The sequence below is a fragment of the Corynebacterium sp. HS2168-gen11 genome, assembly GCF_024834075.1.
GTDB lineage: Bacteria > Actinomycetota > Actinomycetes > Mycobacteriales > Mycobacteriaceae > Corynebacterium.
Genome location: NZ_JANUXR010000005.1, coordinates 1 through 57,671, shown reverse-complemented (window position 1 = coordinate 57,671; position 57,671 = coordinate 1). Strand labels below are relative to the sequence as shown.

The window sequence follows — 57,671 nt, the reverse complement described above, 5'->3', positions numbered from 1 at the left end:
AAGGCGACACTGCCAACGAGGTAATCGTACGTGACAACAGCAAAGATGTGGAATCCTTTAATAAGGTGATCAGTTCGATCAGTGGAGTGATTGCCGCGATTGCCGGTATTTCGCTATTCGTTGGTGGTATTGGCGTGATGAATATTATGCTGATCACCGTGACGGAGCGTACTCGCGAAATCGGTATTCGCAAGGCACTCGGTGCCACCAGGCGCGATATTCGTCGTCAGTTTGTGATCGAGGCAATGGTGGTGTGTTTGATCGGCGGCATTTTCGGCATTCTCATTGGTTCGCTCTTCGGCATGATCGGTGCGAGCTTCCTCGGAGGTGCGGTGGCACCGCCACTGTGGGGCGTTGCATTATCGATGTTCTTCTGCTTGGCGATCGGCGTTTTCTTCGGCTGGTATCCAGCAAACCGCGCCGCAAAACTCGACCCAATCGAGGCTCTTCGCCACGAATAAACAACTCAACCCTTTTACGCGCGCTTGCCTTGGCTTTCAACGCAAGCGCGTGTTTTTGCTTTACGACGCGGGCCTGGTGATCGCATTCCCATATGCCATTACCGTGGGATGGGGGCGTGGGAATGGGGGAGGAGTGTAGGTGTTGTTGGCGTTGTTGGTGTGTTGGTGTTGTTGGTGTGTTGGTGTTGTTGGTTGGATGCGGTGGCCTGTGGGCGATGCTGCTGTGAGGTTTTGCTGCCGTGCGACTCTTGTAAAACAAAACACGCAAGTGGCGTGCAATTCATATCCAGTTTGGAAGAAGAATATGAATTGATGCACATCACTTGCGTGTGTGAATGCGTTGAATATGGCCTTCAGCGCAATGGTGTATTACAGATGGAACTGAATCTTTTGAGCTAAACCAGGCAAGAAGTGCTTCAGCCCTTCAGCCGCTACACCAAGAACTGACAAGAGACCCAAAACCGCACCAAATACTATTGCGAGTAGGCGGAAGATGGTATGAGCGTTGGATGCCTTATCATCCTTGCTCGATCCACCGTTAGCATTTGTGTTGGTGGTATCTGTGTTGTTGCCAGTGCCAGCATCGGTGTTTTCGTTGTCAGATGGAGTTGAGTTGTGAATAGCACCAAACTCAGTGGCAAACAGCTGTGCGTTCTGGGCAGCATTTTGGCTAATCGCGTCAGTGAGGCTTTCAACTGAAGCAGTTGGATCAGCTTTGACGACTGTGACCTTCTTGGCAACGTCACTTAATGGATGTCCACCATAGTGCTTTGGAGTGTTGTTTTCATTAATCGTGTTGCACGTATCGTCGTCGGATTCGCCCTTTTCACATAGCACCCAACGTGGGTCGATATTCCAGTCAACAACTGAAGTCGCGCCAATTTCATAGACTGGATCGTTGTCCTTCCACGCCTTCATGATTGATTCAAGACGTGAGATACCATCGCTGACAATCTTGGCGCGATTGTTGTGACGGCTATAATCAGCATCCTCTTTTTGCAACTCATCGCGCTTTGCATACTGGAGTTTTTCATCGGCTTTCAGAAGTTCAAGTGCTTTTTCCGTGGTTGCCAGGTCAAAGCCAATCTTAGAAATATCCAAGGCACGCGCTTCTGCATTACCTTCGTATTTCAAAATTGCGATACCCAGGCGTGCCTTTGCCGCGAAGCAAGAATCTTCAGCATTGGTCTTGGCCGCACTCATAGCTTTCTTTTGTTCTGGTGTGCCAGGCTTGTAAATATTGGTGTAGTACCAGTCGTATGCCGCTGTGTGATACAAGTGGCGAACCTGGCTAACAGCTAGGTAGGTCTTGAGCTCAGCCTCGTACTGATCACTATCAGCAACTGCCTCGTAGTAGTACTTGTGTGGCATTGCGTCGACAGTTTCGTGGTGCGCGGTATCAGCAGCACCAGTGTGGTGGTCGTGTGCAAATGCAAGTGGGGTTTGCGTCAGTGCCAGTGGTGAGGCGACTGTGATGCACGCTGCCAGAGCGACAGCTTTGAAGGTCTTGCGCATGTTGCATCCTTTCAAAGAAATAGGGAGGAAAACGAAAACTCAATTCAGGTACGACAAGTTCAGGTACGACAAGTAGAGTGACACCTTGAGTAATTGGGGCGAAGCAGTAGTCCTTCGCCCCAAAAGGAACGCTCGATGAAGCACGAAACGCAATTAGAACTTAAAGATTGCGCGAAGTGCTTGGAAGTTTCGTGCAACGAACGCACCTAAGATGTGGATCAAGGTAATCAACGCGGTTGCCACGCCAACGAAAATTTCTGATTCTTGGAACTTTGAACTTCCTGGAACTAAAGGCTGGGATGGAACCGAAGGTTGGGTAGGATCCAAAGGCTGAGAAGGCGCTGGCGTTGTCGAAGGAGTGCTTTCGGAAACTTCTGGCAATTCCTTGACAGTTTCATTTGGCCAACGTACCTCGAACGCATTTACAGCTTCACGGTATGTTGAAACCGCCTTGTCCATAGCCGCCTTCAATTCAGCGGTATCTTGACCAGCAGCTTTTGCTTCTGCATACGCTTCAATCGCCTTTACGGCATTCGCATAAGATTCTTCGTAAATGCGCTTGGAGAGCTGGCGTGCTTCTTCTGCTTGGCGCTGCTTCTTTTCTTCTGGAGTTTCCGACTCTAGCGGAGCCTTGGTCGGATCAACGAGACGACGCAGCTCGTAGGATTCTGTGAAGGAACCTTGTTCGTTCAGTGATGGGACATAGAAGGAACCATCTGGCTGTGCGAGGAAATTGCCTTGATACTGGTTGAAAGTTTCGCGGCCATTTGGCAAGGTGTATTCCTTTGGCTCGCCATTTTCTAGCAGTGGCTCGAAGGTATCAGCATCGACCCACACCAGCTTGCCTTTACTGCCGTCGAGGATCACCAAACGTCCCTCAGTATCCCATGCAGCGCCTGCAACACCGAGCAAAGAATTGGAATGAATGAGTTCACCAACAGTTAATGCGCGGTCGGCATAGTCCAGACTTTGGATTTCATTGGATGGGTGGATCACTGCCTTGTTCCAACGAATAATCTTTGAACCATTGGTTGCAGAACCTGGCATGAAGTCTGCGCGATTGTGATTTGGCTTGCCCATCAAGGTTACTGCCTCGGCAGCAGTGGTCTTGGAAGGATCGATCGAGAGCATCTGAGTGCGAACAGCTGTGTTCTCACCTTCTGGATATGGTCCTACTACTGGAGCGTAGGCAAAGGTACCGTCATCCATAGAGAGCAACTTGTTCGTCAGCGGCGCTGGGAAATAGTTAGGTGCGTACAGGTTGTCATAGGTTAGGGTGGAGCCCCAAAGGTCAGAAGATTTGACGAGTTCGAGTGGGGTACCAACCGTTGAACCGTCGATCGTGGTGAGATATGCCTTCACATTGGAAATATCTGCTGCAAGGGTGACGTTTTCGGCAGAGATGGCAATAATCTTGCCGGTCTTATCATGGACGCCAAGTGCATAGACATTACCTGGCACGGTACCAACGGTTTCTGGTTCACCTAAACTCGTTGGGGTGACTCGAACACGCTTAATGGTATTGCTCAGGCGGTTAGTCACGTCTGGTGATTCAGTGTAGTAGTAATAGCCGTTTTGGGCGTCGTAATCGCCAATGCCATTCAGGCTCATTGGGAATTCTGTCTTGGCTACTTCCTTAAGATTTGTATCAATTAAGTAGAGACCATGTCCTGAAACTGCTACCAGTGCCTTGTCGCGAACAGCGTGCAGATCGTGGTATTCGTCGTAGCTTGCAGGTGAACGCCAAGCTTCTTTCACGGTTTTCAGGCTTACAGAATCGGTAGACAGCTTCTTGCCATCACCTTGAGCGGTGAAACTCAAAGGATCCAAGCCCTCGCCTGCTTCGTAGAAGCCAGAGAACATCTTGACAGCTTCCTCGGTGAGCTGGGTTGGAACGCCACTCCAGTTCACACGGCCATCAGCCTTTTTGAAGGTGCCACCTGCGGTAGAAAGCGTTGCAATTTTCACAGGAGCAGATGGAGCGAAGACGCCACCGTCTGGATACTGCTTGGAGCTCACAGTTGCTTCCAAATAAGAGCCAGCTGGATCAATCACGATCTTCGGGTTCTTAAAGACTAAGTCAAGATCGCAAGAAATTGCGAGGTTTTTCTCGTTTTCTTTCTTACCAGCGCAGTACTTGCGGTACTGCACGCGACCACTAAACACTGCTTCGGCGTGCTCGGTGGCAGCATCGAAGGTATAAGACTGAAGTGGAAATACGAATTCGCCATTTTCATCGGTGGCGCCTTCATCAACAAACGTGGCACCACTGGTGTAGTTGTTGAAGCTAGAGCGAATACCCCAGTGAAGGCCACCGAGTTCGCTTTCAGCTGCGAATGCAGGTGCGTGTACTGGCAGTAAGGAACAAGCAGTGGCAGCTGCTACGAATAAGCCGAGACGTGAATAACGTGCCATGAAAAAGAGTGTCCTCTCAAAAGCAATTATAAAAGTGCAAGAGTGTGATCAGATAAGTGAGATACGTTGTGATGCGCATCGTTCAGTGTTTTACAAAGGGCAGTCTCTGGTAAACAGCTGCTGGCTGCTCGCCTTGCGCGCAAGCACCCTAGATGAATGACGATGCTGCCCTTTGTAATACATGCGATATTGACTGTGGTGGAGTCCTTAGCGACGAACCCAGTTACGGAGATTCTTTTGCATTTCTGGGTGCAGGAACGCGCTCGTGACGAGCACAAGTACGGTCACAAGAGTGCCAACAACCGCACTAATGTAGCTCCAGAGAGCCTTCATGCCATAGAGTTCCAAATCAGCAGCAGAGGAACCCGCATCTGCTGGCTGCGTTGCAGGTGGCTGCGGCTTGGCGGTCTCAGTTGGCTGAGGTTTAGTGGTTTCAGGGGTGGTCTCAGTTGGAGTCTCATCCTTAAGGTTCGGATCATTTTCCTTACCTGGGAACAAAACATAGTAGTCCTCAGCTGCCGTGCGATAAGCCGTCAGCGCTGCAGCAACTTTCTCACTTGCCGCTTTCTTGGCAGCTTCGTCATCGCCTGCAGCAGCAAGTTCTGCGCGAGCAGCTTCAAGTGCAGCTTTCTTCTCATTGAACGTACGACGTGTCTGTTCTTTATGAGCTTCTTTCAGACGATCCTCATTCGTATCGTTTGTGTTGTCTGGAAGAACCGGAGCAGTCGGATTCTTAAACAACTTGAGCTCGTAGCTATCATCGTTGCCACGATTGCGCGTTGGTACGAACAAAGAACCATCGCGTAAGCGCAGTGGATTACCCTGATAGATCACGAACGTCTCGCCGCCATTAGGCACTACGATTTCTTTCGTAGAACCATCTTCAACTACAGGTGCAAACGTTTCAGTATCAAACCACACGAGCTTAGAATTGGTGCCGATCAGCGCAAATGGATTGCCTTCTTGATCCCAGTTCACACCAGCCCAACCAGGCAACGTTGGATGCTTAATTTCCCCAGCAGTTACTGCACGGTTGGCATAGTCGAGGCGCTGCACGCGAGCATATTCCTCCGCGTCATTCTTGTCCCAACGAATGATCGTGTTGCCATCTGTTGCAATGCCTTCGAGCGCAAAAGGCTGACCAGGAGTGCGGGTGCCGTCGAGAAGCTTGACGACGTCATTTCCGCTGGCAGTAAGGTCAATACTTAAAAGACCATTCTTATCGTTAGCGCCTGACTCGCCTTCAAGTTCTGCTTCCATGAACGGGAAGAACACGAAAGTGCCATCATTCATGCTCAGCAGTTTCGCGTGGCGATCATATGAAGGGAACAACGTGCCATACGCGGTACCACCTTCAACGACTGGCTTACCAAAGACAGTTTCAGAGTTTGGCAATTCCATTGGCGCAGAGAGTGCACCATTTTCGATGGTATACAGATGAGCGGTGCGATCATTAGCTGGGACATTATAATCAGTAACGTCCTTGACCGTAATTGCAATGATCTTACCAGTGGTGTCGTGTACACCAAGTGCAACAACTGGATCTGCTACGGTACCAACAGTTTCTGGTGTACCGAAAGAATCCGCATGAACCTTGACACGCTTGATCTCGGTGTTATAAGAGGAGTGACCGCCCGGGCCGACCTCGGTGTAGTAGAAGTACTGGTTGGCTGCATCATAATCAGCAACACCTAAGTTAGTCAGCGGGAAGTCAATCTTAGCGACAGTGTTGAGCTCTTTATCAACCAACACAAGACCAGTGCCATTTTCTGCAACCAGCGCCTTTTGGCCTACTGCAAATAATTCACGACGGCTTGAGTCATAGCTCTTTCCTTGAGAAACCCATGTGCCATCAACCGCTGTTAATACTGCCTTATCGCTGGAGAGACGATTACCTTCACCAGTTGCGCTGAAGGTTACAGCGCCGAGGCCACTGCCAGGTTCGTAAAACTCGGAAAATACCTTGACACCTGCGGGATCCAATGTAGTTGGAATATTCGCCCAGTTCACGGCAGTGTCGGTCTTGGAAAAGTTTGCCGACGCAGTAAAGAGCTTCGCAATTTTCACAGGCGCAGCAGGCGCGAAAGTTTCATTCGTTTGATACTGCTTGGAGGAAACTGTGGCTTCCAGATAGGAACCGTTTGGATCCAGCACAACCTTTGGATTCGCGATGGTCAAATCCAAATCGCAGTTCACCGACAAATCGGTACCATCGCCACCACTGCAGTACTTGCGGTAGACGATTGCACCGCTGAACTGTGCTTCGGTGTGTTCAGACGCAGCGTCGTAGGAATATGAGGAGATTGGGAATGCGAAGTCTTGACCCTTTTGGCTTGCACCGTCCTTAATAAAGGTAGGGCCATTGGTGTAACTGTTGAAACTTGGACGGATACCCCAAAGCAATTCTCCTGGCATGCCGGTTTCCGTCGCCGAAGCAATTGGGTGAAGTGGTAACAAAGCACAGGCGACTGAAGTTGCGATAATCCTGCGATACAGTTTTGGTAGTGCCACGAAAAGCTCCCTTAGGTGGTAAACAAGTGTCGCTACAAGCGTTTGAATTGTGTTGTGTTCGTGACTGCCAACGGGCTGACGATAGACAACATCAGTCAGCACTATACTTGAACAAATGTAGGTTTGGCTAACTTTGGTTTTGATAACCGTAATGATCACAAACATTTGGGGGTAGTGGCGTGCGGTATGGATCGAAGATTCGTGGCAAAACAGCCTTGTACCTGTACTGAAACGCTGATTGTAATGAGTTCTAGGCACTCCGGAAGCGTGGCGTAGTGACTGTCGGCTCACGCTTCAGTCGCGAATCTACATGAAAATAACTGTCAAGAGTGGCGGAATGGAACGTGCGACCGCGAGGGATACTGTATATATAAGGAACACGATTGTAAGCATCGAGCTTGACGACGCTGATGTGGTGGTTCGTCGATGTTTCTTTGAAGTGAAATTCGAAGGATTGTGGTGGCGTCGAGAAGCAACGATGTGGTGCAAAAATGATAAAGGAAAATTTCCTAGAAAGATCAGTTGCGGAAAAGTTTTTGAGCAGGTAGAGTTTCCCCTCGGACCTTTGTGCGCTTTTCAGTAACGCTACAAGGACCGATTTTAAGACATTTGAAAACCTACATTGTTGTAGGCCCCCCGCCTTGTGCGACCGCGTGAATGTGGCAGCGAGCGCCCCAGCTATTGAGCTGTGGGAGCGAAAAGTGGCCGATAGTATGCGGTGACGCTTGTGAGGTGGGAGGAACCGCAACGAGAAAGGCGTAAGGTCACATTTTATGACCATGACCGATCCAATCGCAGACATGCTGTCTCGCGTGCGTAACGCAAACCACGCACACCATGACACCGTGTCCATGCCTTCTTCTAAGCTCAAGGCTAATATCGCTGAGATCTTGAAGTCTGAAGGCTATATTGCTAACTACACCGTTGAGGATGCCAAGGTTGGTAAGACCTTGACCCTCGAACTGAAGTACGGCCCTGCACGTGAGCGTTCCATTTCTGGCGTTCGTCGCGTGTCCAAGCCAGGTCTTCGTGTGTACGCAAAGTCCAACAACCTGCCGAAGGTACTCGGCGGCCTGGGTGTGGCTATCATCTCCACCTCCCACGGCTTGCTGACCGATCGCCAGGCACACGAGAAGGGTGTAGGCGGAGAAGTTCTCGCCTACGTCTGGTAAGGGAGGAGCGAAAATATGTCACGTGTTGGTAAAGCACCTATCGCTATTCCTGCAAACGTTGAGGTAAAAATCGATGGCCAGTTCGTTGAGGTTAAGGGCCCAAAGGGTACCTTGTCTCACACCGTAGCTGAGCCAATCGTTGTTGCTGTTGAAGACGGCCAGATCGTTGTCACCCGTCCGGATGACAACCGTAAGAACCGTTCTCTGCACGGCCTGTCCCGCTCCTTGGTCAACAACCTTGTTGTTGGTGTAACCGAAGGTTATACCATCAAGATGGAGATCTTCGGTGTTGGTTACCGTGTACAGCTCAAGGGCAAGGACCTCGAGTTCGCTCTTGGCTACTCTCACCCAGTGCTGATCGAAGCACCTGAGGGTATCACTTTCGCCGTTGATGGCAACACCAAGTTGTCTGTCTCCGGTATCGACAAGCAGAAGGTCGGACAGATCGCCGCCATCATCCGTAAGCTCCGTAAGGACGATCCTTACAAGGGCAAGGGTATTCGTTACGAAGGCGAGCAGATCCGTCGCAAGGTCGGAAAGACGGGTAAGTAAGCATGAGCAACAACGAGAACAACAACGGCAAGCGTACGCCGGTGGGCAAGGACATCTCCACCCGTCGTCGTGTCGCACGCGCGCGTCGTCACTTCCGTATCCGCAAGACCCTGCGTGGCACCCCAGAGGCTCCACGTCTTGTCGTACATCGCACCGCACGCCACATGCACGTCCAGGTTATCGACGACCTCGCTGGACACACCTTGGTCGCTGCTTCCTCTATGGAAGCAGATGTGCGCGCAGTAGAAGGCGACAAGAAGGCAAAGGGTGCCAAGGTTGGCCTGCTCATCGCTGAGCGCGCCAAGGCAGCTGGCATCACCAAGGTCGTATTCGACCGTGCCGGTTATAAGTACCACGGCCGTGTTGCTGCACTGGCCGACGCAGCTCGTGAAGGTGGTCTGGAATTCTAATGATCATCTCTATTAACAACAACGGAAGGAACGCCTAATGTCCGGACGTGAACGGCGTGACGGCGGACGCTCCGCCGATGAGAATAAGAACGAGCGCCGCGGTGGACGCCGCGACGATCGTCGTAACCAGCAGCAGGACGAGCGCTCACAGTACATCGAGCGTGTCGTAACCATTAACCGCGTTTCCAAGGTGGTCAAGGGTGGTCGTCGCTTCAGCTTCACCGCTTTGGTTATCGTTGGTGACGGTAAGGGCTTGGTTGGCGTTGGTTATGGTAAGGCCAAGGAAGTTCCGGCAGCTATCCAAAAGGGTGCAGAAGAAGCACGTAAGAACTTCTTCCGCGTTCCAATGGTTGGCGGCACCATTACTCACCCAGTTCAGGGTGAAGCAGCAGCAGGCGTCGTTATGATGCGTCCAGCTGCCGCTGGTACCGGTGTTATCGCCGGTGGTGCAGCACGTCCAGTGCTTGAATGTGCTGGCGTTCAGGACATCCTGTGCAAGTCCCTCGGCTCCGACAATGCAATCAACGTGGTTCACGCTACCGTTGATGGCTTGAAGCAACTGGTTCGCCCTGAAGAGGTAGCAGCCCGTCGTGGCAAGACCCTCGAAGAGGTTGCTCCAGCTCGTATGCTGCGCATCCGCGCAGGACAGGAGGCTTAAACAATGGCCCTCAAGATCACCCAGAATAAGGGACTGGTTGGTGCTAACCCTAAGCAGCGCAAGAACATTGCCGCTCTTGGACTTAAGCGCATCGGCCACTCCGTCGTCCGCGAAGACAATGCGGCTGTGCGAGGCATGATTCAGGTTGTGCGTCACATGGTTACTGTCGAAGAAGTGGCAGGGGAGTAAAAAATGAGCGATGTAATTAAGCTCCACGATCTGCGCCCAGCAAAGGGTGCAAACAAAGCAAAGACCCGCGTTGGTCGCGGTGAGGCTTCCAAGGGTAAGACTGCTGGTCGCGGTACCAAGGGTACCAAGGCACGCAAGCAGGTTTCTGCTGCATTCGAAGGTGGCCAAATGCCACTGCACATGCGTCTGCCAAAGCTCAAGGGCTTCAAGAACAACAACAAGGTTTACTACCAAGTTGTGAACGTTGCAGACCTTCAGCAAGCATTCCCTAACGGTGGCGACGTTACCGTTGCTGACATCGTTGCAGCAGGCCTCGTGCGTGCAAAGCAGCCTGTCAAGGTTCTCGGCGAAGGTGAATTGACTGTCAAGCTCAACGTCACCGCTGAGAAGTTCTCCAAGTCTGCAGTCGAGAAGATCGAAGCAGCTGGCGGCACCGTTACACACGCATAATTGATGCTTCATCAATTTCAACGCTAAGCTCGCTTAGCCTTGAGCAATCAGCCTCGTATGTATCTGTCAAAGATATGTACGAGGCTTTTGTTATAGCACAAACTTTCAGAAGTTCGACCGGCTGTGACTACCTACTGTAGCGTCGGTCCGGTCGGTTGATCACGCACACACAGCACATGAAAGACTTGTAATAGTCAGTTCTGTTAGCTGCTCGATGGTTCGTTGCAATGTGTGCTCGAAAAAATCTTGCCGTTCAGGAAACGATGACCGATGGTTGCGTCGATAAGCGAGTTGATAATGTATGACGCCCAAAAGCGTACACATTCCGAAGGTGAGTATTTTCACGTTTCTTTACGTCGGCACCGGAAGTGTGGGGCAGAAAACTCGCTCTGACATGCTAAAAAGCGTTACATCCGGGTCTTGATGGGCACCTGTGGTAGTGGAGCAAGATAATTCACATTTCGTTGTGTTTAGCGATAAGCTAAAGAGACATCAGACCTTTGCCGCATAGTAAGGAACGAACGACCGTGAGCTTGAACGACACTATTGATTATTCAGTGAACAAAAAACTGGTCCTGATGAACACCGACCTGCCGCGTTATTTCGTGCGTACCATTTTGGCAGGTGCCTATCTCACTCTTGGTACCGCGTTTTCTGCAGTGATGGGTGATCGTGTCGAGCAGCTCTTTCCTGGGCTGGGGCTTCCAGTGTTCGCGATGTTCTTCTTCGTAGGTTTGGCATCAATTATTTTCCTGAACGCGGAACTGACAACCTCCAATATGATGTATGTCGGCTTCGGGCTGGTTCGGAAGAATATTAATGTGGCAAATGGTGCCAAGTTGTTAGTGCTGTGCACCATTGGCAACCTTGTCGGCGCCGCACTTGCCGGTGCAGCCTTGGGACAAGCCTATATTTTCGGACACATGGATGCGGATCACTTAGCATCCGTAATTTTGCACGCGAAAATGGTCAAACCTTCGAGCGGTATTTTCGTAGAAGCAATTATCGCCAATTTCGTGGTCAATATGGCAATTATCGCCGTACTGTTGCTCAAAGATGCCACCGCAAAGTTCTTCACCCTGGTAGTGATTATCGGCATGTTCGTGGGACTGGCAACAGAGCACGTGATTGCGAACTTCTCCTTGGTAAATATCGTCGGCTTTGCTGCGCATCCATATCCAGAACATTTTGATGTCGCGCATGTACTGCACAACTGGTTATTCGCATGGCTGGGTAATTTTGTTGGTGGCGGCTTGCTTATGGGCGCAGTCTATGGCTGGTTGAACAAAGGAAATGAAGCCTACCGCGACTAGTGCACGTCTTTGATCTTCTACCGCTGAAAAGATCTTCTTATTTCCGTATGGCCCCATGTAGAACGCCTGTTCTATGTAGGGCCATTGTTGTCGCTGGTGATGTGATGTGCCAATGCGAATGCAACAGTGGTGGTATGCAATCGTGCATGTGTATGTAACTCGACTGTAATTGCTTGACGACGCCTGTGCACGCGCACAAGGTTATGGCAATTTCATAGGGGTAAGCTGAGAATAATAAGAAAACCTTGTCATAAGCAGGGAAGATAAACCAAATTGTATCCACCCATGAGGGGACATAGTGTGCTTGATTATTTTTGGGGTGGTAGAGTTATTTAGTCAGTCATTGTCAAAGTTTTCTCACTACCGAATTTTCCTGTGAGGCAAACACGAGCACAAGGTAACTAACACCTCTTTCGCCGATTCGCCGGCAAAGTAATGTTGTACCCTGGGAGGCTTTAGTGTCCGCTATTCTTCAGGCATTCAAAGATGCAGATCTGCGCAAAAAGATCATTATCTCAATTGCGCTGATTATTTTGTATCGCGTTGGTGCCCAGATTCCGGCGCCTGGTGTGGATTATGCATCCATATCCGGCCGTCTGCGTGAACTTACCGCAGACTCTTCGAGTGTTTACTCACTCATTAACCTATTTTCAGGTGGTGCGTTGCTCCAGCTGTCTATTTTCGCAATCGGTGTGATGCCGTACATTACTGCATCGATTATCGTTCAACTCTTAACCGTGGTGATTCCACGATTCGAGGAGTTGAAGAAAGAAGGCCAGTCCGGCCAGGCGAAAATGGATCAGTACACTCGCTACCTCACCTTAGGACTTGCACTGTTGCAGTCCTCGGGCATCGTCGCACTTGCTGACCGTGAGCAGCTGCTTGGTCAAGGCACACGAGTATTAAAGGAAGGCCGCTCCGTTTTTGATCTGGTCTTGCTGGTACTGGTGATGTCTGCCGGCGCCATCTTGGTCATGTGGATCGGTGAGCTCATCACAGAGCGTGGTGTTGGCAACGGTATGTCCTTGTTGATTTTCGCTGGTATCGCCACTCGTATTCCTGCTGATGGTGCAGGTATTCTGGCAGGCTCTGGTGGCTTGATCTTCACCCTGGTGCTGATCGCAGTCATTATCTTGGTTGTTGGCGTGGTCTTTGTTGAGCAAGGACAGCGGCGTATCCCAGTGCAGTATGCAAAGCGTATGGTGGGTCGTCGTCAGTATGGTGGTTCGTCTACCTATTTGCCGCTTAAGGTGAATCAGGGCGGCGTGATTCCGGTCATCTTTGCGTCTTCGCTGATCTACATGCCTATTTTGATCACCCAGATTGTGAATTCTGGATCACAAGAAGTTGCTGATACCTGGTGGCAGCGAAATGTTATTCAGTATCTGCAAACGCCATCGTCTTGGCAATATATCATTTTGTACTTTGCCCTCATTATCTTCTTCTCGTACTTCTATGTTTCGGTGCAATACGATCCACATGAGCAAGCCGAGAATATGAAGAAATATGGTGGCTTCATTCCTGGTATCCGTCCAGGTAAGCCAACTGCAGATTACCTCGGATACGTGATGAACCGCTTGCTGTTTGTTGGCTCTTTGTACCTCGGACTGATTGCAGTTCTGCCAAATATTATGCTTGATTTCGGCGTGAATGCTTCATCTGGCTCCACTCCATTCGGTGGCACTGCTATTCTGATTATGGTGTCGGTCGCACTGACCACAGTGAAGCAAATTGAATCTCAGCTCTTGCAAAGTAACTACGAAGGACTTTTGAAATAATGCGTATCGTACTCCTCGGCGCTCCAGGCGCTGGCAAAGGCACCCAGGCTGCCATCTTGTCTGAAAAATTGAGCATTCCTCATATCTCAACTGGTGATCTCTTCCGTGCAAATATTGGCGAAGGCACCCCTCTTGGACTTGAAGCCAAGGAGTACATTGACGCCGGTAAGCTCGTACCAACCGACGTTACGGCACGCATGGTCGAAGCGCGTTTGGCAGAAGCCGATGCAGCAGAAGGTTTCCTGTTGGATGGTTTCCCACGCACGGTTGAACAAGCCGAACTTCTCGACGCTATGCTCACCAAGGCAGGCGCCAAACTCGACGCCGTCGTTGAATTCCGTGTATCTGAAGATGTAGTTGTCGAGCGCATGTTGGCACGCGGTCGTGCTGATGACAATGAAGAGACAATCCGTACCCGCCTTGCAGTGTATCGCGATGAGACTTCACCACTGATTACTCACTATGCAGATCAGCTCATCACGATCGTGGCTGAAGGCAGTGTGGAAGAAATCAACGCTGCAACAATGGACGCGTTACAGAAGTAATTATTTCAGCTTAAACGCCAGTGGATGACGTTCACTGGCGTTTTGGTGTATTGGTCGTGAGAACATTGATATCTCGCTGTATATAACGAGCATCGTGTGCAGGTGCGTTGGCAGGCGGGAAACAAGGTTGCAATGGGTATCAGTATCCAGTGCATCAGTGATGGAACACTGAAGGTGTAAGATCTACACCGATACTGTGAATAGTGAATTCACACGCAAGTTTTTGAAAAGAAAAAGGTTCTACTATGGGCTTTCGCAAGCGTCGTAAAGTAATTCCAGCAAAAACACCTAGCGAGCTCGATGCCATGCAGGCTGCAGGTGAGATCGTCGGCAAGGCACTGCAAGCGGTGAAGGCTGCGGCGAAAGCAGGTGTTTCGACTCTCGAGCTCGACGAGGTGGCAGAAGAAGTGATTCGTGCCAATGGCGCGATTCCAACGTTTAAGGGGTATCAAGGATTCCCTGCATCGATTTGTTCTTCGGTCAACGATGAGATCGTCCATGGCATTCCGAACGCAAAAGCCGTGCTCAAAGAAGGCGATCTGGTGTCGATCGACTGCGGTGCAACGCTTGATGGTTGGGTTGGCGATTCCGCGTGGAGTTTTGGTATCGGTGAGTTGGATGCCAAAGCGCAAGCATTAAATGAAGCGACCGAGTGGGTCTTGGCTCAAGGTATGAAGGCGATGGTGCCTGGAAATCGGCTTACGGATGTGTCTAACGCGCTAGAAGTCGCAACGCGCAAGGCAGAACAAAAGTGGGGCGTGAAGCTGGGTATTGTTGATGGCTATGGTGGACACGGCATCGGACACACGATGCATGAAGATCCGTGGCTGCCAAACGAAGGTAAGGCCGGACGTGGTCCAGAGATTCAAGAAGGTTCAGTGCTGGCTATTGAACCAATGCTGACGCTAGGATCTGTCGATTCATTCGTGCTTGACGACGACTGGACGGTTGTCAGCGCTGATGGTTCATGGGCAGCGCATTGGGAGCATACCGTGGCGGCGACGAGTGGAGGACCACGAATTTTAACTCCGCGTTATGAATAATAGTTGATATATCACCCCCGTGTGTTAATGTCCTTTGCAGGGCATAATACTCAATGGTAAACGGTGAAAGAGTTAAGAAGTGGCAGGTAGTCTTTCTTGATGTGAGCAATTGAACATGCTTATTGATTGACTCAGAAACTGTAATGGGGTAAACCAACTCCCAATTTGTGAATAAGAACGGTTATAGTAAGAATTATGAATATGAACAAACGTCCAACACGCAATCATTCAACAAAGCGTCGTGTTGCTGCGATCGCTGGTTCGATTGTTGCAGCTTGCTCGCTAACGGTAGCTATGCCAGAAGCACAGGCGCAATCTTCAACTGCACTCAGTAGCGTGTTCACTGGCGCACAAGATCAGGCATGGGAGAGCCGTACGAGCCTATTCCATACAATTGATGCCTTGATGCCAGGTGTTCCAGGACAAGTTATCAAAAATGCCATTGATAATATTTTCAACGGCATCTTCCCAGGCTTAATTGCCCAAAAAGATGCGGAAGCACAAAAGCGTGCTGAAGAAGCCAAGATGCGCGCCGAAGAAGCCAAGAGGCGTGTTGAAGAAGAAGCAGAGCGTGCCCGCAAGGCATCGTTTAACTACGGTTCTTGCCCAAAGCATGCGCGTGCCTGCATCGATCTGACCGGACAGCGTACCTGGCTGCAAGAAAACGGCGTAGTGAAAGATATGCGCGAGATTGCGATGTCCTCTGGCGCACCAGGTTGGGAGACTCCAAAAGGTACCTTTAAGGTGCAGCGCAAGGTGAAGGATGAAGTCTCCTACATCTTCAACAATGCGCCGATGCCATACTCTGTGTACTTCACGAACACTGGCGTTGCGTTCCATGAAGGCGATATTAATCTTTGGTCACATGGTTGTATTCACCTCAAGCACGACGATGCAGTTTTCTACTGGAATAATCTCAAGGTAGGCGACACTGTATACGTCTACTAAACGACCTATACATGAGTGATGAGTATTGAGATGCTCATGCGCTCAAAAATCTTAGCAAAGCGGTAGTCAGCAGTGGCTGCCGCTTTGTTCATTTCTTGGCAGCGATGAAGTGAAGTGGGAAGATCTCGCGGTGTTGCTGAGTAACACTGCTATCTATGTTGTTGGATGTTTGTTCGGTAGAGAGATTTCTTTATATGGTGCGAGGTGGGGTGATGCTATGGAGTAACGCTGTGGAGGGCGATGAGTTGGTGAGGCTGTGGCGTGACGCTGTGGCGTGATGCTGTGAAGAGCGATGAGTTGGGTGATTGTTCGAGTGGGGAGATCGAACACGAGTGGATCGGAGACTTTGGTTGGTGATAAGGAACCGGTGGAAGTGTTTGTGGGGAACAGAGCGAAAGATTAACGGCGTGTCGATCACACAGGTTTGAAAATCTTGTACTTCGTTAGGTAATTTTCGAAAAAAGGTGTAAGATGGAAAAACGGTGCCAGACTCGATTGTCTGCACTGTCTTAGTAGTAAACGAAAGAACTGGCTTTAAGCTGGGGAAATGCAGAGGATATGGCTAAAAAGGAAGGCGCTATTGAGGTTGAGGGTCGCATTGTCGAACCGCTACCAAACGCAATGTTCCGCGTCGAGCTGGACAACGGACACAAAGTACTTGCGCACATCAGTGGCAAGATGCGCCAACATTACATCCGTATTCTTCCAGAGGATCGAGTTGTAGTGGAGTTGTCTCCATACGACTTGACCCGTGGGCGCATTGTTTACCGCTACAAATAAACTATAAGCCTTCATGCTTCACTGATATTGCGTGAATGAGCAGGGTAGAGGTTTCTCTCACCTGCTTGTGCAATATCACCCACACCTCCGGCCGCGGTGGCTGGAGCCTCGTGTAACGAATCCCATCGACCCGGCACCGATCCGGGCAAAAGCGATAATTGGCGAGGACGAGCATGGAGAAAACCACCGTAACAACCGGAAAGGTAAGCCATTATGGCACGTCTCGCTGGTGTTGACCTCCCACGCAATAAGCGTATGGAGGTAGCACTTACCTATATTTATGGCATCGGCCCAGCCCGTGCTGCTCAGCTGCTCGAGGAGACCGGCATCTCTCCTGACCTGCGTACCGACAACCTCACTGATGAGCAAATTGCTTCTCTTCGTGATGTTATCGAAGCAACTTGGAAGGTAGAGGGTGACCTCCGCCGTCAGGTTCAAGCTGACATTCGTCGCAAGATCGAAATCGGCTGCTACCAAGGTTTGCGCCACCGTCGTGGCCTGCCTGTTCGTGGCCAGCGCACCAAGACCAACGCTCGTACGCGTAAGGGTCCTAAGAAGACCATCGCCGGAAAGAAGAAGTAATTCATGCCTCCAAAAGCACGCGCTAACGCACGCCGCACTGGACGTCGCGTTGTCAAGAAGAACGTGGCTGCAGGCCACGCATATATCAAGTCCACCTTCAACAACACCATCGTTTCCATCACGGATCCTTCCGGTGCTGTTATTTCTTGGGCATCCTCCGGCCACGTCGGTTTCAAGGGTTCCCGTAAGTCCACTCCATTCGCTGCACAGCTTGCTGCTGAAAACGCTGCACGCAAGGCAATGGATCATGGCATGAAGAAGGTTGAAGTATTCGTCAAGGGACCAGGTTCTGGTCGCGAGACCGCAATCCGTTCTCTCCAGGCTGCAGGCCTTGAGGTTACTGCGATCTCAGACGTCACTCCACAGCCATTCAACGGCTGCCGCCCACCAAAGCGTCGTCGCGTTTAAAGAAAGGAAACAGGTAACTTACTATGGCACGTTATACCGGCCCAGTAACCCGTAAGTCCCGCCGTCTCCGCGTCGACCTTGTCGGCGGAGACCGAGCATTCGAGCGCCGTCCATATCCTCCAGGACAGGCCGGCCGCAACCGCATCAAGGAATCCGAGTACTTGCTCCAGCTGCAAGAAAAGCAGAAGGCAAAGTACACCTACGGCGTTCTTGAGAAGCAGTTCCGTCGCTACTATGCTGAAGCAAACCGTCTTCCAGGTAAAACCGGTGAGAACTTGGTTATTCTGCTGGAAGCACGCCTTGACAATGTTGTGTACCGTGCAGGTTTGGCACGTACGCGTCGTCAAGCACGCCAGCTTGTATCACACGGCCACTTCCTTGTGAACGGCAAGAAGGTTAACGTTCCTTCTTACCGTGTCTCCCAGTACGACATCATCGACGTTCGTGATAAGTCACAGAAGATGGTGTGGTTCGAAGAGGCTCAAGACAACCTCGGTGATGCAGTCGTACCTGCATGGCTCCAGGTTGTTCCTGCTAACCTGCGCATCCTCGTGCACCAGCTGCCCGAGCGCGCTCAGATCGACGTTCCGCTGCAAGAACAGCTTATCGTCGAGCTTTACTCGAAGTAATTTCTGTTCTCTTGCACGCATGTTTGGTACATGGGTGCACAAGATACAGGAATCTTTCAAGTTTCAATTTTTATCCTTTCCGCCCTCGCAGACGTCAAATAGTGGTCGTCATAACTAGGAGAGTTCAATGCTCATTTCTCAGCGCCCAGCCCTCAAAGAGGAAGTTATCGACAATGCTCGCTCACGGTTCATCATCGAGCCATTAGAGCCAGGTTTCGGTTATACCCTCGGAAACTCGCTGCGTCGTACCCTGCTGTCATCCATTCCAGGTGCTGCAGTGACCAGCGTTAAAATTGACGGTGTTCTCCACGAGTTCACCACCATTTCCGGTGTGAAAGAAGATGTTTCTGACATCTTGCTGAACATCAAGGGTTTGGTTATCTCATCTGATTCTGACGAACCAGTTGTGATGTACATTCGCGCCGAAGGCCCAGGTGTTGTCACTGCTGGCAGCATCGAGCCACCAGCTGGTGTGGAGATCCATAACCCGGATCTGCACATCGCTACCTTGAATGAGCAAGGCCGCTTGGAGATGGAAATGGTTGTTGAGCGTGGCCGTGGCTACGTTCCAGCAACGATGTTCTCCGGTACCACTGAGATCGGTCGCATCCCGGTTGATCAGATCTACTCTCCAGTATTGAAGGTGAGCTACAAGGTGGAAGCTACTCGTGTTGAGCAGCGCACCGACTTTGACAAGCTCATCATCGATGTAGAGACCAAGAACTCCATGGCTCCACGTGACGCACTGGCTTCTGCAGGCAAGACACTTGTTGAACTCTTCGGGCTTGCTCGTGAGCTCAACGTGGCTGCTGAGGGTATTGAAATTGGGCCATCTCCGCAAGAATCTGAGTACATTGCTGCTTATGGTATGCCAATTGAGGATCTTCGCTTCTCGGTACGTTCCTACAACTGCCTGAAGCGTCAAGAGATTCATACCGTTGGTGAACTGGCAGAATGCACTGAGTCTGATTTGCTGGATATTCGTAACTTCGGACAGAAGTCCATCAACGAAGTCAAGATTAAGCTTGCTGGCTTGGGCTTGACTTTGAAGGATGCTCCTGAAGATTTCGATCCAACCCAGTTGGAAGGCTATGACGCTGAAACCGGCGACTATGTTGATTTAGACCAGGAAGATTCCGAGTAAAACGCTCTCAGCTCAGGGTTGGTAAGTGTTACTGCCCTGAACGCGCTCAATAAACACTTGTACATGAGGAGTACATAAATGCCTACCCCAAAGAAAGGCGCCCGTCTCGGCGGTTCCGCGAGCCACCAGAAGCATATTCTGTCGAACCTCGCTGCACAGCTGATTGAACACGGCGCTATCAAGACCACTGACGCAAAGGCTAAGCTGCTGCGTCCATACGTCGAAAAGCTCATCACCAAGGCGAAGGGCGGCTCTGTTGCCGACCGTCGTAACGTGCTCAAGCTGGTTCCTAACAAGGAAGTAGTTGCACACCTTTTCGACAACCTCGCACCTAAGTTCGAGAACCGTGCAGGTGGCTACACCCGCATCATCAAGCTCGAGAACCGTAAGGGCGACAACGCTCCAATGAGCCAGATTTCCTTGGTTCTTGAAGAGACCGTTTCCGCAGAAGCTAGCCGCGCAACTCGTGCAGCTGCTTCTAAGGTTGCTGAAGAAACTGCTGAAGAGAACTAATTCTTTCACGCTGTGAGCCCTGTTCCACCATTGTGTGGAGCAGGGTTTTCTGCGCGTTGAGCGGTACCTTAAGTACAGGTTGTGACGCGGCAGCACGGCGGTTGCAAGCGCGGGCGAGGTCGCGGCGTGGGGAACACGGCGTCGGTACAGCGCTGTCGGCAAGGCAACGCGAGAGCACCAACCAGACGGCAAAGCGGTAACGTCCACCAGGTGGCAACGCGGCGTCGGCAAGCTAACGTCTCTGAGCCTTCACCCAGCATGAAGCATGGCTTACGCATCTATATGAAACGATCCAACGTAACGGTCGAGCTTCTCACTGCCTAGCACAATAGTCGGGAACAGCGTGGTGCTAGCTTGGAAGTTTCTCGGCACATCAAAGGTTTTTCGCGATTCGGCCGTCGCGATTCGAGCATCGAAACAGAAATTAGCTAAGCTAGGCGATAATATGACTGCTTCTTTTATAAACCCTCATGATCCTGCCGCTTCGGAATTGGTGCGCATTCGCCTCGACCTTGCCTACGACGGTACTGCGTTCCACGGATGGGCGCGTCAAGGAGATTCTGATCTGCGCACTGTCCAGAAGGTCTTAGAAAATGCTCTGGCCTTGATTTTGCGTTGTCCAGTAGCGCTAACTGTGGCAGGGCGTACGGATGCAGGCGTGCACGCTACCGGCCAAGTTGCCCATATGGATATTCCGCGAGCAGCGCTTGCCACTCGAAGCATTGATGGCACACCAGAAAACCTTGTGCGTCGGCTGGCACGGCTGCTGCCAACTGATGTGCGCGTGCATAACGTGAGTTTTGCGCCACCAGGTTTTGATGCGCGATTTTCTGCTTTACGACGCCACTACATCTACCGGCTGACCACGCACTCACGTGGTGCCTTGCCAACCCGTGCGACTGATACCGCCCACTGGCCTAAACAGATCTCGCTGTCGATGATGCAAAATGCGGCTGATCAGCTCATCGGGTTGAATGACTTTGCGGCATTTTGTAAGTTCCGTGAAAACGCGACCACCATTCGAGATCTGCAAATATTTCAGTGGCGTGACGTTTCTACGGTAGCAGAACCACAGACCTATGAAGCACATGTAGTCGCCGATGCTTTTTGCTGGTCAATGGTGCGTTCCTTAGTTGGTTGTTGTTTGGTTGTTGGTGAAAATAAGCGTCAGCCAGATTTTGTCGCATCGTTATTGCATGAGACCTCGCGTAGCTCGCGGGTACCAGTCGCACCTGCCAACGGTTTGTCGCTGGTGCAAGTTGATTATCCTGACGATCACTTACTTGCAGCACGTGCAGATATGACCAGAGCACGGCGTGATTGTGAAGATACCAGCAGCGCTACTGAAGTCATGCCAACTGAGCGCACACCAACTGAGCGCACACCAACTGAAGATGCATTCGTTGAGCCTGATTCAGTTCAGGATCGATAAGTGGGAGATACACCCACGTTCAAGTTATTAGGCGCACTCGTAACAACAGGGGATAAAACGTGAACCTTCAGCCAGCAGATGTCACTATGACCATCGTGACCATTCTTGCGCTGCTTGTGCTTCCAGGCGCATGCGTGAACTGGATCAGCGGTGTGCGCTTGCCGTGGGCAGTCGCGTCGGCTATTCCCACCACTGCAGGGTTTGTCGCGATTGCCGGTTGGCTCTTAAGCAAAATCGATCAGCCATTTAATGTCCAAGGTGTAGCCGTGATGTACATCTTCTTCCTGCTGCTTGCAATTTTGTGGCGGGCAGGAGCAGTGCTGATCCAGCACGTCCGGCACACTGAAATGCCAAGTTTGCGCCAGCGCGTTCTCACAAGTGCAACTGATTTAGCACGCGGACGGTGGCTGCTTCCGGCAATTGGTGCAACTGCTGGCAGCTGGCTGATAATTAATCGCTGCATTGAAATTTATGGCGAACTTGATCGTGGGTTTGGTTCGATCGTGCAAGGCTGGGACGTGCACTGGCATGCAAGTGCTCTGCGTTTTATTCGCGAAACCCAAGTAGCCGATCCAACCCGGATGGGGGAGCTGTTAAATATTGACGGCCATTACCCAAGTTTTTATCCGATCGCCTGGCATGCCATGGGAGCTCTGCTTTCGGACATCTTAGAGATTCACCCGATTGCGATGGTGAATCTCTTGAATATGATTGTGCCAGCAGTGTGTATGCCGATTTCTGTCGCGTTGCTGGTGTGGATCATTATTGGCAACCGAAGTTTCACCACCCAACTTGGCGCAGGTATTGCGGCGTCGCTGGTGTTCGTGGTGCCAGTGTTGTATTGGATTCCAACATATGTAGGCATGTGGCCATATTCTGCCGGTATCGCAATGACCGGCATGGTTGCAGCACTGTATATAAAAGTGGTGGATTCTCCACAAGCAATCTTTGCCACTGCCTTTGGTTTTGCAGGTATTACGGCAATTCATCCGGCACCGGTTACTGTGATTGTGTGCATCGTTGGTTTTTGGTGGTTATTCCACAGGCTTCTTGCAGGTGCTGAGAACCGCGATCTCGCTGCACATACCGATGATGCACCGGCACCGACGAATACTGCCCTTTCGCGAGTGCGTGATAAGTTTCAGCGTGTTTTGCACGGTGGAACCTCACGCCTGTATGACGTTGCAGTACTTGTTGTTCCTGTCATCGCAGCTACTGCAATGCTGTTGCCGCAGTTGCTCGCAGGGTTGAAACAAAATGAGGAAGTTGCTGAGTATCTCGCACCTGATGAAATGACGCATAGTGACGCCTGGCGCGCTATTTTATTTATGGGAACCCGTCACACTGATCAATTTAGCGAGCAAAACTGGTGGTGGTTGATCGTGCTTGGTGTGATTGGCATTGTTGGTGCAGTAGCTTTGCGACGCCGTATCTGGTTTGTTTTCTACTTTTTGTTTAGCAGTTTCCTCGCAGTACACCAGCTTTCTCCGTATGGCAGTGTTGCTGGGAAAGTTTTCAGTATCATTGGTGGCTTGCACTACTCGTCGGCGCACCGGCTGGTTATTCCAGTGGTCATGATGGAGCTTGCGTTTGCTGGTATTGGTCTTGCGTTGATGTTGCAAGTGGTGACAGGATTCTTCTGGTGGAAAAAACCGTTGCTTCGAGGTGTTGCTGGGGCAGTGGTGATCGGCAGTGTTGGTGCAATGAGTACGGTGGCGGTGCCTGCGGCAGAAAAAACTATTGCAGAGGGTACCGAATTTGCGGTGGGAAGTATTTATAAGCAACGCACTGTGACCAAAGAAGATCTGGCAGCTTTTGAATGGTTGGCAAAGCAACCGCATGCCTATGAAGGTAAAATCCTCGGTGAATACTCTGATGGGCACGGTTGGATGTATGCCTATAATGGGCTTCCTTCCGTTTCTCGGCATTATCTGTTGCCGCATACCGATCCAGAGATGCCAAGCGTGAAGATTTATCATTATCCAGAACTCATTGGTGCCGGTAATCATGGGGATTCACACCAGCAAAACGACGTCGACAAGGCAGTTGAAGCACTCGGACTGACGTATATCTTCCTGTCGCCGCCAACATTCTGGCATTTCCAGCAGCATAATATTTCGCGTCGCATTTATCGAGCACCTGGATTAACCTTGGTCTACCAAGACAAAGATGTGCGAATTTTTGCGGTGAATGCGAAATTTACGGATGCGGAATTAACCCGTATGCGAGCACAATCACCAGAGCCGTTGGCTACGGTTGTGACAAAAGGCGACGTTGGTGCAGCAAAGCCAGGTACTGCCGAGGCAAAGCAGCCATACTATCATCGGGCGTTGAAACCAAGTCAGGTTGATGCCGATACCGATGAAACGTTGCGAGACGACCAACATACGATTGCCGAACAGTGGCGGCACTATGACAGGCTCGTGGGGCGTCAAGAACGCGGTCAAGCGCGATTGTAAATGCCACTTTTGTTTCGTAGAGTTTCCTTGTGCGTGGTGGCTAAAAATATGGTTTGAACTGCATTAATGCAAGTTCAGGCGACAGTGTGGAGAAAATGTATTAGAGTACCAAGCACGTGAATAATAAACGCGCAGTGCTTGCAGCTCACAGATGCTCAAAAGCGTCATGATGCTCAGTAGTGGTGGTAATCATCGGGAGATTCTACAACCTGCTGATATTTGATGGCATGATGGCGTTGGAGTGTGCTGTGCGCTGCATACAACAGCGTGTACCAAGGTGTGTGGTGATAAGCGGGCATTAGGCATACTCGCGTGGAAAGTACACATTATGGGACTGACACCAACCACCAAAGCCCAGCTCTCAGGACTCAAATTTTTGAAACGACGTCTTGAGCATGCACTCATTTTTGGCGATACTCGCATGATCGTCGACCCCATCCGGCCGCGCAAGAAGGCGCTAATCGTTGGGACAATTCTGTCAGTGATCGTGGCAATCGGCAGCCTTGCCCTGGCTGTGTTGATGCCAAAACCTGATCCAGGGCAACACGAATTTGTGCGCAGCGAAAGCGGGCAACTCTATTTGCGATTGAATAATCAACTGCACCAGATTCGAAATACAACCTCGGCACGATTATTACTCGGCAGCCCAGTTGTGGCGAAACCCGTGAATGACGAATTGCTTACCAGCCTTGATATGGGAGAAACTCTCGGGATCGCTGACGCCCCAGATTTTCTTCCAACTGAACACACTGTCCCAATTACTGAAGCAATGCTGTGCGATCGAATGTTTTTTGTACATCCAGATCGCGGTCACGCTGAACATGCGTGGGCGATGATTTTCCAACCAGCCGGATCCGCCATTTTCCCACGACTTGCGGCTCCTCGTGGTCAGAATAACCAGCAAGTATCGTATGTAGACGATGGTATGGTTATGGGGTCAGCACTAGGGGATATCCGGGACAACTTTAGGATCACTCAGCAGCTAGCAGGAACAGACAATGCTGCACAGGCATCTGTGGCAGAGGCGCCGGGAAGCGTTTCGAAGGGCGTTTCGTTAAATGCCTCGGAGGGGGGCGTTTCGTTAAATGCCTCGGAGGGGGGCGTTTCGTTAAATGCCTCGGAGGGGGGCGTTTCGTCAGTCTCAAATCCTTCAATCATTCTCGTGCGTTCGATGGGTCACGACTACCTCGTTGATGCCAACGGTCGTTACAGTCTGCCTGATCCTACAAGCGCAATCGGTCGTGTCTTGCGCCGCGAACTGGGGATTTCTTCTGATACTGCGCGTTGGGAATTACCTCCTGAAGTGCTCGAAACCATTGAAGAAAATTCCGCTTTTGCTGCACCGGCCCTGCAAGCTGTTGTGTCGGATGGAACCGATTATTTCGGGCAAACTCCAGCTGGCTTGGTTGCGATCAGTCCTTTCCAAGCACAAATAGTACTGGCAACCGGGTTGTCGTTGAACGTCGTCGATGAAGCAACGCTTGCGACGTTTCCAACCGATACCGAAACGCAGGTGTATCTCCCCACGCAGCCAGTAGCATTTCTTGATCCTACCGACCATACCGTGTGCATTCACGCTCGCGGCACAGTAAGTGCATTTCTACGCGAACAGCCGCATCAAGGTAGTCGAGAGTTGGCCGAATATTTGCGAGTAGGTGATGGTGGTCTTGACGTCGTCGAGCAGCAGGCTGCACTGTGGGCGCGGGAAAGCGTTGGTTCGTGGGCGCGACGCAGCCAGCTGACAGAAAGCTTGATGATGTATGTGTTTACTCATGGTGCTGCGCTTGCAGCGACAAGTGGAACTGGCACATATGTAGTGGGAGTTGATGGTAGACGGCATCATATTGTGCAGCCTGATGCGGTAGCAGCATTAGGATTTCGCGAGCTTGTGCGCATTCCGTGGCGGATGCTTCGATTGCTGCCAGAAGGAGTGAGCCTTGATTCGCAACAACTACGCACACAAGTGGTCGTGCCGCAGACCACTGCTGTGTCACCGCCTGTGGTTCCGCCCGCATAAACATTGCAGTGTTGTCTGGCCGGTGGCACACTGCTTTGCGACGTTTGCCGCGACCTGCGAAGGCCACGAAAGACACATAGAGCGCCACGAAATCGTCGCAGTGTGATGGTTTTGCATGCCGTGGGAAGTGTGATGTGCGTGAAATTATGATGATTCTGGTAGTACGGGGTGTACTAGATATGTCGAGGTAGTGGAGTGTTTTATGCGTTTTTGTTGCCGAATGGGAGAATCCACAAGTCGCATGCAGGTGGTACGGATTGGATAAACGCGGGTACATTGGGAACCAAGCTTAAGGGGCAAGCAGGATGCTTGCCGAATATTCACCTTAGTCGTTCTAACAATACGAGGTACGTCGAACAATGTCGCAGATGCGTGAGACTGTCGCTGCAAAAATCGACAAGATCACAGCCCACCACGAAGCGCTAAAAAACAAACGCTTCGGTTTTTTGGTGCGCCCGTTGGTCTTAACCTTCGGCTGGCTAATTGTCCTATTTGGCATGCTTACTATTCCGCTGCCAGGGCCAGGTTGGGTCACCGTATTCGTAGGCATTGGTATTTTAAGCTTGGAATTACACTGGGCAAGCAAAGTGTTATCGTGGGGTATTACGCAATACGATCGCAGTTCCACTTGGTATCAAGCCCAGTCTAAAGCAACCAGGTGGGGATTATTCATCGCAAGCTGTGTCGTAGTGTGGATCGCTGTTGGTGCAAGCACCTATATCATCTGGCGAGCAGGCGGTTTACCTGTGATGGATCCCGTTATGCACGCTATTCTCTGACATCGATGCAACTGCTTCGCGACGCCGATACACCAATACCGTTACCACAATACTGAGTGCACTAAGCCACACGCCGACTCCTGTTAATTGCGATGGTTGGATTGTATCTGGACGTATGTGCGTAGGCAGCGTTGACTCACTTTGGGTGGGTACAAGGCCAGCTGATTTGGGATCTGCAGCCGGAAGTATTTGCACGAGATGTGCAATATTGAATACATGGGTAGCTGGATCACTATGGGCAAGTAACATGTTTCGCAGTTGTGCTGCTGTTGCAGCGGGGAAACGCTGCGCTAATAGTGCAGCTGCGCCACTGATAATAGGGGCTGCAAAACTGGTGCCCGCTAGTGGAACTTGATCGTTGGCATACGCTAAACCTGCAATCAATCCTTCCGTATACGGATCTAACGCGGCTGAGAACACTCCAGGTGCTGACAGCGTTGGGGCAGGGGCTGGAAGTGCAAAATCAGCTTGCGTATGGTGCATCGTCACCGCACTTACGGCCAATACTGTTTCTAAATGTGCAGGTAATACATAGGAGTGAGCATCACAGTTTGCAGAAGTATTCCCTGATGCCGCAATGACCAGCACATTTTGCTCCTCAGCTGTTGCAAGTACCTCTTGTAGCTGAGCAATATCTGCTGGATGTGGTGGGTGCGCGAAGCAACTAACTAAAGAAATATTGATGATAGTGGCGTGTAGTTCGAGGGCGCGTCGTAAAGCAGTGACGAGCGTGAGAATCGATCCTTCATTTTCGTGCTCTGAATTGCCAAAAGCAGAGGTTTGCTTAATGCTAAGAATGGTTGCCTCGGGAGCGATACCTACCAGATCATCGGTTGGATGTGGGCGAGTGGCAATAATGCCTGCCACAATCGTACCGTGGGCATCGCAATCAATCGTGCCGCCGGTTGCACTATCGTGCACAAAATCGCCGCCGTCAAGAACATGCCCCAAACGTGGATGTGGTGAAACGCCGGTATCGATAACGGCTACAGTCACACCTGCACCAGTTGCCAATTTGTGCGCGGCACGCCACATGTCCGCCATGCGAGCTTGGGCTGAAATATCATCTGCGGTTGCCGGCACAACGCGTTGACATGGCGATGGCTGAGGTGAGTGTGGCTGATCTTGAGCAATCGCAGGTGGAGAACAGTACAACATCACAAGCGCAACTGTCATAAAGCAAGCCGAAATATGTCGATTCATAGTGCTAAACCGCGCAATGCATTAAACACGCCAGCAAGGCTTAAACTCAACGGAACACAGCAGGTCAGGGCGAGTAATTCGAGACGTTCCCACCAAATTACAGTGGTAGGTTCGAGTGCGTCGATCAGTGGGGCTAATACGCGCGCGCTTATTAAGGCACCAACTATTGCCACGGTGATCACGAATAATGGCAATGCATGGCTTTGGCCTGCAAGAATAATGGTTGTAAGCAGGCACATATGAGCGGCAATCCATAATGACCACGTAATAGACGCCAGTTGAAAACGATGCGCCTGGAACAGAAAAACCACTGTGAGACTAGCAAATAGCCCCCACGCCACGAGGGTATCTTCGCTGGTGAACATACTTACGAGCATGATTACCGCACAGGCAACGCTGACGCTGATCGCCATCCCAATGCTGGCACCGCTTAAAATCTGACTCACCAGGCTGCAGCGCTTTGCAAGATGTGGGTCAGCCGTTTCTTCATGCTTGACGACGTCAGTGCGCAGCAGTGGGACTTTAATACCTGCAAGTTTTGCAGCCAACAGAGGCAAACCGCTATGGAGTAGCACCAAAATGCCAAGCATGAAGCCGTGAGCAGGGACTACCCAAGACAGATAGTGTGAGGTGTCTTGGGAAAATGATGGGCGGTAGATCCATATTCCGATGCTCAGGAATAACATACTGATTGCTACCACCGCTATTGCGCTGGTCAAAGCTGGATGCGGTAATACAAATGCGCCAATGATTGCGCAGAGGATCCAGCCGCATGCAATGCATAAGCATACGAAAGCCCAAGTGTGTTGGAACTGTGCGAGTGTGCGTAACGAGAGCAATTGCGGGAAATTGAGTACGATTGCTGCGGCGAACATTAGGCACACGCCAGGTAGGAGTGCTGCGGTTTTCGTTAAGACGGCAGCCAGTGCAAGCACGACACAGCATGCGCTTGCAAATGCGGCAGGGGAGATGAGATGGCCGATAATTGCAGTGCCTGTATAGAGCAAGCCAAGGCAGGCTAAAGCCGTCCAAGCTGCAGAAAACAGTGCGGTGTCAGTTGCGCCAGTGCGTGCATGCATGCTTGTTTCGATGGCCTCGGTTGCATCAACGACAGTTGGCTGGAACGCCTGCTGGATGGGGCGCACGATGATGGTGCTGCCGTGCGGGATATCTAATTCTGCGAGCGTTGCTGCAGGTGAACAAGCTGTTCCTGCACTTGTGACGCACTGCCATGGGAGGGAAATGATTGGAGCATGTGCGAGGCGTAGGATCTCGTCGAGAGCGTCACCAAGTGTTGTGACTAGTGGTATTTCGCATTCGAGAGTGCGGAGAAAAGGAGTAGCTTGGATATGAATGCGTACTCGACGCGTAGTTTCTCCAGGGGGTGTGGGTTCTGGTGGTGCAGCAGGTGGTTCTGCTTGAGTGAATGTCTCACGTGAGGAGACAAGAGCATGTTGTGGCATAACGAAACTATCTTTCTTGCATGAAAACACACGAGCCAAAGGACAGTGCAGGCGTGGCTGTTTGCGAGAAGATGTTGAGCTGCATATTGACAAACGTGCTCACGCAAAACATAACACCTGCGTTGTATTAGACTGCTTTCACCGCAATTTGGTTCCTGAATATCATGTTCAATAATTTTTGGTTGCGCTGCGCTATGGCATAAGCATGTAAGGAACGCGAAAGATGACCGCACCGGGGTCGTCGAATGGTTGGGTCTGGTCGCGCCGGGGTGGTTGCGTGGATGATGAGCCCAGTTGGCGTCGAAAAGCTCTCTTATGATTGAAAAACCTGCACTTCAACGAGTATGTCTAGGCGAATTCGGGGGTGTAAGTCCTGCGGATGGAAACCCAATGGTTTAGACTTTCGCAACATCTTCTAGATTCGCGGGGGTGGGCTAGAAGTGCGCAAGTATGCATCATCAACAGAAGGGGGAGATGATACGTGCTTCGAAACTGCAGGTAAGCGCTATATTTACTGCGCGCGACTAGTAGTTTCGATGAATATCGCGCCCTTGAAAACCGGCATGATCACTATCTTGTGCGCTTATATCAAAAACCTGTGGAATTGGCGTGCCAGTATGTGCAACGTAGAAATAATCGTCCAGGTCGTATGTGTTCGCTGATACCCGTGAATGTTGGCTGCAATTTTTAAGAACAACAACCTGCACGGATAAAAGGACGTTATTTCATGACTGATATACAGCTTCGCGAACGCTCGCAGATGATTCGCCAGCCACTTCGCTATGAGTATCGCGATCCAGCTCCACCGTTGCCGCAAGGCACACTTGTAGCTGAACCACTGCCTGAGGCTGAAAAACCACAGCCATTCTCGCTTGTGAAACTGCTCATGCCATTGCTGATGCTCACAATGGTTGGCGGCATGGTGGGGTTTATGGTGATGAGCGGAACTCAGCTCAATCCTATGATGCTGATGTTTCCAATCATGATGATCGCAGGTGCATTTTCCATGTTTTCGGGTGGTCAGACTGAAGATTATGATGAAACTCGTCGCACGTATTTACGCCATCTCAAAGCACTGCAGCAACAAGCTCAAAAAGCTCAAGTCGCCCAGTATCAGCATGAATTGCATCAGCACCCACACCCAGAGCACTTATGGTCGCAGCTGGGAAGTAATCGCATGTGGGAGCGTAATCATCAGGATCCTGATGCCTATTGCGTCAGAATTGGTCTTGGCACACAAGCGTTATGCACCCCATTCGATCTCGGACAACCGGCAGCGCCAGAAGACGTAGATCCGGTTTGTGCATACGGACTCAAACAGCTCGTCACAAACTTCAGCACCATTGCTGATATGCCAATCGTGATTCATCTGCGAAGTTTCAAAGCCCTAGATTTTTCAGGACCACAAGCCCACGGTGCTGTATTTTCGCTGCTCACAGAACTATGTTATTTTCATGGGCCAGAAACTATTGGTATTCACTGCCTTTCGAAAAGATTTTCTGCAAGTATAAAGTGGCTCCCGCATAGTCATCCAACAGCGTGCGAACATGCGCAAGTCGTCATCGTGCTTGTCGACGACGAAGTCACTGACACTGCGATCACCCATGCCTGTGCCTTGTACACCACAACCGTGATTATTGGCGTAGAAGCCCGCGCCGGAATAATACACCAGCATATTGCAACGCAAGGATTGGCATTTCGGGTTAATAACCAGCATCAATTACATGCTGTAACCGAAATTGGGGCAGAACATATTGGCACAAGTGATTGGATCTCAGAACAAGAATTCGCGTTATTTACGCGGAAAATGACAAAATATTCGCGCCCGCGCCATATTCAGCACAATCACACCGATGAACTGCCACAACTGTTAGGCGTTGATGATTTCACTGCCGCGACCGTTGAATATTTGTGGCATCCGCGTGGCCGACAGCATTTAGCTGTGCCATTGGGTATTGGCGAAGACCATCATCCTGTGGTGCTTGATATTAAAGAAGCTTCGCAAGGAGGCATGGGACCACATGGACTTTGTATTGGAGCCACCGGTTCAGGGAAATCCGAATTGTTACGTACCTTGGTTGTTGGTCTTGCTGCAACGCATAGTCCAGCAGAATTAAATTTCATTTTGGTGGACTTTAAAGGTGGCGCCACATTTTTAGGACTCGAAGAACTGCCACATACCTCGGCTGTGATTACGAACCTAGCTGAAGAAGCATTCTTGGTTGATCGCATGCATGATGCCATCGCTGGAGAAATGAACAGACGCCAAGAATTATTACGGCAAGCCGGAAATTTCAGCAATATCTTCGAATACAACCAAGCCGCACAAAGTGTGCGACATTCAGGTGATCAGCAACTTCGGCAGATACCTAGTGATGATGCAGGTACAACTAGACAACCTCTCATGCCATTACCAGCACTGTTTATTATCATCGATGAGTTTTCTGAGCTCTTAGGCCAACATCCAGATTTTGCTGATGTTTTTGTCGCAGTTGGTCGGTTAGGACGCTCGCTTGGAATTCATCTGTTACTCGCATCGCAGCGTTTAGAAGAAGGGAAACTGCGCGGATTAGATTCGCATTTAAGTTATCGCATTGGCTTAAAAACATTCTCTGCAGCAGAATCTCGGCAAGTACTCGGTGTTACTGATGCCTATCATCTGCCAAGTAAACCTGGGGCAGGATACCTGCAGGGCAATGATGGACAGTTGCATCGCTTTCAAGCCGCATATGTGTCTGGCAAGCATATGATTGCACAAATTCAACAATCGAGTCAGCAGGCAGCAATTCGAGTGTGGGATGGGTTTGTTGCGGATCAAGCGCAAGAAGAAATCATCATGGTTGAAGATGAACGTGGGACAGTCATCGATGTCTTGGTTGCGGCAACAACACAGGTTGCTGCAACCAGAGATCAACGTGCACATGAAGTATGGCTTGCACCGTTGCCGAGCCAAATAGCGTTCCGTAGTTTGCATAGACAACCAGCATTTTTACAGCTAACAGTAGGAATGATTGATCGGCCATATTACCAACGTCAAGATCCATATGTACTTGATCTCGCTGGACAGCATGGACATGTCGTGATCTGTGGTGGACCGCAAACAGGGAAAACTACAGCTTTGCTGACATGTGCATTGGCTGCCATTTATACGCATGATAGTACGGATATTCGCATTTATGTGTTGGATCTTGTCGGCACCAATTTTGCAGGTCTTGAAGAATTTCCGCATGTGGCAGGGGTTGTGCAGCGAGGAGAACGTGAAAGAACTGAGCGCATTGTTGATGAGGTGACAGGTTTCCTGGATCAACCAGTGACAGGGCATGTGCTATTGCTCATTGATGGTTGGCACGAACTGCAATTGAATTATGAACACCTCGTTGCAAAAATTACTCGAATTGCAACTGATGGTTTAGCAGTTGGCGTGCATGTGATTATCAGTACGCCACGATGGAGTGCAATGCGTCCATCACTTCGTGATCTTGTGACTCAACGCATTGAATTCAAACTTGGTGAATCGTTGGATTCTGTCATTGATCGTGCGGCGCAACAACAACTACCTGATCGACCAGGACGCGGATTGAATAAAGATGGTGAGCATATTTTATTTGCACAAGTTGATGAAACTGATTACTACGAAATATTCGCCGCGGTGCAAGCGTATGATCCTGTGCCGGCTTTACGCATGTTGCCAGAGTATTGTGCATATTCGTCTTTAAGTCAGCATGATCATGGCATTGCCATCGGTATTGGTGGGCCGCAATTAACTGAGATTACGTGGGATTATTCCAAGATTTCGCATGTAGTAGCTATTGGGCGCAAACAATCGGGGAAAACCAACATTATTCGGATGATGCTGCACGCGCTGACGTTGCAACCACGAGAACATGTACGCCTTATTGTGATTGATCAGCAACGACAACATCTCGATTATGCAGAGCATCCGCATGTGGTTGCGTATTCTGCTACGGCAAAGAAAACAGCAACAGTGTTGCAAGATCTTTTGGTAACACTTAAACGCAGGCTACCGCCAGCTGAGATTACAGCGAAGGAACTCAAAGATCATTCGTGGTGGCAGGGGCCTGAATTATTCCTGGTGATTGACGATATTGATGTGCTCGCTGATGAACATTTACGAGAACTTGCCGAGTATATTTCGCAAGCGAAAGATATTGGATTTCATATTATCGCCACTCGAAAAACAGGTGGATTATCGCGTGCGCTCTACCATCCATTCTTTACTGAGCTAAAAGATCAAGCACCACTTGTTGCAGTTTTAGATGCAGAAAAAGAAGACGGAGCAATTTGGGGTGTGACTCCTCAGGCATTTCCACCAGGACGTGCCACTCTTGCTGTTCAAGGACAGTCGTGGGGAACTGTGCAATTTGCCCAAGTGGATGAACAGAAAGGCTTGTAATGCACACTGATGACAGCCAAGAGCCTGACATTGTTGTCACAGTCTTAGAAGCGGCGACGGTATTTGAAGCAGAGCAAAGCGTATATCGTTACGACATTCCTGAACAAGGCATCCACGAAGGATGGGCCGTTGCGGCACTGCTTGATCAACTGAAACAAATGGTACTTACCTGGCCTGAATGCACAGTTGAACTCAAAGCTGAAGAGCAGACCACTGCAGTGCTGAGTGAGATTTTCGATGCGAAAGGTATTCGATTGCACGCAGCAAAGCAACGTGTTGCTACGAAACTTTCACCGCCACCAACGCCTGTTCATATTGAGCGTTTCATTCAGCAAGAGGAGCAAACAATGCCAAATTTTCAAACATGGCCTTCGTGGGTAAAACTTGTCGGTAGTGTGCTTGGAGTTGGGATGATTGCTCTTGGTGTGTTGGCGGTAATCCTTCGCATCCAAGATAGCTCGACGCCACCTGAGCTGATTGCACAAAGTATAGAGGAGACTCGCTTTCAAGACCCTGAAGAAATTGTCTCGTCATTCGCCGCACCTGTGACAATAGAACCGTCCGTTTCAGAATCTGAAGAACCGGATGATCCTGAGATGCAATCGCTTGTGTTTGCCGGCAAGCAATTTCACATTCCAGGGAAATTTTTATTGAAAGAAACCACTGTAGACGGTCAGCGAATCTATGGTGATGAACAAGCTGGATTGCAACTTATTTTTGCAAAAGATCAGCATCAATCCATAAGTGATGCAGATTTACTTGAAGGATTTGCCAACAGTGTTGCGAAAGATCCGACGCTGTCACGTGAGCTGTTGATAGCAGCAGATGATCGTCATACAAGTACTGAAACGTCCTTGAATAGTGACGAGATGCAACACGATATGGCTGCGCTCGAGACAGTTGAGCATCCAGAGATGCATAACGATGCAACAGGACAACTGCTGCAAATCGATCAACTCGTGACTAGTTTTACGCCAGCGCCATTATTCTCCTATGCCGAACAGCCTGGAGATGGATCACAAACGTTGTGGGTAGTGTATCGCACCACGGATTGGGTGTTGTCCTATGGCTGCCAAGCACGAACTGGATTGCATGCAGCAGAGCTGAAGGTGTGCGCAGAGGTATTTAACACACAACAAGAGCATCAAGAGCATCAATCTATTCCCGATGTTTATGCAGGTCAAAGTATGCGGGAACCGAAATGAGAGAAAAACAGTCCAATACATATGTAAGTGCTTTTCAACGTTTGAATGACACTTATTCGCACGTTACTTTTTCAAGGCTGAAAGTAAATCGTGGGTTGTAATTCAATCAGCCTTTTTCGAAAGGAGACCTTCGTGGGAAATCAATTTCGTACTGAAGCAGATGTCATGATGGCAACTGCAGGACGCGTCGACGATACCAATGCGCAAGTGCAATCAGAACTCAACCGGTTGCGAACTGTTGTTGATTCCGTTCGTGGATCATGGGCAGGTTCGGCACAGGTTGCATTCGACTCTTTGATGCAGCGTTGGAATCAATCGGCACAAGATCTCCAGCAAGCTCTGGTCAGTATTGGCGAGAACATTCGCTCCAATGCAAAAGCCTTTGAAAATGTTGAAGCAGACAACGCACAAGCATTCGCAAGCGTTGGTTCTGAAGGGCTTGCACTGTAATTCATTGTTCACTTGCTTGATGAGCTTGTGCACACACCAATATTCACGAACAACCTGGCGGGTATATGCCAGCTGAGATGACATGCATCGATCTTGAATATTTCACGTGGCGTTGTGCGTTGAGATTCATCCCGAAAATCTCAACAGCAACAAAGAAACACAAGATTGCGGTCAGCTCAATATTCATATCACATTCATAGCGTGCACGTTTTCAATTCAAACCCAATACGTGCACTGCTTCGCCAAAGATTTTGGAGAAAGAGAGATTATGGACACGATTAAGTACGGCTTCGGTGAAATTGAAGCAGCAGCAGGTGATATTCACATCACTTCTGGTCGTATTAATGGACTTCTGGACAGTTTGAAATCACACATTGCGCCAATGGTTCATACTTGGGAAGGTGAATCTGCTCTTGCCTACCAAGCAGCTCAACAAAAATGGGATCGCGCAGCTGCCGAACTCAATACTGTACTTGCTGCTATTGGCCAGACCGTTCGCAGCGGTAACGATCGCATGAGCGAAGTCAACCGTATGGCGGCAGCAAGCTGGGGATAAACCGCCCCAGTGCTGTCATGATCGTGAATCTGCAGTAACGCAATAGCGTGCAGGTGTTTATGAGTGGCATTGCTGCTTATAAACACCTGCCCGCGCGCCATGACAAAACTGCACACGATTTCACTTATTCGGCTGCCGATATGCTGGTATATTGGCTGTTTCCTACTGCAATATATGGCTGTAAACAGCCAAGATGCGTCTGAACGTAAGAGAGAAAAAATTTCCATTGCACCTGCCATGTCTGAGCATTACTGAATTGACAGCGATGCACGAGAACTATATTTGAAGATGAAATTCGACGATGGAGCTGTGGTAGGTGCCAACGTATGAGTAGACATTTCAGATATGCCGTCTGTGCGTTGTATTGATTGAAAAAGTGCCATACATGGCAGTTTGTTTGTCTGCGTGTGTGTCATGGTAGAAACCATGACACACCATGTCCGTACCGTAATCAGCATGGGTGAAAGATTGCAATGGGTCTAGAGATGTAATAGAATCGAATTTCTGTGTGTGTAAAGCATCTATTTTGATAGTTGCAGCACTGACATTCTTTGGGTCTCCACCGGCCGCCAAAGGGTTTGTCTTTACACGCATCTGGCTGGCAGTTCTAGACAGACTTATTAAGGAGTCAATAGTGTCTACTTATCACCCAAAGGGCGGTGACATCACCCGTAAGTGGTATGTCATTGATGCCTCTGACGTGGTTTTGGGTCGCTTGGCTGTAACCGCAGCTGACCTTCTCCGCGGCAAGGGCAAGCCACTTTTTGCACCAAACGTTGACTGTGGTGACCACGTGATCATCATCAACGCTGACAAGGTACATGTTTCTTCCAACAAGCGTGACCGCGAGTTCCGTTACCGTCACTCCGGTTACCCAGGTGGTCTGAAGACCATGACCCTGGGTCGTTCCCTCGAGCTGCACCCAGAGCGCGTTGTTGAGGAATCCATCCGCGGCATGATGCCACACAACCGTCTGAGCCGTGCATCCGTGAAGAAGCTACACGTATTCGCCGGTTCTGAGCACCCATACGCTGCTCAGAAGCCAGAGACCTACGAGATCAAGCAGGTGGCCCAGTGACCGATCAGAACGTAAACGACAACTTCGATGCAGAAGCAGCTGCTGCAGCTGCAACCGAAGAATTCACCAACACCATTGGCGAGGCAATTGCTGTCGAGTCTGAGGTAGAGGTTGCTGCTCCAGTCCTTCACGAAGGCCCAATTCAGACCGTTGGTCGCCGTAAGCGCGCCATCGTTCGTGTACGTCTCGTCGAAGGTTCCGGCCAGTTCATCTGCAACGGCCGCACCTTGGAAGAGTACTTCCCAAATAAGCTGCACCAGCAGCTGATCAAGGCTCCATTGGTATTGCTGAACCGTGATGGTCAGTTCGATATCCATGCAAACCTTGTTGGTGGTGGCCCAACCGGTCAAGCAGGTGCTTTCCGTTTGGCTATCGCTCGTGCATTGAACATCTACAACCCTGCAGAGCGTGCTGCACTCAAGAAGGCTGGCTTCTTGACTCGTGACGCTCGTGCAGTTGAGCGCAAGAAGGCGGGTCTGCACAAGGCACGTCGTGCTCCACAGTACTCGAAGCGTTAAGCTTTATTACTTGCATTACAACCGCTTGGCTTTCCTTGTTGGAAACAACCAAGCGGTTGTTTTTGTTCATCTCGAATGTCGCTTTGCGTCACGTACGACAACCACCGTGGCGTCGATAAGCATACCTTGCTCGAAGTTTAAAGCTTGACTTATTCTCGCAAACACAAATGTTGGACCTGTTGCGATACTCAACATATAGCCAGCAGTGTATCGTGAGGTTGGGATAAAACCTTTTGATTCTTAGGCTAGGCACTATCCACAGGTCTGCTGCGGCGACTATTGTGGAGAAGATACCACTTACGATGATTTCAAAGAAAGAACTATGACACGACTTTTTGGTACCGACGGTGTACGCGGTTTGGCAAATGATTCTCTCACTGTTGGACTCGCACTCCGCTTAGGCGCTGCAGCAGCAGAAGTATTGACGTCCGGAATTCGATCGTCGAAGCGTCGTCCGCTTGCTGTAATTGGGCGTGACCCGCGTGTTTCTGGTGAAATGCTTGCTGCCGCACTAGCTGCTGGCATGGCTAGCCGAGGTGTGGATGTCTTGCGTGTTGGTGTATTGCCAACACCAGCAGTTGCCTACCTGACGGAATTTTATGGCGCTGATATGGGTGTGATGATCTCAGCTTCGCATAACCCAATGCCGGATAATGGTATTAAGTTCTTTTCTAAAGGTGGTCATAAGCTTCCAGATGCTGTGGAAGACCAGATCGAACAGATGATGAATGATCTGGAAGAAACCGGCCCAACTGGTCACGGTGTGGGACGTATCATTGAAGAAGCAACTGATGCGCAACAGCACTATCTGGATCATTTGGCAGAGGCAATGCCACGTAATCTTGATGGCATTACGGTGGTCGTCGATTGCGCCAATGGAGCCGCATCAACAGTTGCGCCACTTGCCTATGAAAAAGCTGGGGCAAAGGTCATTGCTATTCACAATGAGCCGAATACCTACAACATTAATGAAGACTGCGGCTCTACTCATATGCATAAAATCCAAGCTGCGGTGGCGAAGTATGGCGCCGATCTTGGACTTGCACACGACGGTGACGCGGATCGCTGCCTTGCGGTTGATAGCAACGGTGAGATCATTGATGGCGACCAAATCATGGCAATTTTGGCCTTGGCGATGAAAGAAAACGGCGAACTGCGCAAATCAACCCTTGTTGCGACGGTGATGAGTAATCTTGGTTTGCACTTGGCGATGGAAGAAGCAGGCATTGAACTGCGTACCACTCAAGTCGGTGACCGCTATGTGCTGGAAGACTTAAATGAAGGCGGTTATTCGCTCGGTGGTGAACAATCCGGACATATCGTCTTGCCTGATTACGGCACTACCGGCGACGGCATTCTCACTGGCTTAGCCTTGATGTCGCGCATGGCTGAAACCAATTTTTCGTTGGCGACCTTAGCCTCTGCTATGACTGTATTGCCGCAGGTGCTGATTAACGTGCCGGTTTCGGATAAAACGATCATTGCTGATCACCCAGATGTATTAGCGGCGATGGAAATGGCCAAAGATGAGTTAGGCAAAAAAGGCCGTGTATTACTTCGCGCATCCGGTACGGAAGAATTATTCCGCGTGATGGTTGAAGCGCAGTCAGAGGAAGATTCGCGTCGCATCGCCGGTAAACTTGCTGCCGTTGTAGCCAATATTTAACCGACAGCATCTGCCAGTTGCAGTGGTTTGTGCACTGCTGCTGCATATCTGCGGTACCTACGTGGCGTCCGCTCAAGCGTTCCATCAGCGGCCCTTGCAGCTAGCGCGATGCTGACTGCTTACGGCCCTTGCCGCACTCTCAGCCGGTGTCGGCCCGTAGCATTTCCTTTCTCGACCCCTTGTTGCATCTGCAAGAAGGGGTCGTTTTGCGTCTCGGGAACCAAATTGGCCGCAAAACAGTCCAATACATATACGAGGAAAATACCTGCGTAATTGTTCGGATTCTGCAAGCATACTTGCAGCTTCAAGGGGGACTATTTATGGCTTTAATACTTTCCACAGCTGTTGTTGCGGCATTATCGAAGATGCAACATTCTGTGGCCAAACAACACGAGACGCTGCGCAGCTTCCAGCCGCAAGTGCTCGACAATGATGCTTTGGGGAACAAGTTTTCTGCACAACTTGACCAGATTCGTCAGGCCTATCTCAAGCTTTATGATCGTCGTTTGAATACCCATTATCGTGCCGATGTGGTGTTGCAGCAGGCTGTAAAAGATGTCAAGACATTCATCGCAACGAATGAAGATATTGCAATGGATCTGGGGAGATTGTGATGAAATATGCTCTTGATCTGCTGTTATTAGCAGCTACAACACTGTCATCGGCCTCCAATGGGCAATATAGCACTCCGGATGTCTCGGACGTGGCAGGTGAATTTGGAGTCGATGAAAAATTTGAACCAGAAGCCTTGGTGACAACTGCAAATCAGGTAGCGTCGAAAAGCAAAGGCAAGGGGTTTTGGTCAAAACTTAGCGAATTTGTGCTTGATGCGTTAAAAGATGTTGCGGCTGGGATGATTGGAGAAAAGCTCACGGAAATGCTTTTCGACGCGTCTAGCAGTGATGATGATGCGCTGGAAGTTGAACAGCATTCCCAGGATTCGGCTTGTGCGTTGCGGGAAATTCATACGCAATCATCGCAGGTGGCGTGTGATATTGCACAACAGGTGGCCAGTAGCATTGATGAAATTGTGCAAGTGATGGCTCACATTGATGAGCGGGAGTATCCAGACGACTTTCGGATGTGTGTGGCGCAAGGCGAGAGGGTTATTACAAGTGCGTTGTCACAGTTGCAGAATATTTGTACGCAGCGTGAAAAATTGATTATGAAGTGTCTCTTAGTGCTGTTGGAACTGCTAGAGGCTTTGCAATCTAAAGAATTGGCGACACTGCCAGCAGCGTGTAGCCCTGATGGACATACTGGGACGAGTCAGGAATCTTTGGCGCTTGGGGCAAGTCGTGGCGGAGGAAGCCACAGCGGCGTAGGCAACAATGGCGTAGGCAACAGCGGAGGAGGAGGCACAGGCCAGGGTGCACTGGCGATGGCACCAACGCAGGCAGCAGGTACTTCGATGAAAGTTACTGGGAGTAGCCAATATATGCCAGCTCAAGCAGCTGATCAACTACCAGCTGCGACACATGCTCAGGGAAGCTTCCCAGCGCCTGGCAAACCACCAGTTCGCGCAGGCGGCGGTGGTAGCGGCGGCAGCGCCGGTCGTACAGGTAGCACAAGTAGCACACCAAAGTTCGCGCCGAGTGGCAAGGGCTTGACGCCAAGCGGAGGAAGACACGCAGCAGGATCGTGTGTTGGCGCAGGAAACTCTGACGCAGAGAAACAGCTGCCACCTGAGCGAATATCGCGACCGAATCTGCCTGGTGTTCCAAAGTGGAAAGAATCTGGGATAAGCGATCCGACGAAGGCGCACATATCGCATGAGCCGAATGCGTCTGAGAATTGCTCGAAGCCAGATCATGCTGGATCGAACAAGACCAGCGGACAGGCGTCGTCAAGCGCGCAAACTGAAAATTGTGCCACCGAATCTGAAGTCGCCAAGAAGGAAAACGCAGGTGAGCAACCAAATCCTGAACATGGTTGCGAAGAAACTCACAAGGCTGATACTGATAAAGCCAAAGATGAACGCAAGTGCGATACCAGCGACGATAAGCTTGACGACGCCGCAGGTGGGCACACGGGATCTAGTGGAGCATCGAAATGTGATTTTTCCTGGAAGACAGTCCTTGAAATTGTCAAGCACGTGCATCAAAGCGTGGCCTCGATCCAGGCAATTGTCGAAGGCGTGGGGGTAATTGTCAAGCATTTAGAGCATGGCTGGAATCAACTTGTTCAGATTGCGCAACAACACATTCATGCGATAGTACCTGGTCAGATCCCGTTGCCACCCGCGGTCGTGCCAGCGGCATCACATGAGTTGCCGCCTGCACCACACGATCTGTCATCGACATCATCGGCATGCTCTACGCAGCCGACGCAAGCGCCTGTCGCACATCATTCGCCACCGCTTCATAACGGTGGCACACATAGCCCAGCAGCAGGGCATGCACCAGCGCCTGTAGCTGCGCCTGCGATGGGAGTGCGGAAAACTAGTGCGCCTGCGCCTGCTCCTGCACCGATGCAGTTGCATCATGCACCGCCATTGATTCAACAGCGTTCGCATGTCACACAATGTGTTCCAGCAGCTCAAACGGCACCTGGGCAGGCATCTGGAGCTTCGCATGCGATGTCGAATTCATCAAGTGTACTTCCACTGAAACTGCGAAAGGCTGGACAATGGCGTTAGCGTATGAACAATTTTTAGCGGAGATGCGCAGCAATTCGCAGCGCACTCTGGAGGAATTTCAAAAAGTAGTGCAAGAGGTCAAACGACATATGCAACGCATGGAACAACAACATGGCATTCGCACTGCACAACGTGGGTCACGAGCAGCGCCGATCCAAGTGGCGACGATACCTACCGCACCGTCAAAATGCAGCATTTTGCAACAAGTGAAGCTGTAATGAAGGTGCATCGAATCGCCAGCAGATCTTGTTGGAGAGATAGCTCAACGATCGCTGGCGAGCATAGATGTGGCTGAACACTGAGTGTGGCTGATGGTCAGACGCGACCAGGCGCGACCGAACCCGACCGAACGCGAGACGTGATTAAACGTCGCTCCTAGCTGTTTGTGGAAGATTATTTCATCTCGGCAATCTTGTTGGCTAACGCGCGTTCTACTCCGGTATTCCTACCAGCATTCGCAACCGTCACCAGCACATTCATACATGCACGAGACGGTGGCGTGCATTGGTAAAGTGCACTTCTACATACAGCACCACGATCACCTCCAACCGCAGTGCCGCATTGGCACTCGAGTGCCGGTGATCGTGGCGTCGTCAAGCGTTAGGACATTTCCGGATGTGCTTTTTTCTGCAAAGCAACGCCGCTAAAACTCTGCAGTATCTTGGCCTCAGCATCGGGATCAGTAAAACCGCTGAGTTTGCGATTATTCTCCAAGGTCGCCAGCAAATAGCCAGTGATCAAGCCGCGAATATCTTCTCGACGATGAGCAGCTTTACCCAAATTGGAAAATAGCTTGAATGTGGTCTTTTCGGCAAGATCATCGTGGCTGACACCTTTCAGCTCGCGGTACACAGCTTGACCTTTCCACACATGGGCAAGCAACGGTGCGCTACCGTAATCGAAAATTGGGAAGGTATCGGAACCAATAACCATTGCTGGAACAGTCAATTTCATGGCAACGTGTTCAGCGGAAGGTGAGACCTTTGATGGGAAAGCGGCGACGATGGCTTGGAGCTGATCGCCGCGTCCAAGCGCACTTAATACCGCGCAACCTGCACCCATGCCATGTCCGACGATGCCGAGTTTGCTTGGGGAAACTGAAATTTTGCCAGCTCCTAGGCGCACGCCGGTTAATATTTGTAAAGAGGTTTCGATATCTGAAGCAAAACCTCGATGATTTGCTTCAATACCGCGCTCGGTATTGGGTGCTGCAACAACAATGCCCCAGCTGGCTAAGTGACGCAATGTGGCATGATATGCCTTAATGTCTGTGCGCCAGTCATGGGCAAACACGACTGCTGGGAGCGCTTTGCCTTCAGCAGGGGTATACACTTTTCCGGTCAGACCTGCATAATCGAGATCTCCGATGAGCACTCGGTGCGGTCCACGTTTTGCATACTTGGAAATTTGCTTAGAGATATTATCAGCCACGCCTATAAGCGTAGTCGAAAAAGTATCGCGACAGAGAGTCCAGTGGCAAAGAAGTTTGCGATAATTAAGCGGCACTGCTCACAATTTGTGTCATTAGTGGCACAATGTGGGATATGGATTTGCTCGAAATGGTGGTCGATCTTCATGCGATTGCTACAAATACTGAACACGTTGCCCGTAGCATTGCGCCAGCCAAACTCATGGCGGTGGTGAAAGCCAATGGCTATAATCATGGCGCTGTGCAAGTGGCAACAACCATGCTGGAACATGGAGCAGCAGCGTTAGGAGTTGCCACCTTAGCAGAAGCCTTTGAGCTTCGTGAGGCTGGGATTCAAGCCGATATTTTGTGCTGGATCTGGTCACCTGAGCAAGATTTTGCTCAAGCGTTGGCGTCCCGGATTGATCTTGCGATTGTCAGTGTTGCACATGCAACCGCTCTTGCCACCTATCTGCACGAGCATCCGCAGGTACAAGCACGAGGTGTGATTAAAGTTGAGACAGGCTTGCATCGCTCTGGTGTGTCTTGGGAAGACTTTTCGCAGGTGTGTACCATCTTGGCCGATCTTGAAAACTTTGAAGTTACCGGTTTGATGTCGCACTTTGCCTGTGCTGATGATCTCACAGATTCTACTACTGACCTGCAAGGAGCTGAATTCACGCGCTTCATTTCCGCTGCACGAGAAGCTGGGTTGGCAGTACCGCAGAATCATATTGCCAATTCTGCTGCGGGAATGAGCCGGCCTGAATATCGCCATGAAATGGTCCGCGCTGGTATTACGCTCTATGGCTATGAACCAATCGGAGGACACACCTTTGGGTTTATTCCGGCCATCTCGTGGCGTTCCACGGTGCTCGTCGTCAAGCGTGTGCAAAAGGGCGAAGGAGTCAGCTATTCCTTTACCTGGCGAGCACCAGAAGATGGGATGTATGCGGTCATCCCGGTTGGATATGCCGATGGTTTGTCGCGCGCGACGCAAGGCCATTTGGAGGTCACGATTGATGGGCAGCGATATCCGCAGGTTGGGCGGGTTTGCATGGATCAAATTGTGGTGTGGCTTGGCGCAAATCCGCATCAGGTGAGCGCTGGAATGCCAGTGGTGATTTTTGGGCAGGGTGGCCAAAGTGTCGCTGAGCTTGCACAACGAATGGGAATCATTCATTATGAGCTGGTGTGTCGTCCAGCTGGGCGCACAGTTCGCCGCTATGTAGAACGCCATTAATAAGGAGTGAATCCGGTTATGCAATCTTCCTTTCCTGCCACTGGTAGCCTGCGTCTTGAAACTGCGGCAGATACGCAAACATTTGCCGCGTCGTTAGGGGCTGCGTTAGAAGCTGGTGACGTGGTGATTTTGGACGGCCCGTTAGGTGCTGGTAAAACCACGTTTACGCAAGGGTTGGCGCAAGGTATGCAGGTCAAAGGCCGTGTCACGAGCCCAACGTTTGTAATTGCGCGCGAGCATCGTTCCTTAATAGGCGGCCCGACGCTTATCCACGTTGATGCTTACCGACTCTTAGGCGAAGACAACGATCCCAGCCAGGCAATGGGTGCACTTGATTCCCTCGACCTGGATACCGAGCTTGAAGACGCTGTTGTGGTAGCCGAGTGGGGTGGTGGCTTAGTAGAAGCCATTGCCGATACGTACCTTACGATCCACTTTGACCGCGAAACTGCAGTGCAGGCCGACCCGACTTCCGAAGCACGAATTATTTCCTGGCAGTGGGTTACTGCCACCGATGCTTGACGACGCTGTCTTGTCCACCGCATTGCAATAGGGGTGAGCAATGCAGGTGGTGTGCAAGCGTTGATGTTCGGGCGTTGGTGCGAGCGCCAGTCAGCTACGCACGTGCCTGGATTTGGTAGTGAATTGCAGGAACTTGGCGCAACAAGCGTAGAATGACAGGGTTATTAGTGTTCGTTGTATAGAAGTCACGCATTGTGCGTACTTGTGTGCGCACGATTGTATTTTGGAGAATCATGGAATTGACAGCACGTGGCCGCGGCATCATTGCAGTAGGCGTTACCGCAATGATCGCATTTGTCGCAATTATGGTCGTCAGCAGCATGACTGCCCGTCCACTGACAACCACTGGATCATTAGAACGTTTCTTACACGCGGCATCCCAGCAGCATCGTAAGGTTGTGGGTGTTTCCTGGCAAGAACTCTATGGTGATCAATTTGCGCGAAGCCTCGTTGTTTGCCCAGGTGCAACTAAAGACATGCTGATCGAAAACCTAGCGCTCGAACCAAAGCATGTTGCAGAACTGCCAAGCGGTGAAATTCCAGAAGGTGAAAACTACTTGATGTCTTTCGCTTTGGAACAGTCTGGCCAAAACATCACCATTACGGAAGTTAAGACCCAGCGTTTCGACCAATCAGTGATCGACCTATGTTCTCAGCCTGCCCCAGTCCGCTTTGTAGAGCCAGTAGGTTGGCTAGTGCAAAATGAGGAAACACACAGCTGGATGCTGGCAAACTAGATCGTTTGCGCGCGAGGTGCGCTTGGCACCTGGCCCGATGCTTACCGTCCCGGCACCCGGCAAGGAAGCCCCGCCCCCGGCCCTAGCTCAGAAGCCAGCGATCGGCTTGCTTAATTACAACGGCTGGCGGCAGAAACTCCGCAACGTGGTGCGTTGTGAAGAATTGGCACTTGGAATATTCGTAGCAGGTATATTCCAAGTGCCTTTTGTGTGTTTATTCTTTGCCGACTACCCTTAAACACCGTGCTCATTCTCACCATTGATACCGCAACACCGGAGTTAGTCGTCGGCATTGTCCGTCACGATCCAACGAACGTAAAAGCCTCAGTCACGCTGGCCGAAACAATTGTGCGCAATGCACGCGCGCATAATGAGGTCTTGGTGCCAACCGTGCAGGAGCTTTTGGCTACGCTGAAGCTCGAATTTGCTGATTTAGCAGCAATCGTTGTCGGTTGCGGTCCAGGTCCTTTCACTGGCCTGCGCGTGGGCATGGCAACTGCCGCTGCGTTTGGCGACGCACTCGGCATCCCCGTCTATGGGGTAGCAACACACGACGCGATCGCCTACGAAATTGCAACCACCACCAATATGGTAAGCGACAAGATGATTGTTGCAACCGATGCGCGTCGCAAAGAAATTTATTGGTCGTCCTACGAGCACGGCGTTCTCACACGTGGACCTGAAGTTTGCGCGCCGGGCAAACTCGGCGAGCCAGGTGAGGCATCGGATCACGGCTTAACCGACGTATCCTGCGTAAACATCCCAGATGCGCTGCACGAGAAATTGCCTGCAACCCTTGCCGACGTGCCGCATGTATCAGTTAGCCCAAGCGCAATTTCCTTAATAGCGGTGGCGGATTTCTCCCAGCAGCCAGGCCCTCTCGAACCCCTTTACTTACGACGCCCGGACGCCAAGGAACCCAAGCCTCAACCACAAAGCTCGGCCATCCCAGCGCCGCCAACAACTGTCACACACAATGTTTAAGCTGGTTGAATTAGGCAACGATGCCGCTGATCGTTTGGCGCAGCTAGAACAACTCCTTTTTATTGGGGAAAATCCTTGGACACGGCAAGATTTTCTCGCGGAGTTCTCCCAGCCACATACGGTGTATCTCGGCGTAGTGGATCAGGCTGCGGATCCGACAGTGATTATCGGCTACGTCGGCATTGCAACGATGGGGCCAGCTGGTGCTGAAGAAATGGAAATCCATACCATTGGGGTTGATCCGGCCTACCAGCGACGCGGCGTTGCAACCTTGCTGATGGATGAAATTACCCAGCGAGCCGATTTCCTTAATGGGCCGATCTTTTTGGAAGTCCGCCACGACAACACCCCCGCAATTTCCCTCTACCAACGCTACGGCTTCGTACAGATCGGCCTGCGCCGAAATTACTATCAGCCCAGTGGCGCTGATGCCTATACAATGATTCGACAAAGAAAGAGTGAACAATAAGATGATCGTGCTCGGGATTGAATCCTCTTGTGACGAAACCGGTGTCGGCATCATCCGCCTGCACGAAGACGGCAGCATGGAAGTCCTTGCTGATAGCGTCGCTTCCTCAATGGAGCAGCATGCCCGCTTTGGTGGCGTGGTTCCAGAGATTGCATCGCGCGCGCATTTAGAGGCGATGCAGCCGGTGATGCAGCAGGCGTTAGCCCAGGCCGGTATTCAGAAACCTGACGTTGTGGTTGCAACTGTTGGCCCTGGTCTTGCAGGCGCGTTGTTGGTGGGTGCTTCGGCGGCGAAGGCATATGCTGCCGCTTGGGGAGTGCCATTTTATGGTGTGAATCATCTAGGCGGACATGTGGCAGTCGCGAACCTCGAAGGCGAGTCGTTGCCGCATTCGGTGGCGTTGCTGGTGTCTGGCGGGCATACGCAGCTGCTGGAGGTCGACGCGGTTGGCAAGCCGATGCGCGAGCTTGGCTCCACCCTTGATGATGCAGCAGGCGAGGCATATGACAAAGTCTCGCGCCTATTGGGCTTGGGGTATCCAGGTGGTCCGGTGATCGATAAGTTGGCACAGCTTGGTGATAAGAAGGCGATTCGTTTTCCGCGCGCATTAAGCAAAGCGGAAGATTTACGCGGCCCGCACTGTCACGATTTTAGTTTTTCTGGTTTGAAAACCGCCGTTGCGCGTTATGTGGAGCAAGCCGAGCGCGAACAAAGAGTCATTTCGCTCGAGGACGTGTGCGCTTCGTTCCAGGAGGCGGTTTGCGATGTGCTCACGGCAAAGGCAGTGCGCGCCTGCCAGGACACCGGCGCAAAGGTACTGCTGCTAGGCGGTGGCGTGGCTGCAAATTCACGATTGCGCGAGCTTGCTTCACGACGCTGTACGTCAGCCGGCATTGAGCTACGCGTGCCAAGTTTCAAACTTTGCACGGACAACGGCGTGATGATTGCCGCCTTAGGGTGTCAATTAATCCATGAAGGTGCAAAGCCTTCTGGTTTTGCGGTGGGAACGGATTCTTCTTTGGAAGTAGAGATTCCCCTGGTGAGCGCGTCGATAAGCTCTTAATAGCAATGCGTGCAGGATTGTTGTGTTCGCTAATAGCGTTGAAGCTTGAGGCTGGCACAACACGCGGGTAAAGTGCCTAACGACGGTTTCTGTAACCCGTTATTATGTAATCTAGTGCACAGTAAACGAGCAATTCTTTAGAAGGAGATTCTCATGGCCGTGAATATCAAGCCACTTGAAGACCGTATTCTCATCCAGATTAAGGAAGCAGAGACCACGACTGCATCCGGTCTTGTTATTCCAGACTCTGCGAAAGAGAAGCCACAAGAGGGCGTTGTTGTAGCTGCAGGTCCAGGTCGTCTCGATGGTGCCGATCGCGTACCAATGGACATTAAGGTTGGCGACACCGTTGTATTCTCCAAGTACGGCGGAACCGAACTGAAGTACAACGGCGAAGAGTACTTGCTGCTCAACTCCCGCGACGTACTTGCAATCATCGAAAACTAAAGGTCAAGGACACTTATGTCAAAGCTGATCGCATTTGATCAAGAAGCACGCGAGGGAATTCTCAAAGGCATCGACGCGCTTGCCGACGCCGTGAAGGTCACCCTCGGCCCACGTGGCCGCAACGTGGTGCTCGACAAGGCATTTGGATCTCCAACTGTCACCAATGACGGCGTGACCATTGCGCGCGACATCGATCTGGCTGACCCATTCGAGAACCTCGGTGCGCAGCTGGTGAAGTCCGTAGCGGTAAAGACCAACGATCTTGCTGGTGATGGAACGACGACGGCGACCCTGCTAGCCCAAGCCCTTATTAAGGAAGGTTTGCGCAACGTAGCAGCAGGCGCGAACCCAATTGAGCTTAACCGCGGTATTGCCAAGGGTGCTGAATTAGTGGTTGCAAAGCTGAAGGAGCGTGCAACAGACGTTGCATCAGCTGCTGATATTGCGAATGTGGCAACGGTTTCCTCGCGTGATAGCGAAGTCGGCGACATGGTTGCTGCAGCGATGGAAAAAGTTGGCAAAGACGGTGTGCTGTCTGTTGAAGAATCCCAGTCAATTCAGACCACCTTGGATGTTACCGAAGGTGTTTCGTTTGAAAAGGGCTTCCTCTCGCCATATTTCATCACTGACCTGGATTCACAAAAGGCCGTATTAGAAGACACGTTGGTGCTGCTGGTACGGAATAAGATTTCTTCTTTGCCAGAGTTTTTGCCACTGCTGGAAAAAGTTGTTGAAGCTTCCAAGCCAGTGCTGATCATTGCAGAAGACGTTGAAGGCGAGCCACTGCAGGCATTGGTTGTCAACTCTATCCGCAAGATTTTGCACGCTGTGGCTGTCAAGGCTCCGTACTTTGGTGAGCGTCGTAAAGCGTTTATGGATGACCTTGCAGTGGTCACCGGTGCTACTGTGATTGATCCTGAAGTGGGCGTGACGATGGCAGAAGCCGGCATGGAAGTCTTTGGCTCCGCGCGCCGGGTAACTGTAACCAAGGACGAGACCATTATCGTTGATGGCGCTGGTAGCCAAGAGGATCTTGAGCAGCGTCGCGAGCATATTCGCCGCGAAATTGCGACGACGGATTCCGCATGGGACCGCGAGAAGGCAGAAGAGCGCCTGGCGAAATTGTCTGGTGGCGTGGCCGTTATTAAGGTCGGCGCGGCAACGGAAACGGAAGTTTCTGAGCGCAAGCTTCGCGTTGAAGACGCAATTAACGCCGCACGTGCTGCAGCGCAAGAAGGCGTGATTGCAGGTGGCGGCTCGGTGCTGGTACAGATCGCAGCTGAACTGCAAGAATATGCCAATGAGTTTGAAGGCGATGCCAAGGTAGGCGTGATCGCACTTGCTCGTGCATTGCGTAAGCCAGCATATTGGATTGCTGATAACGCTGGTCTGGATGGCGCAATTGTTGTGGCGCGCATTACAGAACTTGGCAATGGTGAAGGCTTTAATGCTGCGACCTTGGAATACGGCAATTTGTTGGAACAAGGCATCATTGATCCAGTCAAGGTGACGCACTCAGCTGTTGTGAACGCAACTTCGGTGGCACGTATGGTTCTGACAACTGAAGCATCGGTTGTGGAAAAGCCAGCTGCTCCGGCAGCTCCTGCTCGAGGACATCAGCACTAACTCAGCACTAATAGTGTTGCTACGGGCACGGCATGTGGTACTCAAAGACCGGAAGGTGTGCCTGTAGCTTCGAGCTTATGCCTGCGATTTGCAGATAATGCCTGTAATTTGTAGGTTGTGCAGTTTCTTCCAAAGCCCTCGCTGACAAACATGTTCCTGATACAAGGTTTGCCAGTGAGGGTTTTGGCATCGCGGCAGCCGAAAACGGTAGCAGTCGACTGCAATTATGTTCTAGGAGTGGAGTTTTAGAACATTGATGAATAACAGGGTTTGGGACTCGAACGAATATGCGCCTCCTTTACATCTGTACAAGCGATATGACTGCTTCGTTGGTCTCAGGGCCTAATGAGGCTCAGTGATCTGCGGCCGCTGCTTGCGAATGCGGCGCCTCGGAGCATTCGGATTGAGCGCGCGCCGTTTCGAGATTGGCGCTGCAGTGCTATGTTCGGGCGACTCCGCTGGCTGTGGGCACATTTCTGCAGTTCGCGCGCTGGACTCTGCCATTCGCGCGCTGGACTCTGCCGGCTGCGGCGGGCTTGGCGTGGGTTTCTCCGGCTGTGGGACTTGCGGTTTCGGGTCTCCTGATTCCCGATCACCTGGTTGCGGCTGCTGAGGTTTCCGACGCGGTGATGGCAAGAAATCATATTCCATCAGCTCTTGATCGAGGAGATCCGGTTCGATGAAGATGAGATCATCGCTCTCGAGTTCGTCGACCTCGAGGTTCGCACCCGATTGTTGTGCTTGCGCTGCTCGTTCTTGAGCTGCTTGTGCCCGTGCAGCTCGTTGTTGCGCACGGGCTTGCGCGCGAAGTTTGTCGGCTTCTTGAGTGATTCTCCAACGCTCCAGGCAGAGTTCATCTGCCTGGCTCGGTTGATACTTGCGTCGACTCGGCCGACACGATGATCGCGTTGTGCCGGTAGTACCAGTTTCCTTGGCTTGCATAGCGCCAGTGCTCTCGGCAGCGCATGCAGCAGCACCATTGGCATCAACCGCACGAGCCGAGGTAGCATCTGCGGCGTCGATAAGCTCACTTTTGAGCTCATTTGCCTGCTTAGTTTTGGCTTGCTGTTCCGCTTCTACGCGAGCTGCACGCTGGCGAATACGCAGGCGGTAGAGGTACTTTGTGCGTTCGGTTTCAGTCATGCCGCCCCAAATCCCGTAAGGTTCACGATAGATCAGTGCATGCTTGCGGCACTCACGAAGCACTGGACACTGTCGGCAGATGGATTTTGCGCGAAGTTCTCGAATGCGACGAGTCCGTCCACGCTCATCGTCTGGATGGAAAAAATTGTCAATATGGTCATTACGGCAAGCTGCTTGCTTTTGCCAGCTAAAATCGGCTGGTTCTTGCGGATATTCCAGTATTGCCATGTAAATATTTCCTCTCTTGAACTCGAGTGACCAATGTTGCACGGGGGAGCGGCGGTGCGCAATCATCCATTGGCCGGTTATGATCGCGTGCGCTGAGTTGCGTGTGGTTGCGTGTGGTTTTGCCTGCGAGAACGCCTTTGCGGAGTATTGCAAATGTGCTCTCTATTGTTATTAGACTTTTTTCAGCACTTTTTGGTTCCCAAAAACGGAAAATGAATTATATTCGCGATGCGTAATCCCATTGCTAGAGGGTATGCACACGAAAAATGCTCAATTATTGATAATTATTTTCATGGAAAGTGTGTTGTTTCCTGCATCGTTTTCGCATAAAAATTATTTCCCCGGTGTCACGTGATCGCACCCGTGAAATGATGCCAACTATCCACGCGCCACGTGCTTGACGACGCCTTGCTGTAACCTCGCGCAACAAATCTGTTTGCTATGGTTAAATTCCACGGCAGCGAGCTTCTGGGTGTTTGGCGCATCATCCTAGGCGTCGATTTTCTTAATAGGAAGTTCCTAAGTTCTGCAAGCAACGGTAGGATAATTCATGTTGCTTACAACCTGTAGGCCACCGTCGGTCTGCAAAGAGTCCGGCGTTGAGTTGAAGATGAAGCGTATGCTGAGTTCGGGACTGATTCCGACCTGAACCTAACTGTGAAATTGGTTTCGACCAATCTTGTTCGTGAAATTGCACCCGCACCGATTCAGATGAAAGTTGAAATGCATGGGAGATACTGAGCAGCAACTGGCACAGCTTGTGCCACGCGCCAGCGATGGTGATCACCGTGCGCTGCAGCGTGTGATTGCGATTATTCATCCGATTGTGTTGCGGTATGTGCGTTCGCGCATCTCGGGAGGGCGACATCCAACGCCTGAAGACGTGACCCAAGAGATCTGTTTTGCGGTGGCCCATTCGATTGGCAATTTTGTTGATCGCGGCAAACCGTTTATGGCGTTTGTGTATGGCATTGCTTCGAATAAAGTAGCCGATGCCCATCGGGCTTACGCTAGGGATTATTCGAACCCGACTGATGAGATTCCGGACAGTCCAGTCGAGCATGAATCACCAGAGGCATTAGCGCTGGTAGCGGCAGGAAGTAACAGAGCGCGCCAACTTCTCGATCTATTAAGTGATAAGGCTCGCGAGATTCTCATTTTGAGAGTGTTTGTTGGCTTATCTGCTGAAGAAACAGCAGAGATCATTGGTAGTACTCCTGGCGCAATCCGTGTCGCACAGCATCGCGCGCTTGCGACGTTGCGTCAGGCAGTTGAACAGGAGAGTGAATACGATGGCTAATCGGTATCGCGAATCCGGACGTCCGGACGTCGCAAATGAGCAACTTTCCCAGATGCTTGACGACGACGCCTTCCTCACTGATCTCTCATTAGGTATTGATACTACTGACGGCCACGACCCATTGGCTGAGATGCTCTTGGCCTTGCGAGAAGAAGTTTCCGCCAAAGCACCATTGCCACCGACTCTTGCCGAACTTGGCATTGCACCTAGTGACAACAATGCTCCAGCCCATGATGGTGCTGCTGATGATATGGCGCCAGTGGTGTCGCTTCGTTCGCGCCGTCCAATTATTGGCCGTTTTGCTTCGGGCTTAATAGGAGCAGCCGCTGCCACCTTAGCGATTGCTGGTGGTGGTGCGTTTGTCAGTGGTGCTGATCCAGATAGTCCACTGTATGCCGTGCGTCAAGCATTGTTCTCACGGCCGGAAAACAGTGATAACGCCACTGTTGTGGAATTAGCAACCACACTCGAGCAGCTGAATACGCACACCCGTAGTGGCGATGTTGCAGTTACACAGCAGTTGTTGCAGCAGGCACAGCGATTGGTTGGCAAGCTGCACGAAGCCCCAACACAACAAAAGCCACAAAAAATTGTAGTGCCGACCACTGTCACCGTGACCCAAACACAAGCACCAGAAACCGTGGTGTCTACCGTAACGGTTACGCCAGAACCACGTGTGACAACAGTGGCGGTACCGGTAGCTCCTGCGCAAACACCGGCAGTGCAAACACCGGCAGCGCAAACACCGGCAGCGCAAACACCGTCGTCTTCATCACCAGTGCAAACACCGGCAGCACAGCCACAGCCAGCGCGGAATCAAGCTGAGCAACCATCAGCGGCAACTGATGAAGCGCCGCTGCGGGTGCCGGAAGAATTTAGAAACCAGTAATTTCTGTAGTCGAAGAAAGTTTTACTCAGAAATATCGGGAGAAGTATCGGCGTGGGCGTCGGTAAAGCCTGCGAGATAACCTTCGCAATAGTCCCATGGCATATAAGCATCTGGGTCGGGATCTACGCTCGGTTCGTGGACCGGTGCGAGTTCGCCTGCTAAAGCAGAATGCAGATTATCCTCATAGATTTCCCACGTGCAATAGTGTTCGTTATCGCAGTCTTCGCAGAAGTACGTGAACCCAACGATACCGCGTTTCTTTAATAAGGATTTTAAGAAGTCAACCTTCTCAAGTTCTTGTAGTACTCCGAGATACTCCATCGCATTGAGCGTCGGCGCGGATTCTTCTTCGGGTTCAAACAAAGTCGCAGGATCGTTGGGATCTTCTGCAAATGGATCAGGCGGTAACATTGAATGATGACTCACACTTTTAACCCTAGGCGGTGAAGTGTTAAAAGAGCAAGGATGACCAAACTACGAAACACCATTGTGTCCTAAAATTCGTGCCGAAAAATTTTTGTGGCGGCACGATTTCCTTAATAGGTGGGCTGGTTTTGGCGAACTAGGTGTGTTGAGAATGCGGCTGTGGCGCATGGCGTCGTCAAGCAAAAAAGTGGCCTAGAGCCCACAAATTCCCTAACCTTGCGTTCAGGCGCTACTGTATTAAGCAACCTCGTGGTTTGTTTTGCTCCGGTATATGGCAAAACTTTCTACCATGGACGATTATGCTCACCCTTTTCCACAATAGTATTTCCCCAGGAGGACAATTCCCATGACTTCGCAGCGCGTTACCACCGGTGGCGATGATCCAAACAAGGTTTCACTTGTTGGTTTAACCTTTGATGATGTTCTTCTTATCCCAGATGCTTCAAATGTGATCCCTTCCCAGGTGACCACAACTACCCAGCTCACACGCAATATTACGTTAAATATTCCAATTATTTCTGCGGCGATGGATACCGTCACGGAGTCCCGAATGGCGATCGCTATGGCGCGCGAGGGTGGCATGGGTGTGCTGCACCGCAACCTTTCGATTGAGGATCAGGCAGCGCATGTTGAGATCGTCAAGCGTTCCGAATCTGGCATGGTGACCGACCCAGTGACCGCCACCCCAGAGATGACCCTTGCCGATGTCGACGCATTGTGCGCGAAGTATCGTATTTCTGGTTTGCCAGTTGTGGACGCTGAAGGCAAGCTCGTGGGCATTATCACCAACCGCGATATGCGCTTTGAGCGTGACTTTAGTCGTACCGTCGCCTCCGCCATGACCCCAATGCCGCTGCACGTGGCACCAGCCGGGGTTTCCAAGGAAGAAGCGCTGAACCTCCTGTCGACCTACAAGGTGGAAAAGCTCCCAATCGTTGATGCAGACGGCAAACTCACCGGCCTGATCACCGTCAAAGACTTCGTGAAAACCGAGCAGTATCCAAACGCCGCCAAAGACGGCTCCGGTCGACTCCTCGTTGGCGCTGGCATCGGCGTTGGCGAAGAATCCTTCCAACGCGCCGGCGCGCTTGTCGACGCAGGCGTGGACGTCTTAGTTGTGGACTCCGCTCACGCCCATTCCCGCGGCGTGCTCGAGATGGTCAGCCGGGTACAAAAAGAATTTGGCAGCACTGTCGATATTATTGGCGGCAACTTGGCAACCCGTGCGGCAGCCAAGGACATGATCGAAGCCGGCGCCGACGCCATTAAGGTCGGTATTGGACCAGGCTCGATCTGTACCACTCGCGTGGTGGCAGGTGTCGGTGCACCACAAATCACCGCAATTATGGAAGCCTCCGTACCAGCACATGCTGCAGGTGTGCCAATTATTGCTGATGGTGGCATGCAATTCTCTGGCGACATCGCCAAAGCCATCGCCGCCGGTGCAAACTCGGTTATGCTCGGCTCCATGCTGGCAGGTACCGCAGAAGCACCAGGCGATATTGTGGTCGTTGGTGGTAAGCAGTACAAGCGCTACCGCGGCATGGGTTCCATGGGTGCGATGCAAGGTCGCGGCTTAAGCGGTGAGAAGCGCTCCTTCTCCAAGGACCGCTACTTCCAAGCCGATGTCAAGAGCGAAGACAAGCTGGTTCCAGAAGGCATCGAAGGACAAGTGCCATTCCGCGGCAACCTTGATGCAATCACCCACCAGCTCGTCGGTGGACTGCGCGCCGCAATGGGCTACACCGGTTCGGCAAGCATTGCCGACCTGCAGAAAGCGCGCTTCGTGCAAATCACCTCTGCCGGTCTGCGTGAATCCCATCCGCACCACATCCAGCAGACGGTAGAAGCGCCGAATTACCGTTAAAGCGAGAAGGCAAAATAGGGGCGTTGTTGTGGGGAGCACAGCAACGCCCCTATTAAGGAAATTGGGGTACAGGAAAGCGTCGTAACGCTAGGTTTTCCTGGGTACACGAATCAAGTAGGATTAAACGGTAATATCCGCCGCAGCTTGATTGTGAAGGAACAACTATGCGCGATTATATTGACATTGGCATTGGCCGCGAAGCCCGCCGTACCTACCATCTACGGGACGTCAGCGTGCTGCCAGCGCGCCGCACCCGCTCATCCAAGGACGTCGACACTACTTGGCATATCGACGCATACACCTTTGACTTCCCAATCGTGACGGAACCAACCGACCCAATTGGCAGCCCAGACTTCATTATCGAAATGGGCAAGCAAGGCGGCCTCGGTGTTTTGAATGCGGAAGGTATTCTGGCGCGCCACGAAGACTACCAGGCTGCGATCGACACGCTTATTAAGGGTTGGGACGAAAACGAAGATGATTTGACGGAGCTGCAGAAATTGCATGCGGCGCCGATTCAAGAAGAATTGCTCGTCCGCCGTATTAAGGAAATCCGGGAATCGGGCGTGACCGTCGCAGTGCGCGTGTCGCCACAACGTGCTCGTGAGCTGGCCCCAATCGTGATTAAGGCCGGCGCAGAAATTCTGTTCATTCAGGGCACGATTATTTCCGCTGAGCACGTCGCAAGCAATGGCGAGCCACTGAACCTTAAAGAATTCATTTCTTCGTTGGAAGTTCCAGTTATCGTCGGTGGCGTATCCGACTACAGCACCGCGCTGCACATGATGCGTACCGGCGCCGCAGGCGTGATCGTTGGTTCCACCGTCGAAGATTACGGCCTGAGCTTAGGAATTAGCCCAGCAATGGCAACCGCAATTGCCGATGTTGCCGCAGCACGCCGCGACTACCTTGATGAAACCGGTGGCCGCTACGTTCACGTTTTAGCCGCAAGCGAAATGGACCACGCAGGTACCATGATCACCGCACTTGCATGTGGTGCCGATGCACTCATGATCGGCTCCCTGGCAGCCAATACCGCCGAAGCTCCAGGCAAAGGCTTCTACTGGCCATCAGTATTAGCGCATCCGAACTTCCCACGCGGCTCAGTTCAGCCACGCGACGCGTTTGCAGGCGAGGAACCTTGCGAGCTCCCATCGCTGCAAACTGTGCTGCATGGCAACGTGACCACAGTCAATTTCGGTACGCAAAACCTCGTCGGAGCTATTCGACGCGCCGTCGCGAAGTGCGGGTACAGTGACTTGAAGAGTTTTCAGAAGGTGGATCTTTCCGTCAGCATGTAACCATTAAGGAAATCCGCTTGGCATTGACTGTCAGGCGGATTTTTCTATGTCCAGGTTTAGACGGGATGGGGAGGGGTGGGTGTGACGGTGGCGGCGCGGCGCCGGGTTGCTGGCTGTCAACGAT

General features: G+C 51.2%; 50 protein-coding genes and 2 pseudogenes (1 of these 52 running past the window's edge). 44 read left to right on the top strand and 8 right to left on the bottom strand.

Annotated features, from left to right (window positions below; all coding sequences use genetic code 11):
- Nucleotides 1-461: the end of an ABC transporter permease gene (locus NXS99_RS04845; RefSeq protein WP_259287535.1), read on the top strand. Its footprint begins 832 nt before the window's first position; only the last 461 of its 1,293 coding nucleotides appear in the window; its start codon lies beyond the left edge, outside the window; its stop codon occupies nucleotides 459-461.
- A gap of 369 nt (nucleotides 462-830) precedes the next feature.
- Here NXS99_RS04845 and NXS99_RS04840 read toward each other — a convergent pair whose 3' ends face one another.
- The 3 genes from NXS99_RS04840 to NXS99_RS04830 form a co-directional block, all read right to left on the bottom strand.
- The gene (locus NXS99_RS04840; RefSeq protein ID WP_259287534.1) at nucleotides 831-1,976 is read right to left on the bottom strand and encodes a hypothetical protein; all 1,146 of its coding nucleotides are present in this window, start codon (nucleotides 1,974-1,976) and stop codon (nucleotides 831-833) included.
- 153 nt (nucleotides 1,977-2,129) lie between these two features.
- Nucleotides 2,130-4,391: an HtaA domain-containing protein gene (locus NXS99_RS04835; RefSeq protein WP_259287533.1), complete on the bottom strand. Its 2,262-nt coding sequence runs from the start codon at nucleotides 4,389-4,391 to the stop codon at nucleotides 2,130-2,132.
- Nucleotides 4,392-4,598: 207 nt separating this feature from the next.
- Nucleotides 4,599-6,902 (bottom strand): HtaA domain-containing protein, encoded by a 2,304-nt coding sequence (locus NXS99_RS04830; RefSeq protein WP_259287532.1) that lies wholly within the window; start codon nucleotides 6,900-6,902, stop codon nucleotides 4,599-4,601.
- Nucleotides 6,903-7,675: 773 nt separating this feature from the next.
- On the opposite strand from NXS99_RS04830, the gene rpsH reads away from it, so the two are divergent.
- The 21 genes and pseudogenes from rpsH (at nucleotide 7,676) to NXS99_RS04725 (ending at nucleotide 26,703) form a co-directional block, all read left to right on the top strand.
- Nucleotides 7,676-8,074, top strand: a complete 399-nt coding sequence (rpsH, locus tag NXS99_RS04825; RefSeq protein ID WP_259287531.1) for a 30S ribosomal protein S8 — start codon at nucleotides 7,676-7,678, stop codon at nucleotides 8,072-8,074.
- A 15-nt stretch (nucleotides 8,075-8,089) separates the two neighbouring features.
- A complete protein-coding gene (gene rplF / locus NXS99_RS04820; protein ID WP_259287530.1) occupies nucleotides 8,090-8,626 on the top strand; it encodes a 50S ribosomal protein L6 in 537 nt (178 codons plus the stop codon).
- A gap of 2 nt (nucleotides 8,627-8,628) precedes the next feature.
- Nucleotides 8,629-9,036: a 50S ribosomal protein L18 gene (rplR, locus tag NXS99_RS04815; RefSeq protein ID WP_259287529.1), complete on the top strand. Its 408-nt coding sequence runs from the start codon at nucleotides 8,629-8,631 to the stop codon at nucleotides 9,034-9,036.
- 37 nt (nucleotides 9,037-9,073) lie between these two features.
- Nucleotides 9,074-9,694, top strand: coding sequence for a 30S ribosomal protein S5 (gene rpsE / locus NXS99_RS04810; RefSeq protein WP_259287528.1), 621 nt, complete (start codon nucleotides 9,074-9,076; stop codon nucleotides 9,692-9,694).
- 3 nt (nucleotides 9,695-9,697) lie between these two features.
- A complete protein-coding gene (rpmD, locus tag NXS99_RS04805) occupies nucleotides 9,698-9,883 on the top strand; it encodes a 50S ribosomal protein L30 (protein WP_259287527.1) in 186 nt (61 codons plus the stop codon).
- Nucleotides 9,884-9,886: 3 nt separating this feature from the next.
- A complete protein-coding gene (rplO, locus tag NXS99_RS04800) occupies nucleotides 9,887-10,333 on the top strand; it encodes a 50S ribosomal protein L15 (protein ID WP_259287526.1) in 447 nt (148 codons plus the stop codon).
- Between the two features lie 578 nt (nucleotides 10,334-10,911).
- Nucleotides 10,912-11,646, top strand: coding sequence for a formate/nitrite transporter family protein (locus tag NXS99_RS04795; protein ID WP_259287633.1), 735 nt, complete (start codon nucleotides 10,912-10,914; stop codon nucleotides 11,644-11,646).
- Between the two features lie 458 nt (nucleotides 11,647-12,104).
- A complete protein-coding gene (gene secY / locus NXS99_RS04790) occupies nucleotides 12,105-13,424 on the top strand; it encodes a preprotein translocase subunit SecY (protein ID WP_259287525.1) in 1,320 nt (439 codons plus the stop codon).
- Nucleotides 13,424-13,969, top strand: coding sequence for an adenylate kinase (locus NXS99_RS04785; RefSeq protein WP_259287524.1), 546 nt, complete (start codon nucleotides 13,424-13,426; stop codon nucleotides 13,967-13,969). Before secY ends, NXS99_RS04785 begins: the two co-directional genes overlap by 1 nt.
- 245 nt (nucleotides 13,970-14,214) lie before the next feature.
- Nucleotides 14,215-15,012 carry a type I methionyl aminopeptidase gene (gene map / locus NXS99_RS04780; RefSeq protein WP_259287523.1) on the top strand — a complete coding sequence of 266 codons (798 nt, stop codon included), beginning with the start codon at nucleotides 14,215-14,217 and terminating at the stop codon, nucleotides 15,010-15,012.
- 195 nt (nucleotides 15,013-15,207) lie between these two features.
- On the top strand, nucleotides 15,208-15,960 hold the full coding sequence (locus tag NXS99_RS04775) for a L,D-transpeptidase (RefSeq protein ID WP_259287522.1): 753 nt from the start codon (nucleotides 15,208-15,210) through the stop codon (nucleotides 15,958-15,960).
- 558 nt (nucleotides 15,961-16,518) lie between these two features.
- On the top strand, nucleotides 16,519-16,740 hold the full coding sequence (gene infA, locus NXS99_RS04770; protein ID WP_005519800.1) for a translation initiation factor IF-1: 222 nt from the start codon (nucleotides 16,519-16,521) through the stop codon (nucleotides 16,738-16,740).
- A gap of 213 nt (nucleotides 16,741-16,953) precedes the next feature.
- On the top strand, nucleotides 16,954-17,322 hold the full coding sequence (rpsM, locus tag NXS99_RS04765; protein WP_259287521.1) for a 30S ribosomal protein S13: 369 nt from the start codon (nucleotides 16,954-16,956) through the stop codon (nucleotides 17,320-17,322).
- 3 nt (nucleotides 17,323-17,325) lie between these two features.
- Nucleotides 17,326-17,730, top strand: a complete 405-nt coding sequence (gene rpsK, locus NXS99_RS04760; protein WP_259287520.1) for a 30S ribosomal protein S11 — start codon at nucleotides 17,326-17,328, stop codon at nucleotides 17,728-17,730.
- A 23-nt stretch (nucleotides 17,731-17,753) separates the two neighbouring features.
- Entirely contained in the window at nucleotides 17,754-18,359 is a 606-nt protein-coding gene (gene rpsD, locus NXS99_RS04755; RefSeq protein WP_259287519.1) for a 30S ribosomal protein S4, read from the top strand.
- 127 nt (nucleotides 18,360-18,486) lie between these two features.
- A complete protein-coding gene (locus tag NXS99_RS04750) occupies nucleotides 18,487-19,503 on the top strand; it encodes a DNA-directed RNA polymerase subunit alpha (protein WP_259287518.1) in 1,017 nt (338 codons plus the stop codon).
- A gap of 78 nt (nucleotides 19,504-19,581) precedes the next feature.
- Nucleotides 19,582-20,016, top strand: coding sequence for a 50S ribosomal protein L17 (gene rplQ / locus NXS99_RS04745; RefSeq protein WP_259287517.1), 435 nt, complete (start codon nucleotides 19,582-19,584; stop codon nucleotides 20,014-20,016).
- A 445-nt stretch (nucleotides 20,017-20,461) separates the two neighbouring features.
- Nucleotides 20,462-21,352: pseudogene (truA, locus tag NXS99_RS04740) on the top strand (tRNA pseudouridine(38-40) synthase TruA); the annotation flags it as partial.
- A 155-nt stretch (nucleotides 21,353-21,507) separates the two neighbouring features.
- On the top strand, nucleotides 21,508-23,907 hold the full coding sequence (locus NXS99_RS04735) for a DUF6541 family protein (RefSeq protein WP_259287516.1): 2,400 nt from the start codon (nucleotides 21,508-21,510) through the stop codon (nucleotides 23,905-23,907).
- 328 nt (nucleotides 23,908-24,235) lie between these two features.
- A complete protein-coding gene (locus NXS99_RS04730) occupies nucleotides 24,236-25,924 on the top strand; it encodes a type VII secretion protein EccB (protein ID WP_259287515.1) in 1,689 nt (562 codons plus the stop codon).
- A 359-nt stretch (nucleotides 25,925-26,283) separates the two neighbouring features.
- Nucleotides 26,284-26,703, top strand: a complete 420-nt coding sequence (locus NXS99_RS04725) for a TIGR02611 family protein (protein WP_310593303.1) — start codon at nucleotides 26,284-26,286, stop codon at nucleotides 26,701-26,703.
- Here NXS99_RS04725 and NXS99_RS04720 read toward each other — a convergent pair.
- Both NXS99_RS04720 and NXS99_RS04715 read right to left on the bottom strand, forming a co-directional pair.
- Complete coding sequence (locus NXS99_RS04720; protein ID WP_259287513.1) at nucleotides 26,665-27,879, bottom strand: S8 family serine peptidase; 1,215 nt, start codon at nucleotides 27,877-27,879, stop codon at nucleotides 26,665-26,667. The genes NXS99_RS04725 and NXS99_RS04720 overlap by 39 nt on opposite strands.
- Nucleotides 27,880-27,902: 23 nt before the next feature.
- Nucleotides 27,903-29,369 (bottom strand): hypothetical protein, encoded by a 1,467-nt coding sequence (locus NXS99_RS04715; RefSeq protein WP_259287512.1) that lies wholly within the window; start codon nucleotides 29,367-29,369, stop codon nucleotides 27,903-27,905.
- Nucleotides 29,370-30,096: 727 nt separating this feature from the next.
- Between NXS99_RS04715 and eccCa the strand changes: the two genes are divergently transcribed.
- The 10 genes from eccCa (at nucleotide 30,097) to NXS99_RS04665 (ending at nucleotide 42,112) form a co-directional block, all read left to right on the top strand.
- Complete coding sequence (gene eccCa / locus NXS99_RS04710) at nucleotides 30,097-33,783, top strand: type VII secretion protein EccCa (protein ID WP_259287511.1); 3,687 nt, start codon at nucleotides 30,097-30,099, stop codon at nucleotides 33,781-33,783.
- A complete protein-coding gene (locus NXS99_RS04705) occupies nucleotides 33,783-34,988 on the top strand; it encodes a hypothetical protein (RefSeq protein ID WP_259287510.1) in 1,206 nt (401 codons plus the stop codon). The genes eccCa and NXS99_RS04705 overlap by 1 nt, the downstream gene beginning before the upstream one ends.
- 132 nt (nucleotides 34,989-35,120) lie before the next feature.
- Nucleotides 35,121-35,438 carry a WXG100 family type VII secretion target gene (locus NXS99_RS04700; RefSeq protein WP_259287509.1) on the top strand — a complete coding sequence of 106 codons (318 nt, stop codon included), beginning with the start codon at nucleotides 35,121-35,123 and terminating at the stop codon, nucleotides 35,436-35,438.
- Nucleotides 35,439-35,706: 268 nt separating this feature from the next.
- Nucleotides 35,707-35,994, top strand: coding sequence for a WXG100 family type VII secretion target (locus tag NXS99_RS04695; protein ID WP_259287508.1), 288 nt, complete (start codon nucleotides 35,707-35,709; stop codon nucleotides 35,992-35,994).
- Between the two features lie 634 nt (nucleotides 35,995-36,628).
- A complete protein-coding gene (gene rplM / locus NXS99_RS04690) occupies nucleotides 36,629-37,072 on the top strand; it encodes a 50S ribosomal protein L13 (RefSeq protein WP_259287507.1) in 444 nt (147 codons plus the stop codon).
- Nucleotides 37,069-37,590 (top strand): 30S ribosomal protein S9, encoded by a 522-nt coding sequence (gene rpsI / locus NXS99_RS04685; protein WP_259287506.1) that lies wholly within the window; start codon nucleotides 37,069-37,071, stop codon nucleotides 37,588-37,590. The genes rplM and rpsI overlap by 4 nt, the downstream gene beginning before the upstream one ends.
- 322 nt (nucleotides 37,591-37,912) lie before the next feature.
- Nucleotides 37,913-39,256 (top strand): phosphoglucosamine mutase, encoded by a 1,344-nt coding sequence (gene glmM / locus NXS99_RS04680; RefSeq protein WP_259287505.1) that lies wholly within the window; start codon nucleotides 37,913-37,915, stop codon nucleotides 39,254-39,256.
- Between the two features lie 320 nt (nucleotides 39,257-39,576).
- Nucleotides 39,577-39,870, top strand: coding sequence for a hypothetical protein (locus NXS99_RS04675; RefSeq protein WP_259287504.1), 294 nt, complete (start codon nucleotides 39,577-39,579; stop codon nucleotides 39,868-39,870).
- Nucleotides 39,867-41,894: a hypothetical protein gene (locus tag NXS99_RS04670; protein WP_259287503.1), complete on the top strand. Its 2,028-nt coding sequence runs from the start codon at nucleotides 39,867-39,869 to the stop codon at nucleotides 41,892-41,894. The genes NXS99_RS04675 and NXS99_RS04670 overlap by 4 nt, the downstream gene beginning before the upstream one ends.
- Nucleotides 41,885-42,112 (top strand): hypothetical protein, encoded by a 228-nt coding sequence (locus NXS99_RS04665; RefSeq protein ID WP_259287502.1) that lies wholly within the window; start codon nucleotides 41,885-41,887, stop codon nucleotides 42,110-42,112. Before NXS99_RS04670 ends, NXS99_RS04665 begins: the two co-directional genes overlap by 10 nt.
- A gap of 382 nt (nucleotides 42,113-42,494) precedes the next feature.
- Here the strand turns inward: NXS99_RS04665 and NXS99_RS04660 are convergent, their stop codons facing one another.
- On the bottom strand, nucleotides 42,495-43,325 hold the full coding sequence (locus NXS99_RS04660) for a dienelactone hydrolase family protein (RefSeq protein ID WP_259287501.1): 831 nt from the start codon (nucleotides 43,323-43,325) through the stop codon (nucleotides 42,495-42,497).
- Nucleotides 43,326-43,438: 113 nt separating this feature from the next.
- Between NXS99_RS04660 and alr the strand changes: the two genes are divergently transcribed.
- From alr to groL, 8 genes are all read left to right on the top strand, one after another.
- On the top strand, nucleotides 43,439-44,545 hold the full coding sequence (alr, locus tag NXS99_RS04655) for an alanine racemase (RefSeq protein ID WP_259287500.1): 1,107 nt from the start codon (nucleotides 43,439-43,441) through the stop codon (nucleotides 44,543-44,545).
- Between the two features lie 18 nt (nucleotides 44,546-44,563).
- On the top strand, nucleotides 44,564-45,067 hold the full coding sequence (gene tsaE / locus NXS99_RS04650; protein ID WP_259287499.1) for a tRNA (adenosine(37)-N6)-threonylcarbamoyltransferase complex ATPase subunit type 1 TsaE: 504 nt from the start codon (nucleotides 44,564-44,566) through the stop codon (nucleotides 45,065-45,067).
- A 233-nt stretch (nucleotides 45,068-45,300) separates the two neighbouring features.
- Entirely contained in the window at nucleotides 45,301-45,804 is a 504-nt protein-coding gene (locus NXS99_RS04645; protein WP_259287498.1) for a hypothetical protein, read from the top strand.
- Between the two features lie 243 nt (nucleotides 45,805-46,047).
- Nucleotides 46,048-46,788: a tRNA (adenosine(37)-N6)-threonylcarbamoyltransferase complex dimerization subunit type 1 TsaB gene (gene tsaB / locus NXS99_RS04640; RefSeq protein WP_259287497.1), complete on the top strand. Its 741-nt coding sequence runs from the start codon at nucleotides 46,048-46,050 to the stop codon at nucleotides 46,786-46,788.
- Nucleotides 46,781-47,257: a ribosomal protein S18-alanine N-acetyltransferase gene (gene rimI, locus NXS99_RS04635; protein ID WP_259287496.1), complete on the top strand. Its 477-nt coding sequence runs from the start codon at nucleotides 46,781-46,783 to the stop codon at nucleotides 47,255-47,257. Before tsaB ends, rimI begins: the two co-directional genes overlap by 8 nt.
- A 1-nt stretch (nucleotide 47,258) precedes the next feature.
- Nucleotides 47,259-48,320, top strand: coding sequence for a tRNA (adenosine(37)-N6)-threonylcarbamoyltransferase complex transferase subunit TsaD (gene tsaD, locus NXS99_RS04630; RefSeq protein WP_259287632.1), 1,062 nt, complete (start codon nucleotides 47,259-47,261; stop codon nucleotides 48,318-48,320).
- A gap of 153 nt (nucleotides 48,321-48,473) precedes the next feature.
- Nucleotides 48,474-48,767, top strand: coding sequence for a co-chaperone GroES (gene groES / locus NXS99_RS04625; protein WP_259287495.1), 294 nt, complete (start codon nucleotides 48,474-48,476; stop codon nucleotides 48,765-48,767).
- 15 nt (nucleotides 48,768-48,782) lie between these two features.
- Nucleotides 48,783-50,393, top strand: coding sequence for a chaperonin GroEL (gene groL / locus NXS99_RS04620; protein ID WP_259287494.1), 1,611 nt, complete (start codon nucleotides 48,783-48,785; stop codon nucleotides 50,391-50,393).
- A gap of 1,107 nt (nucleotides 50,394-51,500) precedes the next feature.
- Here groL and NXS99_RS04615 read toward each other — a convergent pair.
- Nucleotides 51,501-51,764 (bottom strand): annotated as a pseudogene (locus tag NXS99_RS04615) (WhiB family transcriptional regulator); the annotation flags it as partial.
- Between the two features lie 727 nt (nucleotides 51,765-52,491).
- On the opposite strand from NXS99_RS04615, the gene NXS99_RS04610 reads away from it, so the two are divergent.
- Together NXS99_RS04610 and NXS99_RS04605 are read left to right on the top strand one after the other, a co-directional pair.
- A complete protein-coding gene (locus tag NXS99_RS04610) occupies nucleotides 52,492-53,064 on the top strand; it encodes a sigma-70 family RNA polymerase sigma factor (RefSeq protein WP_259287493.1) in 573 nt (190 codons plus the stop codon).
- A complete protein-coding gene (locus NXS99_RS04605; protein WP_259287492.1) occupies nucleotides 53,057-53,953 on the top strand; it encodes a hypothetical protein in 897 nt (298 codons plus the stop codon). Before NXS99_RS04610 ends, NXS99_RS04605 begins: the two co-directional genes overlap by 8 nt.
- A gap of 21 nt (nucleotides 53,954-53,974) precedes the next feature.
- Here NXS99_RS04605 and NXS99_RS04600 read toward each other — a convergent pair whose 3' ends face one another.
- Nucleotides 53,975-54,379 (bottom strand): DUF5319 family protein, encoded by a 405-nt coding sequence (locus NXS99_RS04600; RefSeq protein WP_396124816.1) that lies wholly within the window; start codon nucleotides 54,377-54,379, stop codon nucleotides 53,975-53,977.
- 346 nt (nucleotides 54,380-54,725) lie between these two features.
- On the opposite strand from NXS99_RS04600, the gene guaB reads away from it, so the two are divergent.
- On the top strand, nucleotides 54,726-56,246 hold the full coding sequence (gene guaB, locus NXS99_RS04595; protein ID WP_259287491.1) for an IMP dehydrogenase: 1,521 nt from the start codon (nucleotides 54,726-54,728) through the stop codon (nucleotides 56,244-56,246).
- Nucleotides 56,247-56,410: 164 nt separating this feature from the next.
- Complete coding sequence (locus tag NXS99_RS04590; RefSeq protein ID WP_259287490.1) at nucleotides 56,411-57,547, top strand: GuaB3 family IMP dehydrogenase-related protein; 1,137 nt, start codon at nucleotides 56,411-56,413, stop codon at nucleotides 57,545-57,547.
- Nucleotides 57,548-57,671: the final 124 nt, after the last annotated feature.

Excerpts from the sequence above, each read along its gene's own strand:
- NXS99_RS04840 (WP_259287534.1), bottom strand. The coding sequence starts at position 1,976 with ATGCGCAAGACCTTCAAAGCTGTCGCTCTGGCAGCGTGCATCACAGTC.
- NXS99_RS04835 (WP_259287533.1), bottom strand. The coding sequence starts at position 4,391 with ATGGCACGTTATTCACGTCTCGGCTTATTCGTAGCAGCTGCCACTGCT.
- rpsH (WP_259287531.1), top strand. The coding sequence starts at position 7,676 with ATGACCATGACCGATCCAATCGCAGACATGCTGTCTCGCGTGCGTAAC.
- rplF (WP_259287530.1), top strand. The coding sequence starts at position 8,090 with ATGTCACGTGTTGGTAAAGCACCTATCGCTATTCCTGCAAACGTTGAG.
- rplR (WP_259287529.1), top strand. The coding sequence starts at position 8,629 with ATGAGCAACAACGAGAACAACAACGGCAAGCGTACGCCGGTGGGCAAG.
- rpsE (WP_259287528.1), top strand. The coding sequence starts at position 9,074 with ATGTCCGGACGTGAACGGCGTGACGGCGGACGCTCCGCCGATGAGAAT.
- rpmD (WP_259287527.1), top strand. The coding sequence starts at position 9,698 with ATGGCCCTCAAGATCACCCAGAATAAGGGACTGGTTGGTGCTAACCCT.
- rplO (WP_259287526.1), top strand. The coding sequence starts at position 9,887 with ATGAGCGATGTAATTAAGCTCCACGATCTGCGCCCAGCAAAGGGTGCA.
- NXS99_RS04795 (WP_259287633.1), top strand. The coding sequence starts at position 10,912 with ATGAACACCGACCTGCCGCGTTATTTCGTGCGTACCATTTTGGCAGGT.
- NXS99_RS04785 (WP_259287524.1), top strand. The coding sequence starts at position 13,424 with ATGCGTATCGTACTCCTCGGCGCTCCAGGCGCTGGCAAAGGCACCCAG.
- map (WP_259287523.1), top strand. The coding sequence starts at position 14,215 with ATGGGCTTTCGCAAGCGTCGTAAAGTAATTCCAGCAAAAACACCTAGC.
- NXS99_RS04775 (WP_259287522.1), top strand. The coding sequence starts at position 15,208 with ATGAATATGAACAAACGTCCAACACGCAATCATTCAACAAAGCGTCGT.
- infA (WP_005519800.1), top strand. The coding sequence starts at position 16,519 with ATGGCTAAAAAGGAAGGCGCTATTGAGGTTGAGGGTCGCATTGTCGAA.
- rpsM (WP_259287521.1), top strand. The coding sequence starts at position 16,954 with ATGGCACGTCTCGCTGGTGTTGACCTCCCACGCAATAAGCGTATGGAG.
- rpsK (WP_259287520.1), top strand. The coding sequence starts at position 17,326 with ATGCCTCCAAAAGCACGCGCTAACGCACGCCGCACTGGACGTCGCGTT.
- rpsD (WP_259287519.1), top strand. The coding sequence starts at position 17,754 with ATGGCACGTTATACCGGCCCAGTAACCCGTAAGTCCCGCCGTCTCCGC.
- NXS99_RS04750 (WP_259287518.1), top strand. The coding sequence starts at position 18,487 with ATGCTCATTTCTCAGCGCCCAGCCCTCAAAGAGGAAGTTATCGACAAT.
- rplQ (WP_259287517.1), top strand. The coding sequence starts at position 19,582 with ATGCCTACCCCAAAGAAAGGCGCCCGTCTCGGCGGTTCCGCGAGCCAC.
- NXS99_RS04730 (WP_259287515.1), top strand. The coding sequence starts at position 24,236 with ATGGGACTGACACCAACCACCAAAGCCCAGCTCTCAGGACTCAAATTT.
- NXS99_RS04725 (WP_310593303.1), top strand. The coding sequence starts at position 26,284 with ATGTCGCAGATGCGTGAGACTGTCGCTGCAAAAATCGACAAGATCACA.
- NXS99_RS04720 (WP_259287513.1), bottom strand. The coding sequence starts at position 27,879 with ATGACAGTTGCGCTTGTGATGTTGTACTGTTCTCCACCTGCGATTGCT.
- NXS99_RS04715 (WP_259287512.1), bottom strand. The coding sequence starts at position 29,369 with ATGCCACAACATGCTCTTGTCTCCTCACGTGAGACATTCACTCAAGCA.
- eccCa (WP_259287511.1), top strand. The coding sequence starts at position 30,097 with ATGACTGATATACAGCTTCGCGAACGCTCGCAGATGATTCGCCAGCCA.
- NXS99_RS04705 (WP_259287510.1), top strand. The coding sequence starts at position 33,783 with ATGCACACTGATGACAGCCAAGAGCCTGACATTGTTGTCACAGTCTTA.
- NXS99_RS04695 (WP_259287508.1), top strand. The coding sequence starts at position 35,707 with ATGGACACGATTAAGTACGGCTTCGGTGAAATTGAAGCAGCAGCAGGT.
- glmM (WP_259287505.1), top strand. The coding sequence starts at position 37,913 with ATGACACGACTTTTTGGTACCGACGGTGTACGCGGTTTGGCAAATGAT.
- NXS99_RS04675 (WP_259287504.1), top strand. The coding sequence starts at position 39,577 with ATGGCTTTAATACTTTCCACAGCTGTTGTTGCGGCATTATCGAAGATG.
- NXS99_RS04665 (WP_259287502.1), top strand. The coding sequence starts at position 41,885 with ATGGCGTTAGCGTATGAACAATTTTTAGCGGAGATGCGCAGCAATTCG.
- alr (WP_259287500.1), top strand. The coding sequence starts at position 43,439 with ATGGATTTGCTCGAAATGGTGGTCGATCTTCATGCGATTGCTACAAAT.
- tsaE (WP_259287499.1), top strand. The coding sequence starts at position 44,564 with ATGCAATCTTCCTTTCCTGCCACTGGTAGCCTGCGTCTTGAAACTGCG.
- NXS99_RS04645 (WP_259287498.1), top strand. The coding sequence starts at position 45,301 with ATGGAATTGACAGCACGTGGCCGCGGCATCATTGCAGTAGGCGTTACC.
- rimI (WP_259287496.1), top strand. The coding sequence starts at position 46,781 with ATGTTTAAGCTGGTTGAATTAGGCAACGATGCCGCTGATCGTTTGGCG.
- tsaD (WP_259287632.1), top strand. The coding sequence starts at position 47,259 with ATGATCGTGCTCGGGATTGAATCCTCTTGTGACGAAACCGGTGTCGGC.
- groES (WP_259287495.1), top strand. The coding sequence starts at position 48,474 with ATGGCCGTGAATATCAAGCCACTTGAAGACCGTATTCTCATCCAGATT.
- groL (WP_259287494.1), top strand. The coding sequence starts at position 48,783 with ATGTCAAAGCTGATCGCATTTGATCAAGAAGCACGCGAGGGAATTCTC.
- NXS99_RS04610 (WP_259287493.1), top strand. The coding sequence starts at position 52,492 with ATGGGAGATACTGAGCAGCAACTGGCACAGCTTGTGCCACGCGCCAGC.
- NXS99_RS04605 (WP_259287492.1), top strand. The coding sequence starts at position 53,057 with ATGGCTAATCGGTATCGCGAATCCGGACGTCCGGACGTCGCAAATGAG.
- guaB (WP_259287491.1), top strand. The coding sequence starts at position 54,726 with ATGACTTCGCAGCGCGTTACCACCGGTGGCGATGATCCAAACAAGGTT.
- NXS99_RS04590 (WP_259287490.1), top strand. The coding sequence starts at position 56,411 with ATGCGCGATTATATTGACATTGGCATTGGCCGCGAAGCCCGCCGTACC.